The organism is Bradyrhizobium sp. JR4.3 (assembly GCF_040547695.1).
In the GTDB taxonomy this organism is placed as follows: domain Bacteria; phylum Pseudomonadota; class Alphaproteobacteria; order Rhizobiales; family Xanthobacteraceae; genus Bradyrhizobium; species Bradyrhizobium canariense.
The window spans coordinates 1-57,671 of record NZ_JBEPQF010000022.1 but is presented as its reverse complement, the minus strand read 5'-3'; the positions used below and the strand labels follow the sequence as shown (position 1 = coordinate 57,671).

Annotated in this window: 44 protein-coding genes (1 of these 44 running past the window's edge); 15 read left to right on the top strand and 29 right to left on the bottom strand. The window is 64.5% G+C overall.

What is annotated here, in order from left to right:
• The 3 genes in view from ABIB91_RS28655 to ABIB91_RS28645 are tightly spaced (each overlapping or abutting the next) and all read right to left on the bottom strand, a layout consistent with a single transcriptional unit that may run on beyond the window.
• Positions 1-967, bottom strand: partial view of an error-prone DNA polymerase gene (locus ABIB91_RS28655; protein ID WP_354169517.1) — the start only. 2,402 nt of this gene lie to the left of the window's left edge; 967 of the gene's 3,369 nt are visible here — the first part of the coding sequence; the start codon lies at positions 965-967; the stop codon falls past the left edge of the window.
• A complete protein-coding gene (locus ABIB91_RS28650; protein WP_035993090.1) occupies positions 964-2,556 on the bottom strand; it encodes a Y-family DNA polymerase in 1,593 nt (530 codons plus the stop codon). The genes ABIB91_RS28655 and ABIB91_RS28650 overlap by 4 nt, the downstream gene beginning before the upstream one ends.
• Positions 2,453-3,241 (bottom strand): ImuA family protein, encoded by a 789-nt coding sequence (locus tag ABIB91_RS28645; RefSeq protein ID WP_354169519.1) that lies wholly within the window; start codon positions 3,239-3,241, stop codon positions 2,453-2,455. The genes ABIB91_RS28650 and ABIB91_RS28645 overlap by 104 nt, the downstream gene beginning before the upstream one ends.
• Positions 3,242-3,404: 163 nt before the next feature.
• Between ABIB91_RS28645 and ABIB91_RS28640 the strand changes: the two genes are divergently transcribed.
• From ABIB91_RS28640 to ABIB91_RS28630, 3 genes are all read left to right on the top strand, one after another.
• Positions 3,405-4,640 carry a putative DNA modification/repair radical SAM protein gene (locus ABIB91_RS28640; RefSeq protein WP_354169521.1) on the top strand — a complete coding sequence of 412 codons (1,236 nt, stop codon included), beginning with the start codon at positions 3,405-3,407 and terminating at the stop codon, positions 4,638-4,640.
• A complete protein-coding gene (locus ABIB91_RS28635; protein ID WP_354169523.1) occupies positions 4,640-6,082 on the top strand; it encodes a UdgX family uracil-DNA binding protein in 1,443 nt (480 codons plus the stop codon). The genes ABIB91_RS28640 and ABIB91_RS28635 overlap by 1 nt, the downstream gene beginning before the upstream one ends.
• Positions 6,083-6,180: 98 nt before the next feature.
• On the top strand, positions 6,181-7,809 hold the full coding sequence (locus ABIB91_RS28630) for an inorganic phosphate transporter (RefSeq protein WP_219684815.1): 1,629 nt from the start codon (positions 6,181-6,183) through the stop codon (positions 7,807-7,809).
• A 170-nt stretch (positions 7,810-7,979) separates the two neighbouring features.
• Here ABIB91_RS28630 and ABIB91_RS28625 read toward each other — a convergent pair whose 3' ends face one another.
• Both ABIB91_RS28625 and ABIB91_RS28620 read right to left on the bottom strand, forming a co-directional pair.
• The gene (locus ABIB91_RS28625; protein ID WP_354169526.1) at positions 7,980-9,152 is read right to left on the bottom strand and encodes a M20 aminoacylase family protein; all 1,173 of its coding nucleotides are present in this window, start codon (positions 9,150-9,152) and stop codon (positions 7,980-7,982) included.
• A gap of 227 nt (positions 9,153-9,379) precedes the next feature.
• Entirely contained in the window at positions 9,380-10,549 is a 1,170-nt protein-coding gene (locus ABIB91_RS28620; RefSeq protein WP_007593609.1) for a M20 aminoacylase family protein, read from the bottom strand.
• A 201-nt stretch (positions 10,550-10,750) separates the two neighbouring features.
• Between ABIB91_RS28620 and ABIB91_RS28615 the strand changes: the two genes are divergently transcribed.
• The 6 genes from ABIB91_RS28615 to ABIB91_RS28590 all read left to right on the top strand — a co-directional run bounded on the left by ABIB91_RS28615 (position 10,751) and on the right by ABIB91_RS28590 (position 15,999).
• Positions 10,751-12,370, top strand: a complete 1,620-nt coding sequence (locus ABIB91_RS28615) for a GMC family oxidoreductase (RefSeq protein WP_354169528.1) — start codon at positions 10,751-10,753, stop codon at positions 12,368-12,370.
• Positions 12,371-12,557: 187 nt separating this feature from the next.
• Complete coding sequence (locus ABIB91_RS28610; protein ID WP_354169530.1) at positions 12,558-13,502, top strand: metallophosphoesterase family protein; 945 nt, start codon at positions 12,558-12,560, stop codon at positions 13,500-13,502.
• A gap of 23 nt (positions 13,503-13,525) precedes the next feature.
• Entirely contained in the window at positions 13,526-13,849 is a 324-nt protein-coding gene (locus ABIB91_RS28605) for a cupredoxin domain-containing protein (protein ID WP_354169532.1), read from the top strand.
• 157 nt (positions 13,850-14,006) lie between these two features.
• A complete protein-coding gene (locus tag ABIB91_RS28600; protein ID WP_007608103.1) occupies positions 14,007-14,555 on the top strand; it encodes a sigma-70 family RNA polymerase sigma factor in 549 nt (182 codons plus the stop codon).
• Positions 14,552-15,319, top strand: a complete 768-nt coding sequence (locus ABIB91_RS28595) for an anti-sigma factor family protein (protein WP_354169535.1) — start codon at positions 14,552-14,554, stop codon at positions 15,317-15,319. The genes ABIB91_RS28600 and ABIB91_RS28595 overlap by 4 nt, the downstream gene beginning before the upstream one ends.
• A gap of 71 nt (positions 15,320-15,390) precedes the next feature.
• The gene (locus ABIB91_RS28590; RefSeq protein WP_354202192.1) at positions 15,391-15,999 is read left to right on the top strand and encodes a hypothetical protein; all 609 of its coding nucleotides are present in this window, start codon (positions 15,391-15,393) and stop codon (positions 15,997-15,999) included.
• A gap of 73 nt (positions 16,000-16,072) precedes the next feature.
• Here ABIB91_RS28590 and hpnO read toward each other — a convergent pair whose 3' ends face one another.
• Positions 16,073-17,464: an aminobacteriohopanetriol synthase HpnO gene (gene hpnO, locus ABIB91_RS28585; RefSeq protein ID WP_026233264.1), complete on the bottom strand. Its 1,392-nt coding sequence runs from the start codon at positions 17,462-17,464 to the stop codon at positions 16,073-16,075.
• Positions 17,465-17,605: 141 nt separating this feature from the next.
• Here hpnO and ABIB91_RS28580 point away from each other — a divergent pair, with 141 nt between their 5' ends.
• Positions 17,606-18,238 carry a DUF2147 domain-containing protein gene (locus ABIB91_RS28580; protein WP_354169539.1) on the top strand — a complete coding sequence of 211 codons (633 nt, stop codon included), beginning with the start codon at positions 17,606-17,608 and terminating at the stop codon, positions 18,236-18,238.
• Here ABIB91_RS28580 and hpnN read toward each other — a convergent pair.
• Positions 18,206-20,794, bottom strand: coding sequence for a hopanoid transporter HpnN (gene hpnN, locus ABIB91_RS28575; RefSeq protein ID WP_354169541.1), 2,589 nt, complete (start codon positions 20,792-20,794; stop codon positions 18,206-18,208). The two genes, ABIB91_RS28580 and hpnN, sit on opposite strands and share 33 nt — an antisense overlap.
• A 461-nt stretch (positions 20,795-21,255) precedes the next feature.
• Here hpnN and ispH point away from each other — a divergent pair, with 461 nt between their 5' ends.
• Positions 21,256-22,182, top strand: a complete 927-nt coding sequence (ispH, locus tag ABIB91_RS28570; RefSeq protein ID WP_354169544.1) for a 4-hydroxy-3-methylbut-2-enyl diphosphate reductase — start codon at positions 21,256-21,258, stop codon at positions 22,180-22,182.
• Positions 22,183-22,217: 35 nt separating this feature from the next.
• Complete coding sequence (gene hpnH, locus ABIB91_RS28565) at positions 22,218-23,378, top strand: adenosyl-hopene transferase HpnH (protein ID WP_007593619.1); 1,161 nt, start codon at positions 22,218-22,220, stop codon at positions 23,376-23,378.
• 170 nt (positions 23,379-23,548) lie between these two features.
• On the opposite strand, the gene ABIB91_RS28560 is transcribed toward hpnH, so the two are convergent.
• The 6 genes from ABIB91_RS28560 to ABIB91_RS28535 all read right to left on the bottom strand — a co-directional run bounded on the left by ABIB91_RS28560 (position 23,549) and on the right by ABIB91_RS28535 (position 29,733).
• Positions 23,549-24,298: a phosphorylase gene (locus tag ABIB91_RS28560; RefSeq protein ID WP_007593620.1), complete on the bottom strand. Its 750-nt coding sequence runs from the start codon at positions 24,296-24,298 to the stop codon at positions 23,549-23,551.
• Positions 24,295-26,262: a squalene--hopene cyclase gene (gene shc / locus ABIB91_RS28555; protein ID WP_354169546.1), complete on the bottom strand. Its 1,968-nt coding sequence runs from the start codon at positions 26,260-26,262 to the stop codon at positions 24,295-24,297. The genes ABIB91_RS28560 and shc overlap by 4 nt, the downstream gene beginning before the upstream one ends.
• 76 nt (positions 26,263-26,338) lie before the next feature.
• Positions 26,339-27,592 (bottom strand): hydroxysqualene dehydroxylase HpnE, encoded by a 1,254-nt coding sequence (hpnE, locus tag ABIB91_RS28550; protein ID WP_007593622.1) that lies wholly within the window; start codon positions 27,590-27,592, stop codon positions 26,339-26,341.
• Positions 27,592-28,431: a presqualene diphosphate synthase HpnD gene (gene hpnD, locus ABIB91_RS28545; RefSeq protein WP_354169549.1), complete on the bottom strand. Its 840-nt coding sequence runs from the start codon at positions 28,429-28,431 to the stop codon at positions 27,592-27,594. Before hpnD ends, hpnE begins: the two co-directional genes overlap by 1 nt.
• Complete coding sequence (gene hpnC / locus ABIB91_RS28540) at positions 28,421-29,305, bottom strand: squalene synthase HpnC (protein WP_354169551.1); 885 nt, start codon at positions 29,303-29,305, stop codon at positions 28,421-28,423. The genes hpnD and hpnC overlap by 11 nt, the downstream gene beginning before the upstream one ends.
• Positions 29,306-29,499: 194 nt before the next feature.
• Entirely contained in the window at positions 29,500-29,733 is a 234-nt protein-coding gene (locus tag ABIB91_RS28535; protein ID WP_007593627.1) for a hypothetical protein, read from the bottom strand.
• Positions 29,734-30,195: 462 nt separating this feature from the next.
• On the opposite strand from ABIB91_RS28535, the gene ABIB91_RS28530 reads away from it, so the two are divergent.
• The gene (locus tag ABIB91_RS28530) at positions 30,196-30,693 is read left to right on the top strand and encodes a hypothetical protein (protein WP_354169553.1); all 498 of its coding nucleotides are present in this window, start codon (positions 30,196-30,198) and stop codon (positions 30,691-30,693) included.
• A gap of 123 nt (positions 30,694-30,816) precedes the next feature.
• On the opposite strand, the gene ABIB91_RS28525 is transcribed toward ABIB91_RS28530, so the two are convergent.
• The 4 genes from ABIB91_RS28525 to ABIB91_RS28510 form a co-directional block, all read right to left on the bottom strand.
• Positions 30,817-33,180 (bottom strand): efflux RND transporter permease subunit, encoded by a 2,364-nt coding sequence (locus ABIB91_RS28525; protein WP_007593629.1) that lies wholly within the window; start codon positions 33,178-33,180, stop codon positions 30,817-30,819.
• Positions 33,181-33,386: 206 nt separating this feature from the next.
• Positions 33,387-34,172 carry an ethanolamine ammonia-lyase subunit EutC gene (eutC, locus tag ABIB91_RS28520; protein ID WP_354169555.1) on the bottom strand — a complete coding sequence of 262 codons (786 nt, stop codon included), beginning with the start codon at positions 34,170-34,172 and terminating at the stop codon, positions 33,387-33,389.
• Positions 34,173-34,178: 6 nt separating this feature from the next.
• Positions 34,179-35,765, bottom strand: coding sequence for a B12-binding domain-containing radical SAM protein (locus tag ABIB91_RS28515; RefSeq protein ID WP_354169557.1), 1,587 nt, complete (start codon positions 35,763-35,765; stop codon positions 34,179-34,181).
• 152 nt (positions 35,766-35,917) lie between these two features.
• Positions 35,918-37,300: an ethanolamine ammonia-lyase subunit EutB gene (locus ABIB91_RS28510; RefSeq protein WP_354169559.1), complete on the bottom strand. Its 1,383-nt coding sequence runs from the start codon at positions 37,298-37,300 to the stop codon at positions 35,918-35,920.
• Positions 37,301-37,520: 220 nt separating this feature from the next.
• Here ABIB91_RS28510 and ABIB91_RS28505 point away from each other — a divergent pair, with 220 nt between their 5' ends.
• Positions 37,521-39,260, top strand: coding sequence for a methyl-accepting chemotaxis protein (locus tag ABIB91_RS28505; protein ID WP_354169561.1), 1,740 nt, complete (start codon positions 37,521-37,523; stop codon positions 39,258-39,260).
• A 370-nt stretch (positions 39,261-39,630) separates the two neighbouring features.
• Here the strand turns inward: ABIB91_RS28505 and ABIB91_RS28500 are convergent, their stop codons facing one another.
• On the bottom strand, positions 39,631-40,122 hold the full coding sequence (locus ABIB91_RS28500) for a septal ring lytic transglycosylase RlpA family protein (protein ID WP_007593634.1): 492 nt from the start codon (positions 40,120-40,122) through the stop codon (positions 39,631-39,633).
• 235 nt (positions 40,123-40,357) lie between these two features.
• The gene (locus ABIB91_RS28495; protein WP_354169563.1) at positions 40,358-41,398 is read right to left on the bottom strand and encodes a LysR substrate-binding domain-containing protein; all 1,041 of its coding nucleotides are present in this window, start codon (positions 41,396-41,398) and stop codon (positions 40,358-40,360) included.
• Here ABIB91_RS28495 and ABIB91_RS28490 point away from each other — a divergent pair.
• Entirely contained in the window at positions 41,397-42,839 is a 1,443-nt protein-coding gene (locus ABIB91_RS28490; RefSeq protein ID WP_354169565.1) for an MFS transporter, read from the top strand. The two genes, ABIB91_RS28495 and ABIB91_RS28490, sit on opposite strands and share 2 nt — an antisense overlap.
• A 123-nt stretch (positions 42,840-42,962) precedes the next feature.
• Here ABIB91_RS28490 and ABIB91_RS28485 read toward each other — a convergent pair whose 3' ends face one another.
• From ABIB91_RS28485 to ABIB91_RS28440, 10 genes are all read right to left on the bottom strand, one after another.
• Positions 42,963-44,195 (bottom strand): acyl-CoA dehydrogenase family protein, encoded by a 1,233-nt coding sequence (locus ABIB91_RS28485; protein ID WP_354169567.1) that lies wholly within the window; start codon positions 44,193-44,195, stop codon positions 42,963-42,965.
• Between the two features lie 187 nt (positions 44,196-44,382).
• Positions 44,383-45,591: an ABC transporter substrate-binding protein gene (locus tag ABIB91_RS28480; RefSeq protein ID WP_354169569.1), complete on the bottom strand. Its 1,209-nt coding sequence runs from the start codon at positions 45,589-45,591 to the stop codon at positions 44,383-44,385.
• A 112-nt stretch (positions 45,592-45,703) separates the two neighbouring features.
• Positions 45,704-46,279 (bottom strand): HdeD family acid-resistance protein, encoded by a 576-nt coding sequence (locus ABIB91_RS28475; RefSeq protein ID WP_007593641.1) that lies wholly within the window; start codon positions 46,277-46,279, stop codon positions 45,704-45,706.
• Between the two features lie 127 nt (positions 46,280-46,406).
• Positions 46,407-47,930 carry an FAD-dependent oxidoreductase gene (locus ABIB91_RS28470; RefSeq protein WP_354169571.1) on the bottom strand — a complete coding sequence of 508 codons (1,524 nt, stop codon included), beginning with the start codon at positions 47,928-47,930 and terminating at the stop codon, positions 46,407-46,409.
• A 27-nt stretch (positions 47,931-47,957) separates the two neighbouring features.
• Positions 47,958-48,584, bottom strand: coding sequence for a GTP cyclohydrolase I FolE (gene folE, locus ABIB91_RS28465; RefSeq protein WP_007593645.1), 627 nt, complete (start codon positions 48,582-48,584; stop codon positions 47,958-47,960).
• 138 nt (positions 48,585-48,722) lie between these two features.
• Positions 48,723-49,613, bottom strand: a complete 891-nt coding sequence (locus ABIB91_RS28460) for an alpha/beta fold hydrolase (RefSeq protein ID WP_354169573.1) — start codon at positions 49,611-49,613, stop codon at positions 48,723-48,725.
• A gap of 124 nt (positions 49,614-49,737) precedes the next feature.
• Positions 49,738-50,565: a metal-dependent phosphohydrolase gene (locus ABIB91_RS28455; RefSeq protein ID WP_354169575.1), complete on the bottom strand. Its 828-nt coding sequence runs from the start codon at positions 50,563-50,565 to the stop codon at positions 49,738-49,740.
• Between the two features lie 203 nt (positions 50,566-50,768).
• A complete protein-coding gene (locus ABIB91_RS28450) occupies positions 50,769-51,647 on the bottom strand; it encodes a transglutaminase family protein (RefSeq protein WP_354169577.1) in 879 nt (292 codons plus the stop codon).
• The gene (locus ABIB91_RS28445) at positions 51,644-54,169 is read right to left on the bottom strand and encodes a circularly permuted type 2 ATP-grasp protein (RefSeq protein ID WP_354169579.1); all 2,526 of its coding nucleotides are present in this window, start codon (positions 54,167-54,169) and stop codon (positions 51,644-51,646) included. The genes ABIB91_RS28450 and ABIB91_RS28445 overlap by 4 nt, the downstream gene beginning before the upstream one ends.
• 27 nt (positions 54,170-54,196) lie before the next feature.
• Positions 54,197-57,466, bottom strand: a complete 3,270-nt coding sequence (locus tag ABIB91_RS28440; protein ID WP_354169581.1) for a transglutaminase family protein — start codon at positions 57,464-57,466, stop codon at positions 54,197-54,199.
• Between the last annotated feature and the right edge of the window lie 205 nt (positions 57,467-57,671).

The window sequence follows — 57,671 nt, the reverse complement described above, 5'->3', positions numbered from 1 at the left end:
TCAGTTCGGCGATCAGCGCGAGTTCTTTCTTCAGGGTGGCGCGCAGCTTGTCGTCGATCTTGCCGCCAAAATATTTGTCGACACCGGCCCAGGTCAGATCCTCGAGATGCCCTTGCGCGGTCTTGCCCCGCGGCACCGGCTCGTCCGGATACTGATATTTGAGCTGGTCGAGCGAGAAGGTGACCTTGTCCGCAAAGCGCATAGTCTCTGCGATAGCCTCAGGGAAATCGCGGAATAGCCGCGCCATCTCCCTGGGCGTCTTCAGAAATCGTTCCGCATTGGCTTCCAGCTTGCGGCCGACCGCCTCGATCGTGGTTTTTTCCCGGATGCAGGTCAGCACGTCCTGGAGGGGACGGCGCGCGGGGTGGTGATAGAGCACCTCGTTGGTCGCAAGCAGCGGCACTTTTTCTTTTGAGGCGAGATCATCGAGCTGCGCGAGGCGACGGCGATCGTCGCCGCGATAGACCAGGCTCGCCGCCAGCCACACGCCCTCGGCGCGACTTGCCTTCAGCTTGGCGAGGATGTCCTGCGCTTGCGCCGTATCGAAGCGATGCGGCAGCGTCAGGATCAGGAGCTGGCCTTCGGAAAACGCAAGGAGATCGGCGAAGGTGAGATGGCACTCGCCCTTCGCGATCCGCGTGATGTCGTCGCCGCGCTTGCCCCTGGTGAGAAGCTGGCATAGCCGGCCATAGGCGGCGCGGTCGCGCGGATAGACCAGGATATCGGGCGTACCATCGATGAAGACGATGCGCGCGCCGATCAGAAGTTTTGGCTTGTGCAGCACCTCGTCATTGTCGAGCTCCTTGTAGGCGCGCACCACGCCGGCGAGCGTGTTGTGGTCGGCGATGCCGATCACGGGAATGCCGAGTTTGCTGGCCTGATGCACATAGGCGCGCGGATCCGAGCCGCCGCGCAGGAAGGAAAAATTCGTGGTGATGCCGATCTCGGCATAAGCTGGCGTAGTCATGCGAAGAGACCGTGCACATACCAACCGGGAGGAACGGGCTTGCCGTCGCCGTCGAAGCACTCCCCCTCGTAAAGACCATCGCGAAAGATCCAGAAGCGCAGGCCTTCGGCATCCTCGATACGGAAATAATCCCGCGTCAGTTGCTTGCCGTCCTGCCGCCACCATTCCATGGCGATGCGCTCGGGGCCTTCCACCCGCACCACCGCATGCTGCGCGCGGCGCCAGGTGAATTGATGCGGCGGGCCGTCGGGCACGGTCGCGAACGGCACATTGATCGGCTCAGGCTTGTCGAACAGCCGCAACGGACGCAGCGGCGGCTCACTTTCAGTGCGCGCGGGCCATTCGGCCTGCATGGCCACGGCGAGATGATGCTGGGCAGGCGCCGCCAGCACCGCACATTCGGGGATATGGGTATCCTCAGGCAGGTGCACGACGACGCGCTTTCCGCCGATACGCGCGGCGATGCGGTCGATCAGCGCAGCAAGCTCGTCATTGTCGTGGACATGGGCATCGAGATCGCGCTGCTCCTGCACCACGATCTCGGTGCGGCTTGCCGACAGCCGCACCATGTCGAAGCCGAAGCCGGGATCGAGCGGATCGGCGAGTGCATCGAGACGCTCGCGGAACAGCCGGTCGACGACCGCGCTCCGCGTCACGGGACGTCCGGTCTCGACCATGATCGCACGCACTGCGCCGTCGGTACGGAAGAAGGTGGCCTCAAGCCGGCGCGCGCCCTTGCCCTGCTTCTCCATCGACGCGATCAACGTGTCCGCCAGGCGCGACAGCGTCATCGCGATCATGGTGTCGGTCGCGATCGGCTCGGCAAAGCGTTTCTCCACGATGTAATCGGGCAGCGGCTTTCGTGGATTGATCGGCGCATCGCCCTGCCCCAGCGCATGCGCGAGCAGTGTGGAGAATCGTGCACCAAACCGCGCCGTGATTTCGCTCGGCGTTCGCGAGGCCACATCCCCGATGGTCTTCAAGCCGGCGCGGCGCAGGCCGGTGGTGATGGCCTCACCCGCACCAAGCGCGGACACCGGAAACCGGCTGATTGCCGCCGCCTCCCCGTCATCGGCAACGATGCTACCGGATGCCTGCCGCGTCAGCGTGCGCGCGCAGACCGAGGTGCCGGCGACCGCCGCGCTGACGGCAAAGCCCTGGCGATCGAGGGCACGGACAAGGGTTTGCAACAGCGCAGCCTCGCCGCCGAACAGATGCGCGCAGCCGGTGATGTCGAGGAACAGCCCGTGCGGCGGATCGAGCGCCACCAGCGGCGTGAAGCGGTCGCACCAGTCGGCGATGTCGCCGATCGTCTTGGCATCGGCCACGGCATCGGCGTCGAACACCTTTAAATCAGGACACATCGCCCGGGCATTGGCCAGCGGCTGGCCGATATGCAGACCGAGGCGCTCGGCCGCCTCGTCCAGCGCATGGATCACCAGCGCGTTGCTGTCCTTGATGACGACAATGCTCGGATCATTGGTTCTACCCAGCCCGACGCCGTCGAAGAACCGCTGGATCCGGTCGATGGGCAGGCGCGGCAGCCACAGGCTGAGGATACGCCGACGATTCAGAGAACTGGCACTCATCACATTTCCATTCCATGATCCACCGGCCACACGGGCCATGACGATTGCGCAGGAGCTCGGCATCGAAGCGCGGCGCACCCCAGGCACTCCACATCGTGCCCGGCGGCGAATGCGCCGCGCGCAGCATCCACCTGGTCTCGGCGGTCGAGGGCAAAGGTTGCGCGGCCATCCGCAGCAGCAAGCCGGTGACACCGGAAGACTGCGCAGCCAATGTCAGCTTGCGGCTCGCTACGAGATCGAACTGCCTCGTCTCGCCCCAGAGCTCGAGCACGACGGCGCCCAGCGCGTCGCAGGCGAGTGCATCAGCCGACGTGCGCAGCGCGCTCTCCACGTCGGCAGCGCGCACCATCACCATGCGACGCGGATCGAGACCGATCTCGGCGAGCCCGCTCATCGACAGCGCGCCGGTTTCAATTTCCGAAAAATCCTGCCGCACCCACAGCAGCGGCTTGCGTGCCGTCACGCGCCCCGCAAGTCCCGTGACAAAGCCGGTCGCGGTCGCGCCCTGACGTCCCTCGCAAAACACCTCGTGGATTGCCGCGCGCGCGAGCCCGCCCTTTAGCGCGCTGTCGGCCTCGCGGTGGCCGAGCGCGACACGGTCGCGATGATGCACGACCTCCGCCGTCTCGATGCGCTCGATCTGGCCGCGCAAGGCTGCAAGCGCGCTTGTTCGTGCGCCGCTCATATACGCCGCTCCTCAAGGGTTGATTGCCGGTGGCTCTCAAAAAGAGAACCAGCGGCTAGCTCATTTGTTCATGATATGTTCTAATATAAAGCTAACGACGCCCCGGGAGTCAATCGAATTGGCGGGCCTTGGGATTCGTGAGCTGAATCAAAGGGATTCCAATATGGACGTGCAACGCAAGCTGGAAATCCTGGCGGACGCCGCCAAGTACGACGCGTCCTGCGCCTCCAGCGGCACCGAGAGGCGGGATTCCAGCGACGGCAAGGGCATGGGCTCGACCGCGCCCGGCATGGGTATCTGCCATTCCTACGCGCCGGACGGCCGCTGTATCTCGCTGCTCAAGGTGCTGCTGACCAACGCCTGCAATTACGACTGCCTCTATTGCGTCAACCGCGCCTCCTCCAACGTGCCACGTGCCCGCTTCACCATCGACGAAGTGATCAAGCTGACGCTCGACTTCTACCGGCGCAATTACATCGAAGGACTGTTTCTCTCCTCCGGGATCATCCGTAACCCCGACTACACCATGGAGCAGGTGGTGAGCGTCGCGCGAAAACTGCGCGAGGAGCATCACTTCCGTGGCTACATCCATCTCAAGACTATTCCCGAGGCCGACGATGCATTGATCTCCGAGGCCGGCAAATATGCCGACCGTCTCTCCATCAACATCGAGATGCCGCAGGAGACGAGCCTGCAGCAATTCGCGCCCGAGAAAGACGTGCGCGCGATCCGCCGCACCATGGGCCGGCTGCGGCTGAAGCTGGACGAGGCCGAGGAAAGCCGCAGCGCGAAGACGAAAGCCAAGCCGCAGCGCTTTGCGCCGGCCGGCCAGAGCACGCAGATGATCGTCGGCGCCGACGCAGCCTCCGACCACACCATCCTCCACACCAGCGCCAATCTCTACGGTTCATACCGGCTGAGGCGCGTCTATTATTCCGCATTCAGCCCGATCCCCGATGCCAGCCGCGCGCTACCTCTGCGCGCGCCGCCCTTGCTGCGCGAGCACCGTCTCTACCAGGCCGACTGGCTGATGCGGTTCTACGGCTTCGACGTCGGCGAGATCGTCGACGACAGTGCGATGCTGCCGCTCGACATCGATCCAAAACTCGCCTGGGCATTACGCCACCGCGACCGTTTCCCGCTCGACGTCAACCGCGCCAGCCGCGAGGAATTGTTGCGCGTGCCAGGCTTCGGCACCAAGGCGGTCGAGCGCATCATCGCGGCGCGCCGCACGACCACCATCCGCGTCGCCGATCTCGCGCGGCTGCATGTGCCCCGCAACAAGGCGCTGCCGTTCATCGTCCTCAGCGATCACCGGCCCACGCCGCATCGCCTCGACGAGGCACGGCTGATCGAACGGTTCAAGCCGAAGGCAACACAACTGGGATTTGGCTTCTGATGCAGTACATCACCCTCGAGAACGAAACCGATTTCGATGGCTGGCGTAAAGCCGCGCGTAGCCTCGTGCTTCACCAGGTGAATCCGGCCGACATCACCTGGGCCGTACAGGGCGGCGAAGCGGAACTGTTCGCGCCACTGTCGCCGGCACCGCTGCCGGCGGGTGGCGATGGCACCTTCAACGTGCCTGCAAGATTCGTCGAGCTCGCCAAGGCCGCGATCCTGCATCGCGATCCCGAGCGTTTCGCGGTCCTCTATCGCCTGCTGTTTCGGCTGAAGGACAATCACGACCTCATAGAGGTCGCGACCGATCCCGATGTTGCGCAAGTCACGGCCATGGCAAAGACGGTCTACCGCGACGAGCACAAGATGCATGCTTTCGTGCGCTTCCGCGAGATCGGCAGGGAACGCGAAGCACACTACGTCGCCTGGTTCGAGCCCGAGCATCATATCGTCGAGCTCGCCGCGCCGTTCTTCGCCAAGCGCTTTGCCGACATGCCCTGGTCGATCCTGACGCCGGACCTCTGCGCGCATTGGGACGGCCACGCGCTCTCGTTCACGTCTGGCGTCGACAAGAGCGAGGCGCCGGGCGAAGACCGGCTGGAGGAAACCTGGCGGCGTTACTACGCCAGCACCTTCAATCCGGCCCGCCTGAAGGTGAAGGCGATGCAAACGGAGATGCCGAAGAAATATTGGAGGAACCTGCCCGAGGCTTCGATCATTAAGCCCTTGATCGAGGACGCCGAGCGCATGACCGGCGCCATGATCGCCAATGCCGCAACCGATCCGCACAAGCCTCAAAGGCGGCCGGAGGCTCCGATGAAACGCAAGACCGCAGCCGACGACCTCGATGCGCTCCGCGAGGAGGCCGCCCATTGCCGCGCCTGCCATCTGTACAAGGACGCGACCCAGACCGTATTCGGCGAAGGCCCGAAGTCCGCCAATATCATGCTGGTCGGCGAACAGCCCGGCGACAAGGAAGACCTCGCCGGCCATCCCTTCGTCGGTCCGGCCGGCCAGATGCTCGACCGGGCGCTGCAGGAAGCCGGCGTCGACCGCAAGAAGGTCTATGTCACCAACGCGGTGAAGCACTTCAAATTCGTGCCGCGCGGCAAAATCCGCCTGCATCAGAAGCCGAATACGCCGGAGATAAAGGCCTGCCGACAGTGGTATGAGCGGGAGGTCTCCATTATCCAGCCCGATCTCATCGTCGCGATGGGCGCGACAGCCGCGCAGAGCGTGTTCGGCAAGATCACCCCGATCGGAAAGAACCGCGGCCGGCTCATAGACCTGCCCGACGGCCGCAAGGCGCTGGTGACGGTGCACCCGTCCTATCTGCTGCGGTTGCCCGATCCGGAGGCCAAAGCGCTGGAATATCAGCGCTTTGTCGAAGATTTGAAGATCGCCGCCGGGTTGCAGAAGAAAGCCGCGCGCGCCGCCTGAATACTGGCGGGAAAACGGCTTTCAGGCGCCGCCTGTCATCCAGCCTTCAAATCCATCGGGGACAATAGCCCTTACAGAAAGTTAAGGGGCGTCCAGACATGACCGATGTTGCATTCGACCGCGCGGTAGCCGATCCCGCGCCGATCCAGCCGGCCTCGCGGCCAAATCTCGACAAGGGCTTCAATCCGCTGACACTGATCCTGTTCTTCGGCATCCTCGCCGCGGGCCTGCTCTACGTGGCCTACAGCATCTATTCCGATGTCGATGCGACCGGCACCAGGGTCACGAGCTACCTGCCTTATATCCTCCTTATCGTTGCGCTCCTGATCGCGCTCGGCTTCGAATTCGTCAACGGTTTCCACGACACCGCCAACGCGGTAGCGACCGTGATCTACACCCACTCGCTGCCGGCCGAAGTCGCGGTGATGTGGTCGGGCTTCTTCAACTTCCTCGGCGTGCTGCTCTCGTCCGGCGCCGTCGCCTTCGGCATCGTTTCGCTGCTGCCGGTCGAGCTGATCCTGCAGGTCGGCTCCAGCGCCGGTTTCGCGATGGTGTTCGCGCTGCTGATCGCCGCGATCCTTTGGAACCTCGGCACCTGGTATTTCGGCCTGCCGGCCTCCTCCTCGCACACGCTGATCGGCTCGATCATCGGCGTCGGCGTTGCGAACGCGCTGATGCGCGGCCGCGACGGCACCTCGGGCGTGGACTGGGGCAAGGCCACGGAGATCGGCTATGCGCTCCTGCTGTCGCCGCTGGTCGGCTTCGTCTGCGCCGCCGGCCTGCTGCTGCTGCTCAAGCTGATGATCAAGAACCCGGCGCTCTATGCCGCTCCTGAGGGTAACAAAGCCCCGCCGATCTGGATTCGCGGCCTGCTGATCCTGACCTGCACCGGCGTCAGCTTCGCCCATGGTTCGAACGACGGCCAGAAAGGCATGGGCCTGATCATGCTGATCCTGATCGGCACTGTGCCCACGGCCTATGCGCTCAATCGCGCATTGCCGGAGTCGCAGGTCGCCCAGTTCGCGAAGATTTCGGAAGCCGCCTCCAAGGTGGTTGCGGCCAAGGGCGCCGGCCATGCGATCATTGGCGATCCCCGTCCCGCGGTGACGCAGTACGTCACCTCCCATCACATCAGCGAAGGCACCTATCCTTCGCTGGCAGTGCTGGTGAAGGATGTCGGCGAGCAGGTCGCGAAATACGGTTCGCTGAACAAGGTGCCGGCGGAAGTCGTCGGCAACACCCGCAACGACATGTACCTGACCTCGGAAGCGATCCGCTTCCTGATGAAGGACAAGGAAAACGACCTTAGCAAGGAAGAGGTCGCGACCTTGAACGCCTACAAGGGCGGGCTCGACAGCGCGACCAAGTTCATCCCGACCTGGGTGAAGGTTGCGGTCGCAATCGCGCTCGGCCTCGGCACCATGATCGGCTGGAAGCGCATCGTCGTGACCGTCGGTGAGAAGATCGGCAAGACCCACCTGACCTACGCGCAGGGCGCTTCCGCCGAGCTCGTCGCCGCGGCCACGATCGGCGCCGCCGACGTGTTCGGCCTGCCGGTCTCGACCACCCACGTGCTGTCGTCCGGCGTCGCCGGCACCATGGCCGCGAACGGTTCGGGTCTCCAGGTCGCCACCATCAGGAACATGGTGATGGCCTGGGTGCTGACCCTGCCGGTCGCCATCCTGCTGTCGGGCACACTGTACGTGATCTTCTCGCGGATCTTCTGAAAGATCTCTCCACTCCCTCTCCCCGTTCTTACGGGGAGAGGGTTCGGGTGAGGGGCCGCTTCCGCGATCACGGTGAGAGACGGACTCGCGGAGAGTCCCCTCACCCGGAATTCAAGCTGCGCTTGAATTCCGACCTCTCCCAGCAAGCCGGGCGAGGTGAAGTAAGAGTCTTACGATGCCGCGAGCGCTTCCTCGACCAGCTTGACCCAGTACGACGTACCGTAAACGATCGCCTCGTCGTTGAAATCATAGGCGGGGTGATGCAGGCCGGCGCTGTCGCCATTGCCGCAGAAGATAAGGGCGCCGGGCCGCGCTTCCAGCATGTAGGCGAAGTCCTCGCCGGCCATTTGCGGCGGCATCTCGTACACTTTGGCGTCTCCGACGACCTGTTTGGCGATCCGACGCGCCACCTCGGTCGGTGCCGCGTGGTTGTTGGTCACGGGATAACTGTTGTTGTAGCGCAGGTCGATCTTGGCGCCACTGATCTGGGCCACGCCGGCCACGATTTCGCGCACGCGCTTCTCCACGAGCTTGCGCGCCTCCGCGGTCAGCAGGCGGATCGTGCCTTTCAACTCCGCCGTTTGCGGAATGACGTTGCGGGTGTTGCCGGCGTGAAATTCGCAGATCGAGATGACGGCCGCGTCCAACGGATCGACGCTGCGCGCGACGATCGACTGCAGGGCCGTGATCACCTGCGCGCCGACCAGAACGGGATCGACGCAATTGTGCGGACGCGCCGCGTGGCCGCCGAGGCCCTCGATCCTAATGTCGACCGCATCGGTCGCCGCCATGATCGGGCCCTGCCGGATCGCGAACGCCCCGATCGGAATGCCGGGGGCGTTGTGCATGCCGTAGACCTGATCGATGGCGAAACGCTCCATGAGTCCATCCTTGACCATGGCCGCGCCGCCGGCACCGCCCTCCTCGGCGGGCTGAAAGATCACGATCGCATCGCCGGCGAAGTTGCGGGTCTCGGCCAGGTAACGGGCTGCACCCAGCAGCATCGCGGTGTGGCCGTCGTGGCCGCAGGCGTGCATCTTGCCCGGAATCTTCGAGGCGTAAGGCAGGCTGGTCTGCTCCTGGATCGGCAGCGCGTCCATGTCGGCGCGCAGACCGATCACCTTGATATCGGCGCTCGCCGGCCGCTTGCCCTTGATCACGCCGACGACGCCGGTCTGGCCGATGCCGGTCACGACCTCGTCGCAGCGGAAGTCGCGCAGGCATTCCGCCACGAAGGCTGCGGTCCGGTGAACGTCGTACAGCAGCTCCGGATGCTGGTGAATGTCCCGCCGCCAGGTCTGGATGTCGGGTCGAAAGTCGACGACGCGGTTCACGACGGGCATGGCTTTCCTGGATCCTGACTGACACCTCCCTCGGTGGAGCAGGCAAGAGCGCTGGCAATTTCGACAGGCCCACCAGAAGGAGATCTTTACAACGTAAAGATATCTAAGGGTCGGACAGGGGCATCGTCAAGCCAAATCTTGACAGTGTCAAAATTGAAATGGATGTGACGGATCAAGAAAAATGCCCGGGGCAAGCCCGGGCAACGAAGGGATGGACGGGAATGACCTCACGCCGCGAGTTGGCCCTCCACCAGCTTGACCCAGTACGACGTGCCGAAGACGATCGCCTCGTCGTCGAAATTGTAGGCGGGGTGATGCAGGCCGGCGCTGTCGCCGTTGCCGCAGAAGATGAAGGCGCCGGGGCGCGCTTCCAGCATATAGGCGAAATCCTCGCCGCCCATCAGCGGCGGCATCTCGAGCACATTGGCTTCGCCCGCAACTTGCTTGGCAATGCGCTTCGCCACCTCGGTCTCCGCGGCGTGATTGACCACTACCGGATAATTGCGCTGGTAGCGCAGGTCGATCTTGGCGCCGGTGATCTGCGCCACGCCCGCGACGACCTCGCGTACGCGCTTCTCGACCAGCTTGCGCACCTCCGGCGACAGCGTGCGGATGGTGCCCCTCAGTGTCGCGGTTTGTGGAATCACGTTGCGGGCATTGCCCGCGTGGAACTCGCAGATCGAGATCACGGCCGATTCCAGCGGATCGACGCTGCGCGCGACGATCGACTGCAGCGCCGTGATGACTTGCGCGCCGACCAGAACGGAATCGACACATTTGTGCGGCCGCGCGGCGTGGCCGCCGAGACCCTCGATCATGATATCGACCTCGTCGGTCGCCGCCATGATCGGACCCGGCCGGATCGCGAACGAGCCCACCGGAATGCCCGGACCGTTGTGCATGCCATAGACTTGCTCGATGCCGAAGCGCTCCATCAGGCCGTCCTTGACCATGGCCGCTCCACCCGCGCCGCCCTCCTCGGCCGGCTGGAAGATCACCACCGCATCGCCGGCGAAGTTGCGGGTCTCGGCGAGATAACGCGCAGCACCGAGCAGCATCGCGGTGTGGCCGTCATGGCCGCAGGCGTGCATCTTGCCGGGAGTCTTCGAAGCATAAGGCAGGTTGGTCTGCTCCTCGACCGGGAGCGCATCCATATCGGCGCGTAGGCCGATGGCCTTGAGGCCCTCGCCGGCCGGCTTGCTGCCCTTGATCACGCCGACCACGCCGGTCTGGCCGATGCCCGTCACGACCTCATCGCAGCCGAACTCGCGCAGGCGGTCCGCGACGAATGCTGCAGTGCGGTGGACGTCATAGAGCAGCTCCGGATGCTGGTGGATGTCCCGGCGCCAGGCCTGAATATCGGGTTGAAGGTCGGCGACGCGGTTCACGATGGGCATGGAGGGTCTCAAGCTTTGTTGAAAATGCAGGCCTGTCTACCATGCAAGCACCAGTCCACCCAACTGGCGCGGATCGGGGTGTAGCCCTGACTCACAGGCATGGCCGGACTTGTCCCGGCCATCCACGTCTGACTATTAGAACGGAAAGCTCGTGGATGCCTGGGACAAGCCAGGGCACGATTCCTGTTGGGTGGAAGAAGAATGCCAAGGCGGCTCGAAGGTGAGTTTGACTACATTGTCGTTGGGGCCGGCACGGCGGGCTGCATCGTCGCCAACCGGCTGTCGGCCGTTTCCAGCAATCGCGTCCTCGTCCTCGAAGCCGGCGGCGACGACAACTGGATCTGGTTCCACATTCCCGTCGGCTATCTCTTCGCCATCGGCAATCCGCGCTCGGACTGGATGTTCAGGACCGAGGCCGAGCCCGGCCTGAACGGCCGCTCGCTCGCCTATCCTCGTGGCAAGGTGATCGGCGGCTCTTCGGCGATCAACGCCATGATCTCGATGCGCGGGCAGGCCGCCGATTACGATCACTGGCGCCAGCTCGGCATGACCGGCTGGGGTTATGACGACGTGCTGCCGCTGTTCAAACGGCTCGAGGATCACTTCCTCGGCGCGAGCGAGCACCACGGCGCCGGCGGCGGCTGGCGCATCGAGGCGCCGCGGCTGTCCTGGGACATCCTCGATGCCGTGGGCGACGCGGCCGAGGAGATGGGCATCAAGCGCATCCCGGATTTCAATACCGGCGACAACGAAGGCACCAGCTATTTCCACGTCAATCAGAAGCGCGGCCGGCGCTGGTCGTCGGCGCGCGGCTTCCTCAAGCCGGTCCTGAACCGGCCCAATCTGCGGCTCGAAAAGCATGTGCTGGTTGATCGGCTGATCGTCGAACAGGGCCGCGCCGTCGGCGTGCGCTTCATCCAGAATGGCGAGATCGTCGAGGCGCGTGCGAGGCGCGAGGTGATCCTCTCGGCAGGCGCGATCGGCTCAGTGCAGGTGCTGCATCGCTCCGGCCTCGGGCCGGCCGACTGGCTGTCGCCGCTCGGCATCGATATCGTGATGGACAAGCCCGGCGTCGGCCGTAATTTACAGGATCATCTCCAGCAGCGCGCGATCTACAAGGTCGAGGGCGTGCGCACACTGAACGAGACTTATTACAATCTGCTCCGCCGCGGCCTGATGGGGCTCGATTACGCGTTCCGTCGCCGCGGGCCGTTGACCATGGCGCCGTCGCAGCTCGGCATCTTCACCCGCTCCGATGCGACGCGCGCACGCGCCAACATCCAGTTCCACGTCCAGCCGCTGTCGCTCGACAAGTTCGGCGATCCTCTGCACCGCTTCCCCGCGATCACGGTGAGCGCCTGCAATCTCCAGCCGACATCGCGCGGCACCTTACGTCTGCGTTCGGCGGCGCCGGACGAGAAGCCCATCATCGCGCCGAATTATCTTTCAACGGATGACGACCGCCAGGTCGGCGCCGATGCCATCCGCACCACCCGCCGCCTGATGCAGCAGAAGGCGCTGGCAAAATATCGCCCGAGCGAATATCTGCCCGGCCCCGCCGTCGGCGACGACGATGCCTCGCTCGCCAAGGCCGCCGGCGACATCGGCACCACCATCTTCCATCCCGTCGGCACCGCGAAGATGGGCGCGGTGAGCGATCCGATGGCGGTGGTCGACGAACGCCTGCGCTTCTACGGTCTCGGCGGCCTTCGCATTGTCGATGCCTCGATCATGCCGACCATCACGTCGGGCAACACCAACACGCCGACCGCGATGATCGCCGAAAAAGGCGCGACGATGATTTTGGAGGATGCGAAGTGAATGCGTAGCCCCGATGGGGCGTAGCGAAATCCGGGGAGTATCGTAAGTCTGGACCCGTATTCCGCTGCGCTCCATACGGGCTACGCGTCCCACCACCTCACGAAAACGTCATCGCGTCCGGGAATAAGACCCCCGCTCCCCCAATCACCTCCCCGAAGCCCAATTCCGGGCGAAGTGGAGCTGCGCGATGAGCGGACACGATCACGGCGAGGACGGCTTAAGCCGCCGCAAGGTGCTTGAATGCATGACCTGGGCCGGCACCGGGGTGCTTTGGACCATCACCGGTGGCGTGCCGCGCTCGCTCGGCATCATCGATTCCGCGCAAGCTGCGACCGCGGCCGCGCCCGGAATGACCTTCCTCCAGATCAGCGACAGCCATGTCGGCTTCGACAAGCCGGCCAATCCCAACGCGCTCGGCACGCTCGAGGAAGCCATCAACAAGATCAACGCGATGCCGGTCAAGCCGTCGTTCATGATCCACACTGGCGACATCACGCATCTGTCGAAGGCCGCCGAATTCGACAATGCCGATCGCATCATCTCGCAGAGCAAGCTCGACGTGCATTACGTGCCCGGCGAGCATGACTTCCTCGACGAGGAGGTGAAATTCTATCGCGAGCGCTACGGCCGCGGCACAAAGGGCGCAGGCTGGTATTCGTTCGACGCTGGCGGCGTGCACTTCATCGGCCTCGTCAATGTCGTCGACCTCAAGGCCGGAGGCCTCGGCAATCTCGGCGCCGAGCAGCTCGCCTGGCTCGAGGACGATCTGCGCGGCAAGTCGAAATCGACGCCGATCGTGCTGTTCGCCCACATCCCGCTCTGGACGGTCTACCCCGAATGGGGCTGGGGCACCGAGGACGGCGCCCGCGCGCTGGAACACGTGAAAGGCTTCGGTTCGGTCACCGTGCTGAACGGGCATATTCACCAGGTGATGCAGAAGGTGGAGGGCAACGTCACCTTCCACACCGCCCGCTCCACCGCCTTCCCGCAGCCGGCACCCGGGGCTGCCCCCTCGCCCGGACCGATGAAGGTCGAGGACACAAAGCTCCGCGCGATGCTCGGCGTTGCCAGCATCAACTTCAAGCAGAACGAGCAGCGGCTCGCGATCATCGACACGCCGCTCCAGGGTTGATGCAGGGCTAACGGAAGCTGACAATGAAGACACTCAATCGCCGCGACTTCGGTGTCGCTTTGGCCGCGGCCATGCTGTTGCCCGCCACAACCGCCCGTGCCGACGACACGGAGGTGCATATCGACAATTTCGTCTTCCAGCCGGCCGAGCTCAAGATCAAGGTCGGCACCACCGTGACCTGGACCAACCGGGACGACATCCCGCACACCGTGGTGTCGGCCGGCAAATTCAGGTCCAAGACCCTGGACACTGACGACAAGTTCTCGTTCACCTTCACCAATGCGGGCGACTACAAATATTTTTGTTCTCTGCACCCGCACATGACGGGGATGATCAAGGTTGAGTAACATCTCGAACCAAGGCATCAACGTCTTGCCCGGCCGGTGGTCCCACGCCGGCCGGGCTCGTGTGCCTTCGGTCACACACAGAGACAAAACGAGCAGGGACGAGACGAACAGCGACGACACGACTCAACGCGCAGAACAAGAGGCAAAGCGAGGAGCGATGCCCGCTAACGACGATTTGCAGAAGGCGCAACGCTTCCGCGAGGCGGCGCTGCCCTATCTCGACGACGTCTACACGCTCGCGCGCTATCTCTTGCGTGACGCCTCCGATGCCGAGGACGCGGTGCAGGAGTGCTATCTGCGCGCTCTGAAGCATTTCGATAGCTATCGCGGGCCGGCGATGAAGCCCTGGCTGTTCGCGATCCTGCGTAACGTCTGCAATGCCGAATATGCACGCCGCGCACACAGGCACAGCGCGATCGAGGATACCCCCGGCGCTGCCGAGCAGACGCCGATCTGGCAAGAGACCGAGGCAAGCCCGGAAACCGAAGTGCTGCGCAGCCGCGATGCGGGCGCGATCCGCAAGCTGATCGACGCGCTCGCCGAACCGTTCAAGGAAACATTCGTGCTGCGGGAGATCAACAACCTGTCTTATCGTGAAATCGCAGAGGCCGTCGGTGCACCCGTCGGCACCGTGATGTCCCGCCTCGCCCGCGCCCGCGCCATGCTGCGCGCGGCCTGGACGGCGGATGAGGAGCAAGCAAGATGACCTGCGACGAAGCAAGAATCCTGCTTCACGCGCTGCTCGACAATGAGCTCGATGCCGGCCACGCGCGCGAGGTCGAAGCCCATATCGCCAGCTGCCCGGCCTGCGCTGCGGAGTTTTCGGCCCAACGCGACATGCAGCGCGTGCTTGCGGATGCCGATTTGCGCTACACCGCACCGGCGAGCCTGCGTGCGCGTATCGAGGCTTCGCTGCCGCAGCCGCAGCGTCAACAGCCGAGCCGCCGCTCCGTGCTGCGCGGCTTTGCGATGGGCTCGGCAGTCTCCGCGCTCGCCGCCTCCGGCGTCGTCGCATTGGTGCTGCGCCAGGACGACCAGCAGCGCATCCTGTCGGAGGTCGTCTCCGCGCATCTGCGCTCGCTCCAGGCCGGCCACCTCATTGACGTGGTCTCCACCGACCAGCACACGGTCAAGCCGTGGTTCAACGGCAAGCTCGACGTCGCCCCGCCCGTGATCGACCTCACCGCGCAAGGTTTTACGCTGGTCGGCGGCAGGCTCGACTATATCGACGCCCGTGCCATCGGCGCGGTCGTCTACAAGCGCCGGCAGCACGTGGTCAATCTGTTCGTGTCGCAGACATCGAACGCGGAATACCGGGCGCCCAAGACCGAAACCATGCAGGGCTTCAACTGCCGGCGCTGGGGCAATCGCGGCCTGAACTTCTGGGCCGTCAGCGATCTCGGCGCAGACGAGCTCGCCGAGTTCGTCGACAAGTTCGAGGCGGCGATGAAGGCGAATGCGGAGGGATAGCGGCGCATCCCGCAAGTCAGACTCACAACTTTTGATTGCGAGCTCGGGAGAGCGCTGCTAATTCAAGCACCATGATGCGCCCTCTCGTTCTTGCCGCAACGCTTGCCTGGACGATCGCCGCTTACGGGCCGGCAGCAGCCCGCGACGGACTCGCCACCACGATGCGGGCCGTCCTCTACGAGGAAGACGTGAGCAACCCGAAGGGTGATCGCGCAGAAGGAAAGATCACTTGGCGGATAGAACCGACGACCGATGCCTCCGCACCATCAGGCGATGTTACGATACGCGGGAATGTCGAGGTGCCTTCGCGGAACCTGCAGATGACGCTCTCCATCCGGCGCAATTTCGACCCCGCACTGCCAGCCACCCACACGGTGCAGATCGATTTCGCCCCGGACTTCGCCGCCGGCAGGATCAAACAGGTCATGGGCCTCCTGATGAAGGCCAACGAGCAGGCCAAGGGAGCGCCCATTGCCGCGCTGTCGGTGAAGGTCGACGACACGCATTTCCTGATCGGCCTGTCCGCTGTGCCGCAGGACGCGGCAAACAATTCGCTTCTGATCCGAAGTAGAGCCTGGATGGACATCCCGATCGTCTACGCGACGCAACGCCGCGCCATTCTTGCGGTCGAGAAGGACGGCAACGTCCTGGCGCTCTTCAATACGGTGTTTGCCCATTGAGGCGGGCACCTCCCGCGGCCCTCGATCACATCGAAGTGGCGAACAAGATTGAAGCCGCCTGAGCGCCTCGGCCTTACGCCGACCGCCGCACCGCGTTGTCGACCAGCGTCTTGCCGAGCGACCAGATCGCGCCGGGGACCTTGTGGCTGCCGGCGATGACGTCGTCGAAAGCGCGCTCGATCCAGCCGCAATCTTCCTCGGTGATGGTGAGCGGCGGCAGAAGCTTGATGGTGTGGCTGCCATGGCCGGCGACCTGCGTGAGGATCTTGTGGTCCTTGAACAGCGGCACGGTGATGAGCTGGCAGAACAGGCCCTTATTGGCCGCCTCCAGCACGTTCCAGGACGCCCGCAGCCGCAGCGATTTGGGCGGGCCGAACTCGACGCCGATCATCAGGCCCTTGCCGCGGACTTCCTTCAACAGCTCGTAGCCGGGCACCATGCGCGTGAGCGCGAGGCGCAGCTCGGCACCGCGCTTGGCGGCGGACTCGATCAGCTTCTCGGACTCCATGATGTCAAGCGTGGCGATGCCCGCAGCCATCGCCAGGTCGTTCTTGGAGAAAGTTGAGCCGTGCACGACTGCACGGTCCATCTGGTTGAAGATCTTGTCGAAGATGCTCTTGCGCGTCAGCACCGCGCCGACCGGCACGTGGCCGCCGGACAGCGACTTCGAGAGCAGCACCATGTCGGGCTCGACGTTCCAGTGCTCGACCGCGAGGAAGCGGCCGGTGCGGCCCATGCCGGTCTGGATCTCGTCGGCGACGAACAGCGTCCCGTATTTCTTGCAGAGCGCAGCCGCACCCGGCAGGAACTCGTCGGTGGGCATGTTGACGCCCTTGCCCTGGATCGGCTCGACGACGAAGGCCGCCACCTCGCGCGAGGCCAGCGCCTTTTCAAGAGCGGCGAGATCGTTGAACGGGATCGAGGTGCAGCCCGGCAGCAACGGCTCGAAGCCGGTGCGGAAGTTCGAATCACCGGTCAGCGACAGCGCGCCATAGGTCAGGCCGTGATAGCCGTGGGCACAATAGACGATCCCCGGACGGCCGGTGGCGCCGCGGGCGAACTTGATCGCGGCTTCGACGCATTCGGCGCCGGAATTGGCGAAGAACGCCTTGTCGAGATAGGGGACGTACTTCAAAAGCCGCTCAGCGAGCACGCCGGCAAGCACCGAGACGTCGAATTGGACGAGGTTCGGCAGGTCGGCATCGAGCACGCTCTTGAGCGCCTCACGCATGACAGGATGATTGCGCCCGATCGCAAACACGCCAAAACCGGACAAGAGGTCGAGATAGCGCGCCCCGTCGCGGTCGTAGAGGTACTGCCCCTGCCCCTTCTGGAAGCCGACATCGTAGCCGATGGTCTTCAGAACCCGAACGAACTGCTCGTTCAGATGCCGATTATGCAGGGCGCTGCGCTGGGCCTGGCGGTCCGCGAACAGCTGAGACATGTCTGGATTTGGGCTGTGCATCCGCTACATACTTCGGTTGAGGGCCGTCTCGTCAACTGAAAACGGAACGTCGCTGAAAACGGTCTGTGCGGCCTTTTGCCCTTTTTCGGACCATCTTCGCAAGCAGAGCTTTAGACCATGTTGCACTGCCAAGGAACTATCATGCGTTTAGCCGTTTACACCGGACTAATACTGGCTGGCGGTTACACCTGCCTGGCCCCGGCGCTCGCCGCCGATCCGACCGGCGACTGGCGGGTTGCCGACGGCGTTGCCAACATTCGTGTCGCCCAATGCAATGGCAGCATGTGGGGCGCGGTTTCCTGGGAAAAACAGCCCGGCGGCCGCGACGAGAACAATCCGGACGCGTCGAAAAAGACCCGGCCCACGCTGGGCATGGCGACCCTGATCGACATGAAGAAAAAGCCCGGCGCCGAGCAGTGGGAAGGTCAGGTCTACAACGCCAAGGACGGCCAGCTCTACAGCGCGACCATCACGCCGGTTGGCACCGACCAGCTCGAGATCAAGGGCTGCGTGATGGGGTTCCTGTGCGGTGGCGAGACCTGGACCCGGGTCAGCCCCCCGATTCCCTTGAGCTCCGCCAACGCCATGGCCAAGGGCGCGCCGAAGCCCGCCGGCGCGGCGCCGAAAGCCCCGGGAACGACGGGCGCTACGGCGGCGCAGCCCGCGCCCGCAGCCCCGAAGGCCGCCGGCAGTGCCAAACCCGGTCAGAAGGGCGCCGCCGACCAGGTCGGCGACATCTGCCTACTCCCTGAGATTGCGGGGTTTGCCCATTAGGGCGGGCTGAAACAGCAGCACGGCGGCGAGCGTCGTCACCAGCGACAGCGCGAGCAGCTTGCCCATGCTGGACGTGCCGGGATGGCTCGACAGCCAGAGGCTGCCGAACGCGGTCGCCGTTGTCAGCGCGCTGAAAAAGATCGCGCGCGTCAGGCTGGTCTGGAGCAGGTTTGTCCTGCCCGAGCGCCAGGCCACGACATAGTAGATCTTGAAGGCCACGCCGACGCCGAGCAGCAGCGGAAACGCGACGATATTGGCGAAGTTGAGCGGCAAGCCGATCAGCACGCAGATCTCGAGCGTCACCGCGCCGGCCACCAGCAGCGGCACCAGCGTCATCAACACGTCGACGAACCGGCGCAGCGTGATCCACAGCAGCAGGCCGATCACCAGCAGCGCGTAGATTCCCGCATGGATGAACGCCTTCACCACGGTGTCGCCGGATTTCAGGATCGAGACCGGACCGCCGATCGCGGTCGGCTCGGCAACGAGCACCGCCGCCGCAAATTTGCGCAGCGTGTCGTTGTCGTTGGGATCGCCCTTCGGCAGCGCCTCGACCCGGATGATGCCGTCCTTGCTCTTCCAGGCGCTGACGAGATCTGCCGGCAATGACTTCAGGGTAACCGGCTCGGCTTGCATCGCGTTCCGGAGCTGGTCGAACACGATCTTCATCGGCGCGACGAACACGTCCTGCGCCTTGTTCCGCGTGGCTTCATCGCCATTGGCGAGCTTTTCCAGCGCGTCAGCGAGCCGACGCGAGGCGACCGCACCCGGGCCCTTCGCATCGCCTGCGGTCCGGCGCAGATTGTCGACCGAGGATTTCAGCGCATCGGCGTTTTCCTTGTCCGTCGGCGCGGCGTCGATCTGGTCGGGATTGAGCGCGGGGTTCAGCACCTTGGCGCCCTGCGCGATCAGCTTCAGCTTCGGCGCCTGGTCTTCGGGAACGAAGCTGTTGAGCGACATCACGCGCAACACCTCCGGCACCTTCTCCAGCTTCGCCTCCACCTGCCTCGCCTGCTCTTCCGACGTGGTCATCACGTTGATGGCATTGGCGCCGGTGTTGGGATCCTTGCGCAAATCGAGGAAGGTCGCGATCGACTCCGCCTTCGGGTTGCGCAGGTTCATCGGGTTGAAGTCGAACTTCATGTAATAGAGCAGCGGCAGGCCGGCGACCGCCAGAAACATCGTACCGCCGACGACCAGCACCCGGTGCTTCTCCAGGAAGTGATCGAGCGGCGCCAGGAAGGCGTAGCCGACCGGCTCCTTCTCGCCGGGCGGGTTCAACAGCTTCAGCATCGCCGGCAGCACGGTGATGCTGGTGACGAACGCGACCAGCATGCCGACGCCGGCGATCTGCCCGAGTTCGGCAATACCCTTGTAGTCGGTGGGGATGAAGCAGAGGAAGCCGGCCGCGGTCGCCATTGCCGCCAGCGACAACGGAATTGCCGAGCGCTTGGCAGCCAGGATCAGCGCGCCCGAAAGGTCGTTGTGCTTGTAGCGCTCGGAGCGATAGCGGACGCTGTACTGAATGCCGAAATCGACGCCGAGACCGACGAACAGCACGGCGAACGCGATCGACAGCAAATTGAGCGAACCCACCATCATCAGGCCGGCGGCGGTTGTCAGCGCAAGACCGACGAAGAGATTGACGAACACGGCGAAGATGATCTTCGCCGAATGCAGCGCCAGCCACAGGATGAGCAGCACGACGAGAACCGTGCCGATGCCGTTGACGACGGCGCCTTCCTGGACGGTTGCGTATTCCTCGTTGGCGATCGGGACCGGCCCGGTCAGCCGGACCCGCGCCTGGTATTTGGTGGCAAAGTCCAGATCGGCTGCGGCCTTGCGGATCGCGTCGGTTGCGCCCTTACCGGGCTCCAGCGCGTTGTAGTCGAGGATCGGTTTGAACTCGATGAAGGCGCGCTTGTCCGAATCCGTCAGCGGCTCGTCACTGACGAGCTCACGCCAGGAGAAGGTCGCATTGCCCTTGTTGAGCACGGTCTCGACCGTTTGCGCGATCTGGTTGAAGGGCCGCTCGGTGTTGTCGAGCTTGACCTGCCCGCGCTTGACGCCGGCAAGTCCCGTTTCCAGCGCCCCGGTCAGGCCGCGGATCGAGGGATCGCCTGCCATGATCTCGATCAGAGGCGCGGCGGATTCGAACTGGCTGGTGACCTTTGCGACTTCCTCTGTCGGCAGGAACAACAGGCCATTCTTCTCGAAGAACTCGCCGGTGCCGAGCTGCTGCACCGACTGGAAGTCTGTCTTGTTGTCCTTCAGCTTGGCATAGAGCGCGTCCGAGGCCGCGGTCGCCATCTCCGGCGTTTTGGCTTCGACCACCGCCGTAATCGTCGCATCGCGGTCGAAGGCGCGATCGAACTGCTGGTCGCGTTGGCGCCAGTCCAGATTTTGGGCAATCAGCGAATTGATATCGGTGTTGATGGCGAAATGCCGGGACGTGTAATAGCCCGCCCCCACCGCCAGCAGGAGCCCGAGAATGACGACGAGGGAGGCAAACCGGGTGCAGGCCCTGACGATGGCAACGACGACGCTTTGCAGCACTACTTTTCTTTCTGCGGTTAACAGCTTGCCGGAAACGCCCGCTGTTTAACGGAGTTCCCGGCCGAAACCTATTGCTGTTTTGAGTGGTTATCGCCGTCAGAAGGTTCGAGGTAAACGGCGGAGGACCATGGCGAAATCATGCGGGGCGGTCGGTATAGCCGGGGAGTTGAGGCGGGAAAGTGACGAAGGCGCAAACACCGATGTCACCGCTTTTCTGACCAAACATCCCTCTACTATAATACCGTAAAAGTGATCCCAGAGGAACCAAAGTCCATTCCACCTTTCCTTGCTGCCGATTTTTTGACACAAAGTATTGCGCCTCCATGCACGGGGCCCCGACAGGGGTGGGCGGCTACCGCGTGAGCGAAACCGGTGGTGCGGATATTGCAACTCATTGGTTCGTATCGGGGTGTCCCCTGAACTTGAGAGCGGATTGGTGCAACTTGCGTGATGGGCGTCCAATGGAAGTTTATCTGGCGCAACCGCGCGGCTTTTGCGCGGGGGTGGTACGTGCGATCGAGATCGTGGAGCGGGCGCTGGAGAAGTACGGCCCGCCCGTCTACGTGCGCCATGAGATCGTGCACAACAAGTATGTCGTCGAGAGCCTGAAACACAAAGGCGCGATCTTCGTCGAGGAACTGTCGGAGGTGCCGCCGAAGGCTGTGACGGTCTTCAGCGCTCATGGCGTCGCCCGCAGCGTCGAGGAAGAAGCGGCCGCGCGCGACCTTCCGGTGCTCAATGCCACCTGCCCCCTGGTCACGAAAGTTCACAATCAGGGGAAGCGCTACATCGCCAGGGGCCGCACCCTGATCCTGATCGGCCATGCCGGCCACCCCGAGGTCGAAGGTACGATGGGCCAGGTTCCCGCCCCCGTACTGCTGGTCCAAAGCGTTGAAGAGGTTAAGGCCCTTGAGCTGCCGGCGGATACGCCAGTGGCCTACATCACCCAGACCACCCTGTCTGTGGATGACACAAAGGACATCATTTCAGCCCTGCAGGCCCGCTTTACAGATATTCAAGGCCCGGATATCCGGGATATCTGCTATGCGACACAGAACCGCCAATCTGCGGTAAGGGACTTGAGCAAGCTGGTCGACGTGATCTTGGTGGTGGGCGCTGCCAATAGCTCGAATTCGAACCGGCTCCGCGAAATCGGCACTGAGGCCGGTGTCGCGAGTTATCTGATTGCCGACGGCAGCGCGCTCAATCCGGAGTGGTTGAAAGATGCCAGAACCGTCGGTGTCACGGCCGGCGCTTCGGCGCCCGAGGTACTCGTGGATGACGTGATCGAAGCGATGCGGCGGATCAGACCGGTCAAGGTCTCGGTGCTTCCGGGCCGCGAGGAAAACATCGAATTCCGGCTTCCGGCCCAACTGGCTGCGAGCTGACCCACCCGAATTTCAAGCCCAGAAAGAAACTTGTAATGGCTATCCCCTTCTTCAAGGAAATGCGTATCGGCGGCTATTTGATCAAGCAGAAGCTGCTTGGCCGCAAGCGCTATCCGCTCGTGCTGATGCTGGAGCCGCTGTTCCGCTGCAACCTCGCCTGCGTCGGCTGCGGCAAGATCGACTATCCGGATGCGATCCTCAACCGCCGCATGACCGCACAGGAGTGCTGGGACGCGGCCGACGAGTGCGGCGCGCCGATGGTCGCCATCCCCGGCGGCGAGCCGCTGATCCACAAGGAGATCGGCGAGATCGTGCGCGGCCTCGTGGCGCGCAAGAAGTTCGTCTCGCTCTGCACCAACGCTCTGCTGCTCGAGAAGAAGCTCGATCTGTTCGAGCCCTCGCCCTACCTGTTCTTCTCCGTGCACCTCGACGGCCTGAAGGAGCACCACGACAAGGCGGTGTCGCAGAAGGGCGTGTTCGACCGCGCCGTCTCCGCGATCAAGGCGGCCAAGGCCCGCGGCTTCACCGTCAACGTCAACGCCACCATCTTCGACGGCCATCCGGCCGAGGAGATCGCCAAGTTCTTGGATCTCACCGTCGAGCTCGGCGTCGGCGTCTCGATGTCTCCGGGCTACGCCTATGAGCGCGCGCCGGACCAGGAGCACTTCCTCAACCGCACCAAGACCAAGAAGCTGTTCCGCGACGTCTTTGCGATGGGCAAGGGCAAGAAGTGGAATTTCATGCATTCCGGCCTGTTCCTGGACTTCCTCGCCGGCAACCAGGAATACGAGTGCACGCCCTGGGGCATGCCGGCGCGCAACATCTTCGGCTGGCAGAAGCCCTGCTATTTGCTCGGTGAAGGCTACGCAAAAACCTTCAAGGAGCTGATGGACACCACCGACTGGGAGACCTACGGCACCGGCAAGTACGAGAAGTGCGCCGACTGTATGGCCCATTGCGGCTACGAGCCGACGGCGGCGACCGCAGCCATCAACAACCCGCTGAAGGCGATGTGGGTGTCGCTGCGCGGGATCAGGACCACGGGTCCGATGGCCCCGGAGATCGACATGAGCAAGCAGCGACCGGCGCAGTACATCTTCTCGGCGGAAGTGCAGAAGCGCCTGTCGGAGATCCGCAAGGACGAGGCCGCCGCCGCGCAGGAGAAGGCGGCGCGGAAGGCTTCCACCGCCGCGTAAGCGCGACGCCCTGTAGCCCGGATGGAGCGCAAGCGAAATCCGGGACGGCCCCTCCGCTTTGAAGACGTCGGATTGCGCTCCGCTCCATCCGAGCTACGCACACCGAAATAGAAAAGGCCCGATCGCCAATGGCGACCGGGCCTTTTGTTTTTAGTGATCGCAGAAACCGCTCAGGCTGCCTCAGAGACCAGCGCCTCGCTCTCCACGAGCTCGGTACCAATCAAATAGTCGCGGCAACCGCGCAAGCTGCGCAGCGCGCGGTTGAAGTCGAGGCCGGTCGAGACCAGTCCATGCAGCGCGGTCGGATTGCGCACGATGCCGCGCAGCACGGCCAGCACGTCGATCTGGCCGTTCGGCTTGATGGCGGCGCGGGCGAGCGCCGGCAGCGCGCGATGGGCGGGATCGCTGATGACGCGGACCGCGGCGAACGGCAAGCCGGCTTCGGCGGCGTAGGCGGCCGCGATGTGGCTTTCCATGTCGACGGCGGCAGCTCCGGTCTCCGAATGCAGCGCCGCCTTGCAGGAGCGCCTCGTGACCACTTCCTCGGCACCGGCGAGGCTGCCGCGCACCACGCGGCGGCGGCCCGACGTCAGGCGGTCGATCAGGTCGTCGCCGAGCGAGAGGCCGGCGGCCCAGCGCGTGTCGCCCGCGAGCACCTCGGTCGCCAGCACGACGTCGCCGGAGCGCAGCGTCGGGTCGAGCCCGCCGGCCACGCCAAAGGAGATCACACCGCGAATCGTCTCGGGATCCAGCACCGTCAACAGCGCCCGCAACTGGGTCGGGCTGCTCGACGAACAGATCACCGCCATTCCGGGCCCGGCCGCGATGCGGGCCTCCTGAACCAATCCAGTCACGATCAATATCGGCCTCGGATCAACGGTTTGACCCGCGGTAAGATAGTCCCCCGTCCCCAAAGTCACATTCCGACCCCTACCACCCTGCTGTTGGTGTTCCGCAAGTTCCGATACCGCGCCAACGCCCACAGCGGGAAGAACTTCGGGTAACCATGGTACCGTAGATAGAATACACGGGGAAAGCCTGTGGCGGTGTACCGCTGTTCGTCCCACAGTCCTTTTTCGTTCTGTGTTGCAATCAGGTACTCCACCCCGCGGGCGACGGCCGGGTGATCAACCTCGCCAGCAGCCATCAAGGCAAGCAAGGCCCATGCCGTTTGCGATGCGGTCGAGGGGGCGGCTTCCCAGCCTCGGTAGTCCAGCCGGTAGCTGACGGCATCCTCGCCCCAGCCGCCGTCCTGATTCTGGATCGAGGCCAGCCAGCCGGCGGCTTTCCGGATCATGGGGTCGTCATGGCGGACGCCGGCCATGTTGAGGGCGCACAGCACCGACCAGGTTCCATAGATGAAATTCATGCCCCAGCGGCCGTACCAGGACCCTTCCGGGTGCTGGGTCTTGCGGAGGTAGGCGACGCCCTCGGCGACATGCTTGCTGGTGTTCGCGGTCTCGCCGAGCTGGGCCAGCATCGAGATGCAGCGCGCGGTGACGTCCTCGGTCGGCGGGTCGAGCAGCGCGCCATGGTCGGAGAACGGGATGTTGTTCAGATAATATTCGAGGTTGTTGACGTCGAAGGCGGCCCAGCCGCCGTCGTCGCTCTGCATGCCCTCGATCCACTCCCGGGCACGGTCGATCGCGGCGTCATAGCCGGTCGCACCGTGCTCCCGGCGCATCCGGTCCATCGACATCACCACCACCGCGGTGTCGTCGAGATCGGGATAATGGGCGTTGTTGTACTGGAAGGCCCAGCCGCCCGGGCGCACTTCGGGCCGCTTCACCGCCCAGTCGCCCTTCACCTCGAGCTCCTGCTTCGGGATCAGCCAGTCGAGACCCTGCTTGGCCGCGGGCACCGCTCTGTCACCGCCGGCTTCGAGCAGCGCGTGGGCGGTCAGCGTCGTGTCCCACACCGGCGAGACGCAGGGCTGGCAATAGGCCTCGTCGTCCTTGATCACGAGCAGCTTGTCGATACCCCGGCGCGTGATCGCGCGCGGCGGATAGGTCTCATCCTTGCCGAGCGCGTCGTACATCATGACGATGTTGGCCATCGGCGGATAGATCGCGCCCATGCCGTCCTCGCCGTTCAACCGCTCCTCGGTGAAGGCGAGCGCGGCATCGATCGCGCGCTTGCGCAGGCTCTTGGGAAACATCGGCTCGACCACGCGCAAAATGCCGTCGAGCGCGCGGAACAGCACGAACCAGGCCATGCTCTGGTGCGGCGCCTTGGCCGTCATGCCAATCGAGCGCGGATCCTGCAGGAACAGCTCGTCGATGCCGACACCCTTGGGATTCTTCGCCCGTGGCTTCAGCGCGGCGATGACCATCAGCGGCACCATGGTGGTGCGTGCCCAGTAGGAGATCTTGTTGATGTGGAACGGCGACCAGAACGGCAGCAGCACGATCTCGATCGGCAGCACCGGTACCGCGCGCCAGGTCACGACGCCAAACATCGCAAGCATGAAGCGCGTGAAGACGTTGCTGTGAATGGCGCCGCCGCGGGAATGGATCGCCTCGCGCGCACGCACCATGTGCGGCGCGTCGATGGAATCCCCGATCATCTTCAACGCGAAATACGCCTTCACGCTGGCGCTCATTTCGAACTCGCCATCATGCACCAGCGGCCAGCCGCCATGGACGCCCTGAACGCGGCGAAGATAATTGGCGATCTTGGCTTCGAGCACGGCATCGACCGGCTCGGCGAGATAATGGCGCAGCAGCACGTATTCGGCCGGAATCGTGCAATCGGCCTCGAGCTCGAACACCCAATGGCCGTCGGATTGCTGGAAGCCGAGGACGCCTTCGGTGGCCGACGCAATGCTCGATTCCAAGTTCCCGAATTCTTGGGCTTCGCGGCTGGTCGCGTTCACGGAATCCATCTCGCTCGATTGCTCCGATAGTCGATTGAATTGGCCGAAATTGACCGGGACAAATACCCGTCAGGGCCGCCTGTCACTATCCCTTGGCGGCCAGAACCAGATCGGCGGCGCGATCACCGGATCGGACCGATCCCTCGATGGTTGCAGGCAATCCCGTAGCAGTCCAATCGCCTGCAAGAAACAGGTTTTTCAGCGCAGTGACCGGCCCTGGACGCAGGGCATTCTGCGCCGGCGTCGCCGCGAATGTGGCACGGCGCTCGCGCACGATCTGCCAAGGGGGCAGCTCGCCGGACACACCGCCCGCCTTGCACACGTCGTTCCAGATCGCCTGCGCGAGTTCCTCGCGCGGCATCTCGACCAGACGGTCGCCGTTGCTGATGGTGACGGACAGCCGGTTCGGGAACGCAAACAGCCATTCCACGACGCCGCCGATCACGCCGAGGATCGGAGCCGATCCCGCTGGCGGCTCAACGCGGAAATGCGCATTCACGATGGCGCGGAATTCGGTCGGCGTCTTCAGGCCCGGCAGCAGGTTGGAGGCAGCGCGCGGCGGTACCGCCATCACGACGACGTCGCCCTCGCCGATCTGGATCACATCTTCGCCGCCGAAATTCAGCGCGCCGACCTTGCCGTCATGGGTCGCAAACGAGCGCAGCTCATGGCCGAGCTGAACGCTGTGCCCGCGCTCCTGCAGGAACGTCACGGCAGGCTCGATCAGCACCGCGCTGAGCCCGTCGCGCGCGATCAGGGGACGGCAGGCCTGCCCGCCGGCGAGCAGCGTCTCGCGCACGATCGCGCCGGCCAGCCCCGCCGAGCCTTCGGGTGGATCGACGTTGAGCGCCGCCAGCAGCAGCGGCTGCACCAAGCGCTGATAGAGCACGCCCTCGCAGGGAATGGACTTGCCGACCAGCGTCTCTTCCGATGCCCAGATCAGCGGCGCCAGCTTCAGGTAATCGGTCAACCCGGTGTCGGGGACGCGGCGGCTCTCGTCGAGCACCCAGGTCGGGAGCCGGCCGTCGCCGAGGTCAATCTGCCAGCGCTGCCCGGTCGTGAGGTCGACAAAGGGAAACTGCGCGCGCTCCGGACCGACGAGGCCCGCTTCAGTGCCGATCGAGCGCGCGTAGGCGCGCGCATGGCTGTTGCCGGACAGCAGCAGATGGTTGCCGTTGTCGATAGTGAGATTGGTGGCGCCGTCGAAATAAGAACGGCAGCGGCCGCCGGCCTGCTGGGTCGCCTCGTGCACGGCGACCTTGAAGCCGGCATTGGCAAGCCGCACGGCGGCGGAGAGGCCGGAAATTCCAGCGCCAATGATGTGAGCTGTTTTTTGCATCAGATGAGAGCGTATCGGAGCAGGATGGCGATGCGTGTGACCTTCGACACACGCACCGGCTCACGCGGCGCGTTGAACCCGCGCGCGATCAGAAGATCCAGAATGGCATGATAGTATTTCGACATCATGCGGGGCGCGCGCACCGCGCGGCGCCGATTGCGGTTCATGATCTCGTCCGACTTCTCGAAATACACCTTTGCGCGTTGCGCCAGCGGCAGGCAGACCTTCGGCAGCGCGCGCTCGACGATCACGCGGTCCGGATCGTTGGAGGTGATGCCGGCATGCAGCAGCGCTTCGCGCGGCAGATAGAGCCGGCCGAGGCCCGCGTCCTCGTCGATGTCGCGCAGGATGTTGGTGAGCTGGAGCGCGCGGCCGAGATGATGGGCGAGCTCGATGCCGTCTTCTTCCGGCAGGCCGAAGACGCGGACCGACAGCCGCCCCACGGCACTCGCGACGCGATCGCAGTAGAGATCCAGCGTCGCCATGTCGGGCGCGCGGATGTCCTGCGGCACGTCCATCTCCATGCCGTCGACGATCGCGAGGAAATCCTCGCGCTTGAGGCCGAAGGTCTTCACCGAGGCGACGTAGTCCTTCAGCCGTGGCGGCGGATTGCCCTGGTAGAGCGCATCGATGTCGTTGCGCCACGCCTGAAGGGCGGCGAGCCGCTCGTCGCGCGGACCGTCGGAATCGGCGATGTCGTCGACCTGGCGGCAGAAGCTGTAGATCTGGAACATCGCTTCGCGCTGGTCGTGCGGCAGGATGCGCATCGCGGCGTAGAACGAACTGCCGGATGCGGTCGAGCCATAATTGGCGCCGGGCGAGGTCGCCTCAAGCGTCATGTGCAGTCCCCGGTCTGGAAATGGCCTTGCGTCCGACCGCGCGGCGGCCGACTTCGCCGATCATGCCGGCGAGGCTGAAGGTGAGGAGCTCGAGCTTGTTCAGGTGCACGCGCTCGCGCAGGGGATCGCGCACCTTCAACAGGCGCACAATGCGGTCGGCATAAGCCTGGATCACCGAGACCTCGATGCCGAGGCGGAAATCCCTGATCTCCACAGCTAGCGACCTGCCCTCGTCGAGCAGCGCTTCGTTGCGCACGGCGAGAGCCTGAAGGCAGGCCAGCATCGCCGGTGGCGATTGCGCCTCTCCGAGCTGCTCGACCGAGGCGCCACTCGCAGCCAGCGCATCGCGCGGCAGATAGACGCGGTTGAGCTCGCGGAAATCCTTGCCGCAATCCTGAAGATGGTTGTTGATCTGCAGCGCTGCACAGAGCGCATCGGACGCGGCCCAGGTCGAGGTGCTCTCACCATGGACGTCGAGCATGAAGCGGCCGACCGGCATCGCCGAGTAGCGGCAATAATGGATGACCTCGTCCCAATTCTCGTAGCGCAACTTGGTCACGTCCATGCGGAACGCGATGAGCACGTCGAGCGCGTGGCGCGGCGCCATACCGCGTTCGGCCAGTGCGTGCCGCAGGCTGACGGCCTCGGCCTGGGTGTCGCCTTTGCCGAGCAATTCCGCCTCGAGCAGGTCGAGATAAGCGAGCTTCTCGTCCGGCGGCAGCGTGGCGTGGTCGGCGATGTCGTCGGCGGTGCGAACGAAATTGTAATACGCCAGGATCAGCGCGCGATGACGCGGATGAATGATCCAGGACGCGACGGGAAAATTCTCGTCGCGCTCACCCTTGCCGGATCGCAATTCGCTCGCAGAGGTCATCGAGGGCTGGTCTACAATCGTTTGGACAGGAAGGGCTTTTTCGCTCGCGCTAGCCCGTGCGGGCGATGCCGCCGCGGCCCCCATATAGGGGAATACGGCCGCAAAACCAATCCTGTCTCTCGATGGCTGCCCTTTGCGGATCAGGCCCGAAAAGGCGGCCCCGAAGGCCGCCTTTTGTGGGCCAGTGGCCGAGCTTACTGGTTGTGGTTCTTCAGGACCTGGTCACAGGCCTGCGAAATCTTGGCCCGGTTCTCCTTGAGGCAGGCCAGGATGGTGAAATCGCCCTGGTCGATGACCGGACGGCAGAGCTTCTGCACATCGCGCGAGCAGGCCTTCTGCTCGGCGTCCGTGCCGCGCCCTTGCTGGGCGAACGCTGCGGTCGAGAGGGAGGCCGACAGCAGGGTGAGAGCGACGAGAAGCTTACGCATTGTATTCCTTCATTCTGACGGCAGAATCGCACCAATCCCGGACAGCACAGGGCGACGACCGGAGCGGATTGTTCTGATGGGCAAGTCGCCGCGGGAGTAGCGGCCTCGGAGAAGGCACAAGCACTGGCAAATGCGGCCAAATTGGCGCCACGTCCACCAAATGAGGTCTTCCCTGCGCCTTCTGTGACAAATGTAAGAGACTGATACTACGTCATAATTCAGGTACGTCGCGTTTTGCTGCGCACCTGTTGCAGAGCTGCATCTCTACATCCCGCCATGGGCCCCAGAAACATGCCGAAACGCAGAGAATCCGGAGGCCGATCATGGCAAGTGCGCTTCGCGATGCCGACATGTGGGCGGCCGGCCATTGAACCTGACACAGGCTCGGAACACTAAACCTTCGATGTGGCGAGACGTCCTTGGTGACAAGCGGACGTCGTTCCAAAACGGGATATTTTGAAGATGAATTTTTTTGGGCGATCTGAACTGGCAATCAAGGCGGCCGGCATCGGCGCTGTGCTGCTCTTCTCGGTTTCGACAAGTCAGGCTCAGTCGTCCGGACCGTTTGCAGGTTTCGAGGGCGCATGGACCGGCACGGGTACGGTGTCGCTGTCCGACGGCTCCACCGAGCGCATCCGTTGCAAGGCCGATTACAAAGTTGCCGGCACCGGTCTCAGCCTCAAGCAGGCGTTGCACTGCGCGTCCGACAGCTACAAGTTCGACCTCACCAGCGACGTGACCAGCCAGGGCGAGCGGATCTCCGGCAATTGGAGCGAGACCAACCGCAACATCTTCGGCAATCTGCAAGGCACCGCCGGTGGCGGCCAGATCGAGGTGTTCGTCGAGGCCAACGGCTTTGCCGCCAATTTGTCGCTGCGCACCAACGGCACCAAGCAAACGGTGCAGATCTCATCCAAGGGCGAGATTCGCGGCGTCAACATCACGATGACGAAGGGCTGACGGCTCTTACCGCTTCGAAAGCAACAAGCCCCGGTTCTCGCGAACCGGGGCTTTGTTGTTTTCGGGAGACGCGGCGCAATCGCCCGGACCGCGCCGATTCGAGTGTCTGATGAACGAAGCCGTTCAGATCGCCGGCTTGTCGCCCTGAAGCTTGGCGTGCAGATTGATCAACCACATCGCCGTCGGCCGCAGGATGAAGAGGTCGGCGACGAGCGCCATCACCATCGAGAAGGCGCTGAGCCAGCCGAACAGCCGTAGCGACGGCAGGTCGGAGAACACCGTGACGACGAGACCGCAGGCCAGCACCAGCGTGGTCAGGATCAAGGCCGGGCCGACCAGCACGGTGGCGCGCTCCACCGCGAGCGCCGAGCCGACGCCCGGCTTGCTCTCGAGCCTGAGGCGGTTGAGGAAATGGATGGTGGCGCTTAAGCCGAGGCCGAACGAAACGGTCAGAGCCACGACGCTGGCGAATTGCAGTCCCTCACCCATCGCCCACAGCACCGTTCCCGACATCACAACGGGGAAGATGCCCGGCAGGATGCAGGCGAACATCACCACCCAGGAGCGGAAGGCCAGGCCGATGAAGATCGCGACCAGCGCGAATTCGACGGTCAGCCCGCGGTTGAGCTTCTCGATCATGCCGGCCGAGTTGCGCGCGGCAATCGCGGCAAGACCCGTGACCGCCACTTCATAGCCGGGATGCTTCTTGCGAACGGCGTCGAGCTCGGTATCGAGCTTGTCGACGATCGGAAGGAGCTGGCTGGAATCCTTGTCCGGCACGCGACCTGCGACCACCACGGCGTCCTGCTCGGCATCGATGAACCGGCGTACCAGATGCTCCGGAATGACGCTGACATATTCCTTCAGGGTCGCGACGTCGGCGCTGCCGGCCTTGTCCGCGAGCCAGCGGCGCAGGGTCTCGACCGACCAGACATTGCCGACACCGGCTGCCTTCTCCACCGTCGCGTGCACATCCGCGATGGTCTGCAGCGTCTCCGGCGAATAGAGCGATTCACCCTTGGGGAACTGGATCAGAACGTTGACCGGGTTGGCGCCGGTGAGCTTGGCGTCGAGCCGGTCGCTGGCGGCGACCGCCTGGCGCTTGTCCGGCACCTGGTCGGCGAGCCGGTAGCGCGGCTCCAGATTTGCGTAGATGACGCCGAGGCCCGCCACGAACACCACCGCGATCAGGCTGAACAGGCCAGGACGGCCCACCATGCGCACCGCGATCCAGTAGCAGAAATTACGCAGCGCCTGCACGCCGGCATCCGCGCTCTGGAACTTGGTCGCAAAGACCTTCTCGTTGCGCACCAGCAGCACGCCGAACACCGGCACCAGCGACAACACCGCGACCAGCGCGATGATGGTGGCGGCGAGACCCGCCTCGCCAAACTTGCGGATCAGATCGGAGTCGGAGAACTGGAGCGCGATGAAGGAAATGCCGGCGGTGCCGTGCGTCAGCACGCAGGCCGGTCCCACCACCAGCACCGCGTTCTTGAACGCGGTGAACTTGTCCTGGCCCGCGATCAGCCGGTCGCGCGCGGCGAAGGTGAGCTGCATCGAGTCCGAGAAGCTGATGACCATGATGAGCGGCGTCATCACGTTCAGGAACATGTTGAGGTTGAAATTGGCCCAGCCGAGCGCGCCGAGCGCCAGCAGGATCGCAATCATCGGCGGGAACGCCGCCGCCACCATGAACGAGATCTTGCGGAAGAAGATGATGGCGATGACACAGCCGGCGAGAATGCCGAGGATGTTGTAGGTGAGCCCGTCGCGCTCGACCGCGTTGCGGATCTCGAGCTGCATCACCGGCACGCCGGAAAGCTGCACGTTGAGGCCGGTATCGCCGAGGTCTTCCTTCATGAGCGCGCGGATATCGGCGACGGTCTTGGTCAGCTTGTTGGAGGCGACCACCTCCGGATCGAGCGAAAGCACGATCAGCGCCAGCGTGCCGTCCTCGGACAACAGCTTGCCGCGGATGATCTCGTTGGCTTTGACGCCCTCGATGAACTTGTCATAGGCCGCGCCCTCGGGCAGCTCGGGCGGGAACAGCGCGGCGGGAAGCTTGCCCGGCGCCGGCGCCTGACGCGCGGAGAACAGCGAGACCAGTCCGCGCGTACCCTCGACCAGCTGCATGTCGGTGACGAAGTCGCGCAGCTTCTCGAGGTTGTTCCGCGCCAGCAGGGTCTTGCCCTCGACTACGACGAGGACGTCGAATTCCTCGGCCGGGAACTTCTTGGTCACCGCTTCGTACTGGCGGAATTCCGGCGTGTTGGACCGGAACAGCTGCGACAGCGAATCGTCGATCTTGATCCGGTGGATGCCGAACACGGCGCCGACGATCAGGACGAGCAGGACGATGCAGGAGACGATGGGCGCCCGGACGGCGAACAGCCCGATGCGCTCCAGCCCGAAGGCGATCGAGGACGCAGGTCCCTGCTCGACCTTGTCGACATGAACCTCACTCTCGCTGTGCTTTTCGAGCATGCCTTGTCCAGTTCCTAAATCGGCTCGGGTCTGTGAGCTTGTCGCGCCCCGCGAACGGCTTGAAAATGCCATACCAATGGGAGGCTTGCCCTTTGAAAATGCGCAGAAAATCGCCGCGAGGGGTTTAGCAGGTCAATCGCCCTTCTCGCAAGCAGGCGGAGTGTGGCCGAATCGATCAAGATGTGGCGATTTTGCCTTAATGCCCTTCATTCGGGCAAAGCCGTGCCAATTCGACGCGGCGCGCGGTCCGCGCTCTCGTCCTTCAGCGCCACACCGCTCACTTCCCGCGCGAGCCCCTCGCGGACCAGCCAGGCGATCTTGAAAGCAGCCTCGTCATAGCTCAACCCGGCCTTGTGGATGTTCGACACGCAATTGCGCTCGGCATCGGTGCGGCCCGGCTTCGGGGCGAAAGTCAGATAGGCGCCGAGACTGTCGGGCGCCGACAGGCCCGGCCGCTCGCCGATCAGCGTGACGACCATGCGCGCGCCGAGAATGGCGCCGATCTCGTCGCCGAGCGCGACGCGCGCGCCTGAGGCGACGACGACATGGCCGATCGCGACACCATCATCGGCTGCGAGCAACGGCAGCAGGCGCATCACCAGCGCGGCCGCATGGGCGTGGACCGCGGCAGCCGACAGCCCATCGCCAATCACGACCGCGAGTTGGCACGGCTCCGAGGCGCTCCGCGCCAGAGCCTCGACTGATCCGGCATCCAGCAGTCTGCCCAGATCGGGCCGCCGCAAATAGTCCCTGCGGTCGACCGCCCGGCTGTTCGCCTCGGTGACGACGAGGCCGAGCGCGCGGAGATCCGCGACCAGCCGCGGCGCATCGAACACGGCATGTACGGCATCGCAGGCGCGGGCATGGTCCAGCGTGAAATCGAGCAGTGCCCGCGTCGGCAGGCTCGCGCCGCTGCGCCCGAGCGCGACGCGCGCGGGCGTAAGCGACCGCAGATCGAGGGTCGGACGACGCGGGATGGCCGGATCAGACATGTTGTGTCATTCGGCGGGGACGGAGGCCTCGCGTAGCCGGATCGAATAGTTCGAGGCGTTCTGCTGGCCGGTCGAGGCCGCCCGCGCAAAGGTGATGAGATGGTGCGCGATCAGAGTGCAGCCGATCAGACCTTCGAGGTCGCCGCGCTTGATGCGGCCCAGCGCGAACTTCCAGAACACGCGCTTGTAGTCGCCGAGCACGCCGACCTTCCAGAAGATGTTTCGCAGCATGACGAGGCCGCGCCTGATGTTGGGCCAGGTCTTCATCTCGTCCGGCGTCGGCATCTTCAGGCGGTGCACGTAAACGTGCTCGCATTGATACTGGAAGCGCGCGTAGACCTTTTCGGGCTCGTAGGCGACGGCCATGGCGTGCTTCCAGGATGCGACGACGTCGTCGTAGGGCAACAGGAAGTTGACATTGGAATCGCGGCCGTCGTCCTCGACCAGGCGTCCCTCGCGCTCCAGACGGTCCCATAGCGGCGTCTTCGGCAGCGCCTGAAGCAGGTTGATCGTGAGCAGCGGAATCCGGGAGTCCTCGACGAAGGCGAGCAGCGCCTCCGAAGTGTTCGGCTTATCGGTGTCGAGCCCCATGATGATGCCGGACACGACCTCCATGCCGTAGGAGTTGATGGTTTGCACGCCCTCGAGGATCGGGACCATCATGTTGTGGTCCTTGTGCATCGCCTTCAGCGCATCGGGATCGGGCGTCTCGATGCCGCAGAAGATGGTGACGAAATAGGCCTCGCGCATCTTCTCGAGGATTTCCGGCCGCTTGGCGATGTTGAGCGTCGCCTCGCAGGCGAGCCGCACCATGTAGCCGGTCCTCTTCTGCCATTCGATCAGATGCGGCAGGAGGTCCAGCGCCGCCTTGCGGTTGCCGATGAAATTGTCGTCGACGAAATAGACCGTGTCGGTCATGCCGCATTCGCGCAGGCGGTCGAGTTCGGCGATGATCTGCTCCGGCGATTTGATGCGCGGATTGCGGCCGTACAGCCCGGGGATGTCGCAGAACTCGCACTGATACGGACAGCCGCTGGAATACTGGATGCTGCCGAGGAAGTATTTCTTCACGTCGGCGAGCTCGTAGGCCGGGATCGGAAACTCCGTCATCGGCACGCGGTCTTTGGTGGTCAGAACCACCTGGGTCTCGGGACGCGAGATGTCGCGCGACAGTATTTCGAGCAGCTGATTGGTGGCGTCGCCGAGCTCACCGACATGGAGATAGTCGAACGACGGATAGTAATCCGGGCAGGCGCTGACGGAAGGACCGCCGAGCGCGACCGGTAGGTCGAACTCATGGGCGCGCCGGCAGATATCGTTCATCTGCTGGCGCTGGATGTGCATGCCGCTGACGAAGACCGCCTCCGCCCATTCGAACTCTTCCCTTGTCGTACGGCGAAGGTTCTCATCGACGAATTTGACCTGCCACTCCTCCGGCAGATAGGCGGCAAGCAGCAAAAGTCCCTGCGGCGGCATGAAGGCGCGGACGCCATCGGTCAGGGGGTAGGAATGCTCGAACGTCCCGAACGACGATGTGTATCGCGGAAACACGCAGAGAATCCGCCGGGACGTCCCGTTACTTTCAGCTCGCATCAAAGCTCCCCCGCCACGCTCGACTTAGCTGCGGAAATTGCCAGACAGCCACATAGCGTAATGCTGCCGCCGGAATTTCTCAATATTGTGGCATGAGCATAATTCCCGAGGGCACCAATGGTTTCCTCGGGCCGCCGGGTGCTTCCGCCGCGTCACGCGATCAGCCGGGAGGCAAAATCGGGCAGCAGGCCTGCATCGCCGGCAAGACGGAAATCGGCGCCCGCAATGCCGGACCGCACCAGCCAGTCGTCGAATTCCGGCGCGCGGCGCAGTCCGAAGACGTCGCGGACATAGAGCGCGTCGTGAAAAGACGTGGACTGATAGTTCAGCATGACGTCATCGGCGCCGGGGACACCCATGATGAAGGTGACGCCGGCGGCAGCGAGCAACGTCAGCAGATTGTCCATGTCGTCCTGGTCCGCCTCGGCGTGATTAGTGTAGCAAATGTCGATCCCAAGCGGCAGGCCGAGCAGCTTGCCGCAAAAGTGATCCTCCAGCCCGGCCCGGATGATTTCCTTGCCGTCGTAGAGATATTCCGGGCCGATGAAGCCGACCACGCTGTTGACCAGGAGGGGCGCAAAGGCGCGGGCGACCGCATAGGCGCGCGCCTCGCAGGTCTGCTGGTCGACGCCGTGATGGGCGTTGGCCGACAGCGCCGAGCCCTGCCCGGTCTCGAAATACATCACGTTCTGCCCAACCGTACCGCGCCTCTGCGACAACCCGGCCTCGTGCGCCTCCTTGAGAAGCGCGAGGTCGATACCAAAACTGCGGTTGGCAGCCTCAGTGCCGGCGACCGACTGGAACACGAGGTCGACCGGCGCCCCCTGCCCGATCAGCGACAGCGTCGTGGTGACATGGGTCAGCACGCAGCCCTGTGTCGGGATCTTCAGCCGCGCGATGACCTCGTCGAGCAGCCGCAGCAATTGGCCGATCACGGCCGGGTCGTCGCTCGCCGGGTTGATGCCGATGCAGGCATCGCCGGCGCCGAGCAGGATGCCGTCGAGGATGGAGGCGGTGATGCCCCTGGCGTCGTCGAAGGGATGGTTGGGCTGCAGCCGGGTGCTCATCCGGCCCTTCAGGCCGATGGTGTTGCGGAAAGCGGTGGTGATCTCGCATTTCCGCGCCGCCAGGATCAGATCCTGGTTGCGCATCAGCTTCGAGACCGCGGCGGCCATCTCCGGGGTGATGCCGCCGGCCAGCTTGCGCAAGATTTCGGGTGTCGCGGCGTCCGATAGCAGCCAGTCGCGAAAGGCGCCGACCGTCAGCGAAGCCACCGGCGCGAAGGCCTTGGCGTCGTGGCTGTCAATGACGAGGCGGGTGACCTCGTCGGTCTCATAGGGGATGACGGCTTCTTGCAAGAACTGCCCGAGCGGGACGTCGGCCAGCGCCATCCGCGCCGCGATCATCTGTTCGGCACTGGCGGCGGCGATCCCGGCCAGGCGGTCGCCGGAGCGCGGCGGCGTCGCCTTGGCGAGCAGGTCGCGCAAATCCGGGAACGTGTAGGTCGTGGCGTCGATGGTGTGGCGGTAGACCAAGGGTCTCTCCGGGGTTCGTCGGCCAAAGGCCGACTCCTGGGCAATCCCAAGACTATACCTTCAGATCAAGACGCTGAAATATCTACCTTTCCTTCGACCGAGGGCGAAGGGCGCCAAACCCCGCGTTAACGCTGCGTCCATCTTCATTCTGCATAGTTTTGCAATAGTTTGCACGACCGCGCTCTCCGGCCGCTCCCGGCCATTCGGGCCCCTGAAAACCATGACAACTGACCGACCTGGGAATGCCACCGGCCTCGCCGGCCGCTTCACGCTTGCCAACAAGCTCTACGCCATCTTCGCGCTGTTCGCGCTTCTCACGGCGGCGATCGCGATGCTGTCCGACTACAACAGCCGCCGCGGCGCCGAGCTGACCACCGCGATCGAGACCGCGAACGCCGCCGCGCTGAACGTCGAGCGGGTCAACTCGCTGGTCTATGCGGTCGTGATGGAATCGCGCGGCGTCTACATGTCGACTGAACCGGCCGTGGTGAAGAAGTACGGCGAGGGCCTGCTCAAGTTCAACGCCCAGATCCTTGACGTCGTGAAGCGCTGGGAGACCATCGTCAAGGCTGACGATGCCGAGCAGTTCGCCACGTTCAAGAAGCGCATCGAGCAGTTCGTCGAGTTTCGCAAGGAGCTGGTGCGCCGCGGCGTCGAGATCAATGCGGCCGCGGGCCGCGAATGGGGCGACAACGACGCCAACCGCGCCGTGCGCTCGGCGCTGAACAAGGATCTCGAGGCGCTGTCCAAGGTCTATGCCGAGCGTGCAAGGCAAATCGCGCACGAGACCGAGACCAATCGCACCCTGTCCTTGGTCCTGACTTGCCTCGCCGGCGTGGCGCTCGCCCTCGTCGTGATCGGCATCGTCATCATCGCCCGTTCGATCGCACGCCCCCTCTCCGCCATCACCGCGACCATCAAGCAGGTCGCTGACGGCGCCGAGAACGTCGTGGTGCCCCACTCTGACCGGGCCGACGAGATCGGCGCACTGGCACGCGCGATCCAGATCTTCCAGGACGCGATGGGGCGCAACCGCAACCTCGCCTCGCAGGTCTCGCAGGACTCCGCCGCGCGCGAGGAGCGCGCCCGCCACATCGAACAATCCGTCGACGCGTTTCGCGAGGCGATCGGCGCGATCATGCGCGGCCTCAGCGACAACGCCTCCGTCATGCGCGAGACGGCGCAGACCATCACCCGCGTCACCGCGGACGCGAGCAGCCGCGCCGGCACGGCGGCGAACGCCACCGAACAGGCCTCGCACAACGTTACGGCGGTGGCAGGCGCGGCCGAGGAGCTATCTGCGTCGGTGGTGGAGATCGGCCGGCAGGTGCGGCAATCCGCCGGCGCGGTCGAGCAGACCGGCCAGCGCACCGAGAAATCGATCGCCGAGATCGAGAGCCTGGCCGCAGCCACGCAACGCATCGACGGCGTGCTCAGCCTGATCCAGGCGATCGCCGAGCAGACCAATCTGCTCGCGCTCAATGCCACCATCGAGGCCGCGCGCGCGGGCGATGCCGGCCGCGGCTTTGCCGTCGTCGCGCATGAAGTCAAGGCGCTCGCGGGGCAGACCGCGAAGGCGACCGCCGACATCAGCGAAAACGTCTCGATGATCCAGTCCTCCACCCGCAACGCGGTCGACGCCGTCCGCGAGATCGGCGGCGCAGTGCGCGAGATCAACGACGTCACCTCGGCGATCGCCGGCGCCATCGGCCAGCAGGACGCCGCCACGCGCGAGATCTCGTCCAACGCGCAATCGGCGGCCCAAGGCAACGAGACCCTCGTCGCCAACATCAGCTCGCTCCGCGACGCCATCGGCGAGACCGACACTGCGGCCTCCTCGGTGCTGACGGCTGCGAGCAGCGTGACTGAGACGGCGGAGACGCTGTCGCGCGAGGTGGAGAAGTTCTTCCAGAACCTGCGCTCGGGCGCAGCGGACGGCCGCGTCGCCAAGGCGGGCTAGCAGCACGTCCATCGCCAGCAGAGCCGGCGATGGGGTCGCTCCCTCAAAAAAACGCGAAAACAACCCCATGCACAGTAGCCGGGGACAGCGATATCAATGGCTTGGCGCTAGTCCAAATATATTCGTATTTTACGAAATGACATTTGACTCGTCGGGCAAAACACCGGCATGATGTCATCTTGGCGATGGCGCCCCGCGGGACCTTGGTCGTCCTGCCGAGGGAATGTACGCGCGAATTTTTCCCGCCGACGAAGCGTCGTATCTCCACGCGTCAGGCACGCTTCCCGCCGATCGAGACAAACGCGATGAAGCCATCGAGGCGCTCGACTGTTCTGGACGGGCGTGTTGCTCGACGTTCTGATGCGACGGTTCAGCCAACCGGTCCGGGTGTCCAATCGCCGCCGGCAAGCGGCCGGACTTTTACGTCAGGAATGACCCCGCGCTCCAGGCTCGGATCGAAATGGCGCATCGTCCGCTCATTGAAGTCGATGATGCGGCCCGGCCTTAGCGGTCCCACGTCATTTATCCTGACGATGACCTTCTTGCCGACGGCCTCGACGAGGGCATATTTCGGCTTCGCGCCAAATTGGACCCCACCGAATTTCTTACGCAAGCTCGTCTTGATGGCGGCCGACCAGACCGAGGGATCATAGCGCTCGCCGGAAGCCGTCTTCGGGCCGCCCTCCTCTTTGCCGGGCTTGAACGGATTGTACATGGATGCCGCGCCAACGATCGCTTCCCCGGAAGCGGCATTGTCGGCGGCGCTTGAGTGAACCCCACCAGCTTCACATCGCGCAATAGAAACGGAAACGGCAAGCGCAACCACGGCGCCGCAAATTGCGGCGCTCGATCGAAACACCATTATATCTCCTGTGATTTTCGATTGTTCGGTTCCGATGCCGCAAATCGTTTTGCGGGTCGAGCCAACCCCTGGCTCCGGAACCGTTTGTAGGAACCCCAACGGTTCCAGCACGGCGTTTTAGTTGTCGCCGTCTAAGACAGACATTGCGTCAACAGCATGACGACGAGAGCCCCGACGAATAGCTGCGAACTGACAGTGCCGGCCTCTAACAAATCGGCAGAGGGCCGGCAAAGGACTATGCAGCCGAAATATTCCTCACGGTCGTCTCGGCCTGCTCGGCGAGCCAATTCACGAATAACTCGACGCTGCGATCGCCGATCAAATCGGCTGGCCACTGGGCAACCTGAATTTTCGTGCACTCGACTGCGGGGTAATCGGCGAGTGCGGACACGAGGCGTCCAGACGAAACCGCATCTGCCACAAGAAGTGAGCGCCCAAGTGTCACCCCGGCTCCTTCGGCCGCAGCCGACATGCACATTCCCATGTCGTCCAGCGTCAGGCTGCCAGCGGCAGCGCCCGATTTCGGCAATCCCAGGCGTCTAAACCAGGAGGGCCAACCCCAGTCGCCGGTCGCGTTGTCGCCTTTGTGGATGAGCGGCAGGGCCAGCAAGCCGTCGGGGTCCGTCAAGGGACGCCGCCGGGGCAACAGGTGCGGCGCACAGACGGGAAAAATCCGCTCCCAAAACAGCGGCAATTGAGTCGACGTCCGCCGTGCGTCTTCGCCGGCGTTCCAGACAATTCGCACGTCGAGCGGCCGCTTTGAACTGTCACCCGTCTCCAGTGGTTTGAGATCAACGTTGATCGACGGATATCGCGCCGTAAAGTCTGGTAGGCGGCGGACGAGCCACCAGGTTGCCAACGCCGAGCCGGCGCCCACGCGCAACGTCGTTCGGTTCGAGCGTCGCCGCACCTGAGCATCCAGCGCACCAAGCGCGTCGAGTGCTGCGGCAAGCTCTTGCCTAAGCTGCGCGCCGGCAGGTGTTATCCCGATCCCTGGATTCTGCCGCTGCAACAATGCGACCCCGAAATGGTCCTCCAGTTTTCGAATCTGATGGCTGACGGCACTCTGCGTGACGCCCAACTCCGCCGCGGCGCGCGTGAACGAGCCATGGCGGGTGACAGCGTCGAACGCGACAAGGGGTGCGAAGGGTGGCAAGCGGCGTGGCATCTCGATCTCCTCAAGCCATGATACAGATTCATGAGGTTTTGAGGAACCATCATTCGACCAAAGCCCGTTGCCCGGCCAACCATGCTCCATGGAGGCCGAAACAACCATGCTCGACAAACCTCAGCACGACGATGATGAAATGCCGAGCGCCAGTTGGCTTGCCGATGACGGCCATCGCGGCAATCGCATGTCCCTGGAAACGGCGACGCTGCTTGCAGCGTGCTTGAGCGGCTCTCTGTTTCAAGTCGACCTGACGGCTCTAGCGGCTGCCTTACCCGATGTTGGCCACGATCTCGGTGCCGCTTCCGCACGAGCGGCCTGGGTCATCGACGTCTACAGCCTTGCCTTGATCTTCTGTTTGCCGATTGCAGGTAGCCTTGCCGACAGATACGGACGCGTTCAAATGTTCACCTGGGGTGCAGGGCTGTTTGGCCTGGCCTCTCTGCTGTGCGCGTGCGCCAACACGCTCGACGTTTTGCTGACATTCCGCACATTGCAAGGTATCGCCGGTGCCTGCATCACCAGCACCTCGTCTGCCCTCCTTGCTGGTGCTTACGAGGGACCCCGACGTGCGCGGGCGTTTGGACTTTGGGGCACGATCGTCGGTGCCTCGATGGTCGCTGGCCCGCCGCTCGGATCGCTCCTGGCTGATACGATCGGGTGGCGCTGGATTTTCTGGATCAACTTGCCGCTTTGCGCCGTTTTGGTCTTCCTGGTGCTGTACAGAATTGGCAATGAGCTCGACCAGCAGCGTTCGAGCGCCAAGGTGGATTGGCTCGGTGCTGGCCTTCTTGCGACAATTTCGGCGGCGTTGGCGTTTATGTTGCTGGAAGCAGCCGCGCTTGGTGGCGTCGCCTCGGCGACGTTCCTGATGGGACTCGCCGCTTCGGGGATTGCGCTCCTCCTTTTCGTTTGGGTGGAACGCCGACATCCCAACCCGGCGTTCGATCTCAAGCTGTTCGGATCTCGGCAGTTCGTCGCGATGTGCCTCGTCCCGATGGCGGGATCGACCGGCTTCTGGTCGCTTCTCGTCTACGTGCCGCAATTGGCGCGCGGTCCGTTGGGTCTCAGTCCGTTTGGGGCGGGCTGGCTCCTGGTCGCGCTCACATTGCCGATGATGGTGTTGCCGCGCTATGGAGCGGTTTTGACGACCCGCATCCCATCACGCTCGTTCTTCTGTGGTGGTCTCGCGCTTATCGGGGTGGCTGACCTGGCCCTTGGTGCAATCTCCGGCGGAAACGTGGGGCCGGACACGCTGGTAGTGACAGTCATTGCGTTGCTCGTCAGCGGGTCAGGCTGTGCCGTGATCAACGCGCAGATCACTGCCGCCGCCGTGTCGGCAGTTCCAAGCGATCGTGCGGCGACCGCATCTGCCATTTGCGTCACGATGCGCCAAATCGGTTTCAGCTTCGGGATCGCACTTTTGGGCGCGGCCCTGCAGTTCAGTTCGAATGGCGACTATCTCGCCCCGTTTATCGTTGCAGGCGCATCGACCCTTGCTCTGACAGCCATCGTCTATTGGCTTATGGATGAGAAACCGGCTGCATAGCGGCGGGTGATCGACGGCAGTTCAGGAGCAAAAATCAAAGTGTCGGCGTTGCCGCAATCTGCTTCACCCCCATGAGCGGGCATCCGCCGTCTATGACTGCACGCCCTTGCTAAGAGCAACCACCTACCCCTCCATCACCCCGCCCCGCTTGATCAGCTCCTTCCCCACCGCAGCCAGATGCACCTGATCCGGCCCGTCGCCGATGCGGATGAAGCGGGCGTAGACGTAAGCACGCGCCAGGAAAGTATCCTGCGAGACGCCGGCGGCGCCGTGGATCTGGATGGCGCGGTCGATAACGCGGGCGGCCATGCTGGGCACCACGATCTTGGCGGCCGCAATCAGGTCGCGCGCCATCTTGTTGCCCTCGCGGTCCATCCTGTCGGCGGCTTGCAGCGTCAAGAGCCGCGCCTGCGCAATCTCGCAGAATGAATGTGCGATGTCCTCGCGCACCGAGCCCTGCTCTGCGAGCGGCTTGCCGAACGCCGTGCGGGAGACCGCGCGCTGGCACATCAATTCGAGCGCACGCTGGGCGCAGCCGATCAGCCGCATACAATGATGGATACGGCCGGGGCCGAGCCGGCCTTGCGCGATCTCGAAGCCGCGGCCCTCGCCGAGCAGGATGTTCTCCGCGGGCACGCGAACGTTCTCGTAGACGATCTCGGGATGGCCGACCGGCGCGTCGTCATAGCCGTAGGTCAGCATGTCGCGCACGATGCGCACGCCGGGCGTCGCTTTCGGCACCAGGATCATGGATTGCTGACGGTGGCGGTCGGGATCGTCAGGCGCGGTCTTGCCCATCACGATCAGGATCTCGCAATCCTCGTTCATCGCGCCGGAGGTGAACCATTTGCGGCCGTTGATGACGTAGTCGCCGCCGTCGCGCCTGATCTCGCACTGGATGTTGGTGGCATCGCTGGAGGCGACCTGCGGCTCCGTCATCGAGAAGCCGGAGCGGATGCGCCCCTCCAAAAGCGGCTTCAGCCAGCGCTCCTGCTGTGCCGGCGTGCCGTAATTGGCCAGCACCTCCATGTTGCCGACATCGGGCGCCGAGCAGTTGAACACCTCGGGCGCCCACAGGATGCGGCCCATGATCTCCTTCACCGGCGCGTATTCGAGGTTGGTCAAGCCAGTGTTGTTAAGGTCTTGGCCGTGCTCGCCGGAGAGGAACAGATTCCAAAGCCCCTGCTCGCGCGCCAGCCGCTTCAGGTCCCGAAGGAGCTGCGGCGTCTTGTAGCGTGTCGCTTCCGGCTTCACCTGCTCGTAATAGAGCTCCTCGACCGGCTCGACATGCGTCCGCATGAACCGGCGGACGCGCTCTTGCAATTCCATCGAGCGGGCGGAGTGTTGAAAATCCATTCTTGATCCTCCCGTTCGCCGACCTTCGCGCCAGTCTCGTAGGGTGGGCAAAGCGAAGCGTGCCCACCGCTTCTCTCGAAGCATTGATAGGTGGTGGGCACGGCGCAAGTGCGCCTTTGCCCACCCTACGATTCCGAACTCGCGGAGAGAGCTCCCTCAACCCGTTCGTCGACCTCGCGCAGTCCCCTCACGTCCCTCGCAGCAGCTCGCTCGCGACGATCCAGTCGTTGCCGTCGAACTGGAGCATGTAGCCGTCCTTGATCGGGCGGAAATCCTGCGGCGTGGTGTTGAGGGTGATGCCGGGCAACAGCAGCGACAGCGGCACGTTCTTCAGATTGGCCGCCTGCGCCATGATGTTCTCGCGCGTCAGATTGTCCTTGCACTGCTTCAGCAAGACCACCAAGGCCTCGGCGACGGTGTAGCCGTAGAGACCCGCGACGTTGTTGACGTCGGCATTGGGCAGGCGCTTCTTCATGAAGTCGCTATAGGCCGTCATCGCCGGATCGTCCTTCGGCGCCTCGACGAACGGCTTGAGCGAGCCGAGCGAGAGCACGCCCTTGCCGGCGTCGAGGCCGGCCGGGACCATCACGGTGGCCTTGTTGGCGCAGCCCGAGGCGAGGAAGCGCGTCGCCTGCCAACCGACCTCATGCGCTTTCCGGATCGCCTGGGCGCAAGCGCGCGGCGTCACCGAATAGATCATGAACACGTCGGCCTTGGTGTTGGCGAGCGTCAGCACCTGGGAATCGACGGTGGGGTCGGCGACCTCGAAGCTCGACGCCATCGCGATCGCCTTGTCGGCGTCGGCACCGAGCGCCTCCTTGACGCCGCGCAGATATTCCTTGCCGGCGTCGTCGTTCTGATAGAGCACCGCGAACCGCGCGTTCGGGTTCTTGGCGCGGGCATAGGCGACGTCGATCGCGGCCTCGCTGGTGTAGTTCGGCGCCCATGGCAGCGCCATCGACCAGGGCATGTTGGCGGGGTCGTTCCACTTCGAGGCCGAGCTGATCAGAAACAGCTGCGGCACCTTGTTGCTGTTAAGATATTTCGCGATCGCCGAGCTCGGCGCGGTGCCCATGGTCGCGAAGATGAAGGCGACGCCGTCGCCCTCGACCAGCCGGCGCGCCGCTTCCATGGTTTTCGGCGGCGAGAAGGCGTCGTCGAGCGACAGGAGATTGAGCTTGCGGCCGTTGATCCCGCCCTTCTCGTTGACCTCGTCGAAATAGGCCGAGATCACCCTGCCGGTGATGCCGAGCGGCGATGCGGGGCCGCTATAGGGCATGGTGTTGCCGATCTTGATCTCGGTGTCGGTGACGCCGGGACCGTAGGATTTTTGCGCGGAGACAGGCGTGGACAGGCAGGCAGCCAAGGCTGCAGCCAGGACCAAAGCGGCTTTCATGGTTTCTCCCCGGTGATGATCGCCGCGCGAGTCGGAAGGCGCGGCGTGCTGCTTTTTGCCAGCACGCCAGATCAGCGGAGTTCCGTGAGAGGGTCTTGCGTCGAGTTGCTGATCAGTGGCGCCGCTTCAGGCTGAAGCCCAGGCTCACCCACCCCGCGCCCGCCATGATCAGGTCGATGCCGAGAAACAGGCCGAGGATGTAGACGCTGTTCACCGGCCAACGTGCCAGGATCAACAGCCCCAGCAGCAGCGTGATGGCGCCCGAGAGCGCCACCCAGACCCACGGACTTTCACGCTTCATGCTGAAGGCGAGAAAGAGCCGGACGGCGCCGGAGGCGAGCAGCGATGCGCCCAGGAACAGAGTCAGCAACACTGCAGCAAACAGCGGGTTCTCGAAGGTGAGAAAGCCCGCGATAACATAGAGTACGCCGAGCAAGGCCCAGATCACAAACTTGCCCCAGCTTTTCATCTGGAACGCGCCGATGATTTCGGCCGCGCCCGCGACGATCATCATGGCGCCAACCACGATGACGCTCGCCACCGTCGCCATTACCACGCTGCCAAGTGCGACGAAGCCGGCGACGAGGTAGACGACTCCCAAGGCTACGATCCAGCCCCATTTGGCATGCAGGGCCGAGATCCCGGAGCCCAGGCCGGAAGGATGGGAGGTATCCGAGGCACTTGTCATGACGGCGACTCCTGCATGGAAGCCCGCGAGCACAGGCCAGTATAGCGCGCGCCGCACCGGGACAACAGCCAGCACAGCAGCCCTCGCGGCCAGCAACATTGACGCAAATCAAGACCGGATGCGCGCCTCAGCCGCGTGTTCGCTCCATCTCCAGCTCGGCCTTGAGATTGTCGAGATCCCTATAAATTGAAGCAACCGCGAGGACGCGGCCGCCCTTGCGATACTTCAGCAGGCAGTCCTTGCCGGAAATGCTGCCGTCGATCGCGATGTCGTCGAAGCTCTCGGCATGGCCGACATAGTTGATCGGTACGTCATAGTGCTGAGACCAGAAGAACGGCACGGCTTCGAAGCGCTCGCGCTTGCCGAGCATGTTGCGTGCCGCGGTCTGGCCCTGCCGCTCCGCCACGACCCGGTGCTCGACGCGGATGGTTTGCCGCGAATGCGGATCGGGCCAGCGCGCGATGTCGCCGGCCGCGAAGATACCGGCTATGCTGGTCTCAAGATATTCGCTGACGCTGACGCCCCGGTCCGCCGCAAGCCCCGCCTGCTCGGCGAGCGCGAGGCGCGGCTTGACGCCGATGCCGACCACGACCAGTTCGGCCTCGATCACGACGCCGCTCTTCAACGTGGCGCGCGTGCCGTCCAGCTTTTCCACCGTGTCCTCGAGATGGAAGTTGACGCCGTTCTCCTCATGCAGCGCGCGCACGAAGTCGCCCATCTCGGGACCGAGCACCTTCTGCATCGGCCGTTCGTCCGGCGCGACCACGTGCACCTCGATCTTGCGTGCCCGCAAGGAGGCCGCAACCTCGAGGCCGATGAAGCTGGCGCCGATCACCAGCGCACGCTTAACGCTGCCGGTCGCCTTGATGATGGCGCGGCTGTCGGCGACGGAGCGCAGGGTGTGGACATGAGGCTGGTCGGCACCCGGAATCTGCAATCTGACCGGCTCGGCGCCGGTCGCGAGCAGCAGCCGGTCGAACGGTAGCCTGTCGCCGTTGCCCAGCGTCACGCTACGCGTCTTCGCCTCGATCGCGGCGACATTCGTGTTGAGCCTGAGATCGATGCCGGCGTCCTGATAATAGTCCTCGCCCCGCAGCGGCAGCCAATCCTCCGGCGCGTTGCCCGCGAGGTAATCCTTGGAGAGATTGGGCCGGTCCACCGGCATCGCGCTGTCATTGCTAAGCATGGTGATGGCGCCGGCAAAGCCCTCGCGACGGAGCGTCTCCGCCGCCGCGAAACCCGCCGCGCCGCCACCGATGATGACGAATTTTTCCGGCGTTGGCGCTGTCCGGTGAGGCGCCGGAGGCTTCGGCACCTCGCGCTTACGCTGAACGACGATCTTGTCCTGATCGCGCGAGACCTCCCACACTGCCAGCGCATTCAGCGCCGGCGGGCGGGTCGCCTCGCCTGACCGCAAGGAGAAGCAGGCGTGATGCCAGGGGCAGCGGATGGTGTCACCAACCACCAGTCCTTCGGCGAGCGGGCCGTGATAGTGGCTGCAGGCCGGCTCGATCGCAAAGACCTCACTGCCGGCCTGCACCAGCAGGACGTCTTCCTCGCCGACATGGCCGAGCAATTTGCCGTCCTTGAACGCGGCGAGCGTCACGCCACGGCTCAGGTCGGGCCCGCTTGGCTGCTTGTCTTCGGTCATGGCGTCGCCTCCTTGAGCCGTCGCGGTTCAATCGTCCGAATTGGCCAGCCCCAGCAGCTCCTGGCGTGTCAACGCATTGTCGCGGAACACGCCGAGCATGCGGCTGGTGACGAGATCGGTCCCGGGCTTGTGCGCGCCGCGCGTGGTCATGCAGTGATGCGTTGCCTTGATGATGACCCCGACGCCTTCGGGCCTCAGCACATCGTTGATGGTGTTGGCGATCTGCGCGGTCATCTTCTCCTGGATCTGAAGTCGCTTGGCGTAGATGTCGACGAGACGCGCGAGCTTGGAGATGCCGACGACGCGCCCTTGCGGAATATATGCGACCCAGGCGCGGCCGACGATCGGTGCCATGTGGTGCTCGCAATGGCTTTCGAAGCGAACGCCGCGCAGGACGATCATCTCGTCATAGCCTTCGATCTCCTCAAACGTCTTTTGCAGGATTTCGGTCGGATCCTGCGCATAGCCGGAGAAATACTCCTCGAAGGCGCGGGCGACCCGGCCCGGCGTATCGCGCAGACCGTCGCGCGCGGGATCATCGCCGGCCCAGCGGATCATGGTCCGGATCGCCTGCTCGACCTCCGCCCTCTCAGGCCGCTCGCTCGGCGCCTGCGCGACCGCGACACGTTCCAGCCTGCGCGTTTGCGTCTTCATCGAAAACCTCCCCTGCAACGAACCGCATACAGAAAGCGGCCCCACAGCTTGGACGGCTGCGATTGGAAAAGGTTCCCGGGATCAGGAAAAATCGGAAGCTGCGAGAGCGGCAAGACAGTGGGGACGAGAAACCCGGCTCTATGAGGCCGCTTTCCGCACATCGAGCATGGCCTGCGCCCATTCGGCCGGCCGCTCCTGCGGCAAATTGTGGCCGGCCCCTGCAAAGACGCGCCGCTCGAAAAAGCCCTCGAATTTGCCTGCATGGTGCGCCGTGCCGGAATTGACGCCGTCGCTGTCGCCATCGATCGCGATGGTCGGCACCCGGACCGGCGGCTGGGCGGCGAGCTTCGCCTCGATCGCGGCATAGGCGGGATCGCCCGCGACCAGCGCGTAACGATGTCGATAGGAGTGGATCACGACATCGACGAAATCAGGATTGTCGAACGACATTGCGCTGGTCTCGAACGTCGCATCGTCGAACGCCCATGTCGGCGACCACATCGACCAGAGCTGGCGCGCAAAACCGCGCCGGTTGCGCTCCAGCGCGCGGCGGCCGCGCTCGTTGTGGAAGAGATATTGATACCAGAGCGCCGCCTCCTCCGGTGGCGAAGCCGGCTCCATCGAACGCGCGATGTTCTGGATGTTGTAGGAATTGCCCGAGACGAGCGCGATCACGCGCTCCGGATGCAGCACCGAGACCACGCAGGCCGCGCGCCCGCCCCAGTCGTAACCGCCGACCACCGCGCGCGAGATTCCAAGCGCATCCATGAAGGCCAGCAGATCGGCGCCAAGCGCCGCCTGCTCGCCGGAGCGCAATGTCGCAGCGGAGCGGAATCGCGTCGGCCCGTAGCCGCGGAGCCAGGGCACCAGCACCCGCGCGCCCGCTTGCGCGATGATCGGCGCGGTCTCGGCATAGGCGTTCACGTCGTAGGGAAAGCCGTGACCCATGATGCAGGGCCAGCCGTCCGGCGCGCCGTATTCACGGTAGGCAATGTCGAGGATATCGGTGGCGATTGTTTTTTGTTGCATGATCGACTGACCGATTTGCAATGTCGTAGCCCGCATGCAGCGAAGCGGAATGCGGGGCGGTGCGTCCGCAGCGACAGGTTTCCCGGATTGCGCTTCGCTCCATCCGGGCTACGAGGCCGCCGCGCTATTTCTGCGGCCCGGACAACGTGATGTCACGCTCGGCGCGGAACACGTTGCTGTAGAGGTTGGCGATCCACTGCCGCCCGATCTCGGTCTTGTTGAGGTAGCCGATCTCGGTCTGGATGTGCGGTGCGACGCTGTTCCAATAGAACTGCGGATAGCGGTTCACGACGTCGGCTGGCGAATCGTAGCCGAGCTGGCGATTGATGCCGACTTCTTCGAATTCGTAATAGAGCGCATTGGCCTTGCGCAGGTAGTTGGGATCGCCGAGCTGGCCGATGAAATCGGCGGCGCGCAGGATCGAGGCCTCGTCGTCATAGTCCTGGCCTTCCTGGGCCGGAAACCGCGTGCCCTCGATGGCGCGAGCAATGCGTTCCGGATCAAGCCCTGGAATATGCCGCAGCCGCCGCGTGACATAAAGCTTGGAACGATCGACGTGATACATCATCAAACTCGCGTCCGATGCACCGCGCGGCAACGAGATCTTGGTGTCGGCCGCATCGATCACGAAGCCGTCGGCGTCATCCTCCTCGAACAGGCCGCGCACATAGCCGATGTCGTGCGCGAGGCAGGCGATCAGGACATGGACGTAGTCCGCGGCCGACAGATGCGTATGAAGACTGCGGCCGCTGAGGATGGAATGGCCGGCGAGCGTCACCAGCATCGTATGCTCGATATTGTGATAGAGTGCATCGCTATTTCCGATGCATTCCATCGCGGTGCGGGTCGCGCTCTCGACGATACTTGCAGACGTTTCGTCGTACCGGCGACGCATGAACGTACCGAGCAACTTCTCGAGGGATTCAGCCGCCAGTCTCGGCAACGTCATCATGGATGCAGCCCCGCTTGTCGGTGGTGTCCCACATCAACTCCCGACGTCTCATTCTCGTCCTCGACGCAGGCGCCAGCATAGCCCATCTTGGCCGACTGGCCAAACCCGGCGGCGCAAACACGGAAATATGTTGCGGTTTGTGCATCGCGGTTGCGGTGCCGGCCCGACGCACCTAGGCTGGGCGTCGCGGGCAAGACCCGCAATCATTCCACCAGAAGCACGTCGACGGCGACGTCGAGCTTCTGCTTCGGCGAGCCGACGATGATGCCGTCGACCGGCGAAACGTCGGAAAAGTCGCGGCCGACCGCGAGCACGATATGGTCGCCAGCAACCATAAGATCGTTGGTCGGATCGAAATCGACCCAGCCAAGCTCCTCCCCGCACCACAGCGACACCCAGGCATGGGTGGCGTCGGCGCCCTGCAGGCGCGGCTGGCCCGCCGGCGGAATGGTGCGCAGATATCCACTGACATAGGCCGCGGGCAGGCCCAGCCCGCGCAAGCCCGCGATCATCACATGGGCAAAATCCTGACAGACGCCATGGCGCTTGACGAAGACCTCGTCAAGCGGCGTCGAGATCACCGTCGCTTTGGGGTCGTAGCGAAATTCGGTGCGGATGCGATGCATCAGATCGACCGCGCCGGCGAGGATGCCGGTATCAGGTGCAAAGCTCGTCGCCGCATAGGCGGTGACCGCAGCCAGAACGGGCACCAGCGGGCTCGCAAAGACATAGCCGACCGGTGATGACGGCCCGAGGCTCGTCGCCTCGAAGGCGATGTCGCGAATGTTCTCCCAGGTCGGGCTGGCAGCGGCGCGCGCCGGCGGCTGGCGCGACACCTTCACGCGAGAGCGGGAATCGATACGCAAAGTGCGATGCGCGGCCTCGATCACGACGCTCTCGGTCAGGGTGCCGAAGAAATCGCGCCGGACGCTTCGCTCCGCGGGGCGCGGACGAATCTCGACCTTATGCGAGATCAGTTCCTGGCCATGGCCGCTCCCCGGCTCCAGCCGCAGCGTGCAGCGGGCGAAGCTGACCGGACTCTCGTATTCGTAAGTTGTGACGTGACGGATGTCGTAGATCACGCCAGCCCCGTCAGTTTTTCCGGGCGGCTGGCATTGGGGCCGTGCGGGAAATAGTGCTGCCCGACCGCCTCGGCAAGGCCGAGCAGATCCTGCTCCAGGGCGAACAGCGTCTTGACCTCGAGCTTCTCGGCCTCCGCGGTCGCGAGCATCGCCTGCAGCGCGACCGCAAGCCGCTGCGGCTTCTCGATCAGGCCGTGCTCCTTCAGGCTCGGCAGCGCGGCGATATGCTCGTTCAGCGCCGTCACCTGGAAAGCCACCGAACGCGGATTGTAGCTGTCGAGCACGGCGAGGTCGCGCACCGGCGCCAGGATCGGCGCCAGCAGATAACGCGAGCGGTAGGTGATCTGGCAATCCACCAGCGTCAGCAGAATATCGAGATCCTCGTCGCCGGCCTCGTCATAGGCAAACTGCCGGGCAAAGCGCGTGGTGTTGATGGCGCGCTCGGTGCGGCGGCCGATATCGAGGAAGCGCCAGCCGGCGGCGCGGTTCATGTTCTCATGCGCAAGGCCGGCAAAGCTCGCGAGCTCCTGCAGGGTCAGCTCGGCCGCGCTCAGCACGCTGTCGTCGTCCTCGACCTCGACGGCCAGCCGCTCGGTCATCTCGGTGATGACCTGCCAGGCATCGGGCGACAGCCGCTCGCGCAAGGAGGTCGCCGTGCGCTGGGCCGCGCGGACCAGCGACAGTGCGGAGCCGAAACGCTCCGGGCTCTGCAGCGCCTCGGCAACGATGCGGCCGGGCGCCGCGCGCGAGGTCTGTGAGATCGCGCCCCAGGTCACCAGCAGGCGCTGGATACGCTCGGCCGATTGCAGCGAGGCCGCGGTGCCCTTGTTGGGCCCGCTCGGCGAGCCCAGCGCGCGCACCAGCCGTAGCGTCGCCTCGGCGCGTTCGAGATAGCGGCCGAGCCAGAACAGATTGTCGGCGGCGCGACTCGGCAGCACGCCGGCGATCCGGCGGATGCGCACCTTGTCGGTGGCGGGCAGCAGCGTCGCGGTCGAGACCTGCTTGTCCGAGACCACCCAGACGTCGGCGGAACGCGCGCCGTCGCCCATCGACACCGCGCGCGCATCCGGCTGCTCGGCGATCCGGCAGAAGCCGCCGGGCATGATGGCCCAGCCATCGGGCGTCGCGGCTGCGAACACGCGCAGCACGAAGGGACGGGGCGTGATCTGCCCCTGCTCCCACACCGGCATGGTCGAGAGCCGCACCACCTCCTGGCCGACATAGTCCATGCCGCGCGCGCTGATTGCGTCGATCAGGCGCTGGCGTTCGGCCGCATCGAGCTCGCTCGCGAGCACGGGGCCATTGCTGTCGAAGCCGGGAACGCCGTGGCGATAGGCCCCCTCGATCGCGACCCGGTCGAGCCGCGACAACACCTCGTCGCGCGCCGAGCGCTGGCCGCACCACCAGGTCGCGATGTGCGGCATCTTCAGCTCTTCGCCGAGCAGGCGGCGGCTGAGCGCCGGCAGGAAGCCGAGCATCGCGCGCGCCTCCAGGACGCCCGAGCCCGGCATGTTGGCGACGACGACGCCGTCCTTGCGCAGCACGTCGATCAGGCCGGGCACGCCGAGCCGCGAGGAGGCATCGAGCTCGAGCGGATCGAGCGAATTGGAATCGACGCGGCGCAGCAGCACGTCGAGGCGCTTGAGGCCCGCAACCGTGCGGATGTGGATATGGTTGTCGCTGACGGCGAGATCGTCGCCCTCGACCAGCAGGAAGCCGAGATAGCGCGCCAGCGTCGCGTGCTCGAAATAGGTCTCGCTGAAGCTGCCCGGCGTGAGCACGCCGATCCGCGGCTCGTCGCGGTCCGCGCGCGCCCGAAGACTGTCGCGAAACGCCTCGAAGAACGGCGCGACGCGCGGCACGTTCATCGACTTGTAGAGATCGGAGAAGGCGCGCGAGAGCACCAGGCGGTTCTCCAGCGCATAGCCCGCGCCGGAAGGTGCCTGCGTGCGGTCGCCGAGCACCCACCAGCGGCCGTCGGGCCCGCGGCCGACATCGGCGGCATAGAGCGAGAGATAGCGCCCGCCCGGCGGCGGCACGCCGCAGACGGGACGGAGATATTCGGGGCTGCCGGCGATCGCGGCGGCAGGCAGCGCGCCTTCGGCGACGAGACGGCCCTCGCCATAGATGTCGCGCAGCACGAGCTCGAGCAACTCGGCGCGCTGGGTGATGCCGTCGGACAGCTGCTTCCAGTCGGCCTCGTCGATCAGCAGCGGCAGATGGCTGATCGACCAGGGCCGGTCGGCGCTCTCGCCGGGCGCGCGATAGGTGACGCCGGCCTCGCGGAGATGACGGTCGGCCATGCCGAACCGCCGCTCGACCTCGTCGGGCGCGAGCGCGCCGAAGGCATCGAAGAAGCGGCTCCACACCGCGCGAGGCTTGCCGTCCGGGCCGAGAAACTCGTCGGGGATGCCGGGCAGGCGCTTATAGTCGCGGACCCATTGCGCAAAACGGCGCTGGCCTTCACGTTGACCTTGCGCCTTACCCGCCTTGTCGTCCTCTTCGGCTGCGCCCTCGGCCATGCGCCTCTCCCTGCCCCCGCATCATACTCATTGCAGGAGCGGGGACCGCAAGTCGAGGGTCAGCGGAAACTCATTTGTGCGTTCCTCGGGCGGCGGCTGCATCGGGCCCGGCGTATGGCCGTGGTCCTGGAAGCGCGCCAGCCGCCGCGCCTCGGCCTCGTAGGTGTTGACCGGCTTGGTGTCGTAGCTGCGGCCGCCGGGATGGGCGACGTGATAGACGCAGCCGCCGAGCGAGCGGCCGTTCCAGGTGTCAATGAGGTCGAACGTCAGTGGCGCGTGAACGGGAATGGTCGGGTGCAGGCCGGAGGCCGGCTGCCAGGCCTTGAAGCGGACGCCGGCCACGGCTTCGCCGGAGCGGCCGGTGGCGGTCATCGGCAGGCGACGGCCGTTGCAGGTGACGATGTGGCGGCCCTCGACGAACCCCTCCGCCTTGACCTGAAGCCGCTCGACCGATGAGTCGACATAGCGCACGGTGCCGCCGGCCGAGCCCTCCTCGCCGAGCACGTGCCAGGGCTCCAGCGCCTGCCGCAGCTCCAGCGTCACGCCGCCATGATGGATGCGGCCAAAAGCTGGGAAGCGGAATTCGAGCTGGGCCAGATACCATTCAGGCTCGAACGGATAGCCGGACTGCTTCAACTCGGTGAGCACTTCGAGGAAATCTTCCCAGATGAAGTGCGGCAGCATGAAGCGGTCGTGCAGCGCCGTGCCCCAGCGCACGAACTTGCCTTGTTGCGGCTCGCGCCAGAATTTTGCGATCAGCGCGCGGATCAGCAGCTGCTGCGCCAGCGACATGCGCGGATCCGGCGGCATTTCGAGCGCGCGGAATTCGACCAGCCCAAGCCGGCCGGTCGTGCCATCAGGTGAATAGAGCTTGTCGATGCAGATCTCGGCGCGATGGGTGTTGCCGGTGATGTCGACGAGGAGATGCCGGAACAAGCGATCCACCAGCCACAGCGGCGCCTGAGTGCCTGGCGGCGGCACGTGCGTGAGCGCGACCTCGAGCTCGTAAATGCTGTCGTGGCGGGCTTCGTCGATGCGCGGCGCCTGGCTGGTCGGGCCGATGAACAGGCCGGAGAAGAAATAGGACAGCGACGGATGACGCTGCCAGTGCAGCACCAGGCTCTTCAACAGATCAGGCCGGCGCAGGAACGGCGAGTCCTGCGGATTCGAGCCGCCGACCACGACGTGATTGCCGCCGCCGGTGCCGGTGTGGCGGCCGTCGACCAGGAAGCGATTGGCGCCGAGGCGCGTCTTGCCGGCATCTTCATAGAGCCCGGCGGTGATGTCGACCGCCTCGCGCCAGTTTTTTGCCGGCTGGACGTTGACCTCGATCACGCCGGGATCGGGCGTCACCTTGATGACGTCGACGCGCGGATCGAATGGCGGCGGATAACCCTCGACGTGGACCTGGAGCTGCATCTCCTCGGCCGTGGCTTCGAGCGCCGCGATCATCTCGAGATAATCCTCGATCTGCTCGACCGGCGGCATGAAGGCACAGAGCACGCCATCGCGAACCTCGACCGACATCGCGGTGCGGACCGGGACGGAGGTGTTGAGCTCTTCCGGCTCGAGCCGCTCCGGCGAGTCGGGACGCGCCGGAAGGCTGAACACCGGCAGCTTGCCGCGGGCCTCCATCGGGTCCCGCTCGACGATGTAGGGATATTGATCGGGCGGGACATAGCCGAGCGAGTCCAGCGGCAGGCGCAGGCCGAGCGGCGAATCGCCCGGCATCAGGAACAGATGACTGCGCCGGAGCTGCCAGCGCTCGCTGCGCCAGCGTGGTGCCGCGTTCCAGCGCTGCACCGGCAGCACGAAGCCGCGAGGATTGTTGAGCCCCTGCTCGAACACCCGCGCCATCCGCGCGCGGGCCTCCGGATCGGACAATTTGGAATCGGAGGGATCGACGTTGACGGGAAGCTCGGATTCCTTCTGCAGCCAGTACGCGGTGTCCTCATAGGCCGGCATGATGTAACCGGGATCGAGGCCAAGCCGTAACGCCGCGCCTTCCACGAACGCCTGGACGTCCTTGGCCTGTGCCGGCCGCGGATTTTCAATGCTGGCAATGAGGTCGGCATTCTTCCAGATCGGCACGCCGTCCTTGCGCCAGTACAGGCCGAACGCCCAACGCGGCAGGCTTTCGCCGGGATACCATTTGCCCTGCCCGAAGTGCAGCAGGCCCCCGGGTCCGAAACGCGCGCGCAGGCGGCGGATCAGATCGTCGGCGAGCCCGCGCTTGGTCGGACCGACGGCATCCGTGTTCCACTCGGCGCCTTCGAGATCATCGACGGAGACGAAGGTCGGCTCGCCGCCCATGGTCAGACGCACGTCCTGCGCCGCAAGATCGCCGTCGACCTGCTCGCCGAGATCGTTGAGCCGTATCCAGGATTCGTCCGAGAACGGTTTTGTGATGCGCGGCGCCTCGCGAATGCGCTTGACGCTCATGTCGAAGGCGAATTCGACCTCGGCAAAGCCGGCCCCGCCGGAGATCGGCGCGGCCGAGCGGTAGTGCGGCGTCGCCGCGACCGGGATGTGGCCCTCGCCCGCGAGCATGCCCGAGGTCGCGTCGAAGCCGATCCAGCCGGCGCCCGGCAGGTAGACCTCGGCCCAGGCGTGGAGATCGGTGAAATCGTTCTCGACCTCCGGCGGCCCCTCGATCGGATCGATGTCGGGACGGACCTGGATCAGATAGCCGGAGACGAAACGGGCGGCGAGACCGAGATGACGGAAGGTCTGGATCAGAAGCCAGGCGGAGTCACGGCATGAGCCGGCCGCGGAGGAGAGCGTCTCCTCCGGCGTCTGCACGCCCGCCTCCATGCGGATGACGTAGCCGATCCTTTTCTGCAGCTCCCTGTTCAGGTCGACCAGGAAGTTGACGGTGTTCGGGGCTTCGGGCGGGATCGTGTCGAGATATTTCGCGAACAGCCGATCGGGCTTGACGGTCTCGAGATAAGGCGCGAGTTCGGTCTTGAGATCTTGCGTATATTCGAACGGAAAGCTGTCGGCATAGGGCTCGACGAAGAAGTCGAACGGATTGACCGTGGTCATCTGCGCCGTGAAATCGACCTCGATCTTGAGCTCGGTCGTCTTCTCCGGGAAGACATAACGCGCGATCCAATTGCCCAGCGGATCCTGCTGCCAGTTCACGAAATGATTGGCCGGCGTGACCTTGAGCGAATAACTCAGGATCGGCGTGCGCGTATGCGGCGCCGGCCGCAGACGGATGGTCTGCGGGCCGAGATCGATCGGGCGGTCGTATTTGTAGTGCGTGACGTGGTGTAATGCGACGTAGATCGACACGGGGTGCGGTACTCCAGCAGCTTTTTTGAGCAGAACACCGCTGGTGACCTCGATCAAGCACTAACAACGGGCAAAGGGTGCCTACGCAAGGTGCGGGCGGTCGCTTTCTTCCTTCTCCCCTTGTGGGCCTGTTGCGCTATTGGCTTTTGAGGCTGAAGACGTCGAGAGAGAAGGTCTGGGTCGCGACAGGCTCCGGCCAAGACTG

Coding starts and splice junctions, on each gene's coding strand:
- ABIB91_RS28485 (WP_354169567.1), bottom strand. CDS start 44,195: ATGGATTTTCAACACTCCGCCCGCTCGATGGAATTGCAAGAGCGCGTC.
- eutC (WP_354169555.1), bottom strand. CDS start 34,172: ATGTCTGATCCGGCCATCCCGCGTCGTCCGACCCTCGATCTGCGGTCG.
- ABIB91_RS28580 (WP_354169539.1), top strand. CDS start 17,606: ATGCGTTTAGCCGTTTACACCGGACTAATACTGGCTGGCGGTTACACC.
- ABIB91_RS28530 (WP_354169553.1), top strand. CDS start 30,196: ATGAATTTTTTTGGGCGATCTGAACTGGCAATCAAGGCGGCCGGCATC.
- ABIB91_RS28475 (WP_007593641.1), bottom strand. CDS start 46,279: ATGACAAGTGCCTCGGATACCTCCCATCCTTCCGGCCTGGGCTCCGGG.
- ABIB91_RS28600 (WP_007608103.1), top strand. CDS start 14,007: ATGCCCGCTAACGACGATTTGCAGAAGGCGCAACGCTTCCGCGAGGCG.
- ABIB91_RS28505 (WP_354169561.1), top strand. CDS start 37,521: ATGACAACTGACCGACCTGGGAATGCCACCGGCCTCGCCGGCCGCTTC.
- ABIB91_RS28470 (WP_354169571.1), bottom strand. CDS start 47,930: ATGACCGAAGACAAGCAGCCAAGCGGGCCCGACCTGAGCCGTGGCGTG.
- ABIB91_RS28480 (WP_354169569.1), bottom strand. CDS start 45,591: ATGAAAGCCGCTTTGGTCCTGGCTGCAGCCTTGGCTGCCTGCCTGTCC.
- ABIB91_RS28625 (WP_354169526.1), bottom strand. CDS start 9,152: ATGCCCGTCGTGAACCGCGTCGTCGACTTTCGACCCGACATCCAGACC.
- ABIB91_RS28535 (WP_007593627.1), bottom strand. CDS start 29,733: ATGCGTAAGCTTCTCGTCGCTCTCACCCTGCTGTCGGCCTCCCTCTCG.
- ABIB91_RS28640 (WP_354169521.1), top strand. CDS start 3,405: ATGGACGTGCAACGCAAGCTGGAAATCCTGGCGGACGCCGCCAAGTAC.
- ABIB91_RS28590 (WP_354202192.1), top strand. CDS start 15,391: ATGATGCGCCCTCTCGTTCTTGCCGCAACGCTTGCCTGGACGATCGCC.
- hpnE (WP_007593622.1), bottom strand. CDS start 27,592: ATGCAAAAAACAGCTCACATCATTGGCGCTGGAATTTCCGGCCTCTCC.
- hpnH (WP_007593619.1), top strand. CDS start 22,218: ATGGCTATCCCCTTCTTCAAGGAAATGCGTATCGGCGGCTATTTGATC.
- ABIB91_RS28615 (WP_354169528.1), top strand. CDS start 10,751: ATGCCAAGGCGGCTCGAAGGTGAGTTTGACTACATTGTCGTTGGGGCC.
- ABIB91_RS28455 (WP_354169575.1), bottom strand. CDS start 50,565: ATGATGACGTTGCCGAGACTGGCGGCTGAATCCCTCGAGAAGTTGCTC.
- ABIB91_RS28605 (WP_354169532.1), top strand. CDS start 13,526: ATGAAGACACTCAATCGCCGCGACTTCGGTGTCGCTTTGGCCGCGGCC.
- ABIB91_RS28500 (WP_007593634.1), bottom strand. CDS start 40,122: ATGGTGTTTCGATCGAGCGCCGCAATTTGCGGCGCCGTGGTTGCGCTT.
- ABIB91_RS28515 (WP_354169557.1), bottom strand. CDS start 35,765: ATGCGAGCTGAAAGTAACGGGACGTCCCGGCGGATTCTCTGCGTGTTT.
- ABIB91_RS28650 (WP_035993090.1), bottom strand. CDS start 2,556: ATGAGTGCCAGTTCTCTGAATCGTCGGCGTATCCTCAGCCTGTGGCTG.
- ABIB91_RS28620 (WP_007593609.1), bottom strand. CDS start 10,549: ATGCCCATCGTGAACCGCGTCGCCGACCTTCAACCCGATATTCAGGCC.
- ABIB91_RS28630 (WP_219684815.1), top strand. CDS start 6,181: ATGACCGATGTTGCATTCGACCGCGCGGTAGCCGATCCCGCGCCGATC.
- ispH (WP_354169544.1), top strand. CDS start 21,256: ATGGAAGTTTATCTGGCGCAACCGCGCGGCTTTTGCGCGGGGGTGGTA.
- folE (WP_007593645.1), bottom strand. CDS start 48,584: ATGAAGACGCAAACGCGCAGGCTGGAACGTGTCGCGGTCGCGCAGGCG.
- ABIB91_RS28445 (WP_354169579.1), bottom strand. CDS start 54,169: ATGGCCGAGGGCGCAGCCGAAGAGGACGACAAGGCGGGTAAGGCGCAA.
- ABIB91_RS28610 (WP_354169530.1), top strand. CDS start 12,558: ATGAGCGGACACGATCACGGCGAGGACGGCTTAAGCCGCCGCAAGGTG.
- hpnO (WP_026233264.1), bottom strand. CDS start 17,464: ATGCACAGCCCAAATCCAGACATGTCTCAGCTGTTCGCGGACCGCCAG.
- ABIB91_RS28645 (WP_354169519.1), bottom strand. CDS start 3,241: ATGAGCGGCGCACGAACAAGCGCGCTTGCAGCCTTGCGCGGCCAGATC.
- ABIB91_RS28525 (WP_007593629.1), bottom strand. CDS start 33,180: ATGCTCGAAAAGCACAGCGAGAGTGAGGTTCATGTCGACAAGGTCGAG.
- ABIB91_RS28460 (WP_354169573.1), bottom strand. CDS start 49,613: ATGCAACAAAAAACAATCGCCACCGATATCCTCGACATTGCCTACCGT.
- ABIB91_RS28595 (WP_354169535.1), top strand. CDS start 14,552: ATGACCTGCGACGAAGCAAGAATCCTGCTTCACGCGCTGCTCGACAAT.
- shc (WP_354169546.1), bottom strand. CDS start 26,262: ATGGATTCCGTGAACGCGACCAGCCGCGAAGCCCAAGAATTCGGGAAC.
- ABIB91_RS28635 (WP_354169523.1), top strand. CDS start 4,640: ATGCAGTACATCACCCTCGAGAACGAAACCGATTTCGATGGCTGGCGT.
- ABIB91_RS28495 (WP_354169563.1), bottom strand. CDS start 41,398: ATGGTTGTTTCGGCCTCCATGGAGCATGGTTGGCCGGGCAACGGGCTT.
- ABIB91_RS28490 (WP_354169565.1), top strand. CDS start 41,397: ATGCTCGACAAACCTCAGCACGACGATGATGAAATGCCGAGCGCCAGT.
- hpnC (WP_354169551.1), bottom strand. CDS start 29,305: ATGACCTCTGCGAGCGAATTGCGATCCGGCAAGGGTGAGCGCGACGAG.
- hpnD (WP_354169549.1), bottom strand. CDS start 28,431: ATGACGCTTGAGGCGACCTCGCCCGGCGCCAATTATGGCTCGACCGCA.